The following is a 54,539-nucleotide window of genomic DNA, read 5'->3' as shown; positions in this document are numbered from 1 at the left end:
CGGTGTGGTTGTACACCACGTCCAGGATCACTTCGATGCCCGCCCGGTGCAGGGTGCGGACCATTGCTTTGAAGTCCTGGACCTGCTGGCCGGTGTCGCCGGTGGAGCTGTAGGTGTTCTGCGGCGCAAAGAAGCCGATGGTGTTGTAGCCCCAGTAGTTGCTCAAACCTTTGTCCTGCAGAGTTCCCTCGTTGACGAACTGGTGCACCGGCATCAGTTCGATGGCCGTGATGCCCAGTTTCTGCAGGTGCGCGATGACCGACGGGTGCGCCACGCCGGCGTAGGTGCCGCGCTGCTCCTCGGGGATCTCCGGGTGGAGCTGCGTGAGGCCCTTGACGTGGGCCTCGTAAATGACCGATTTGTGGTACGGAATGCGCAGGTTGTGGTCGCCGTCCCAGTCGAAGAACGGGTTGATCACCACGCCCATCATCATGTGCGGCGCGGAGTCGTCGTTATTGATGGAGTCCGGCTCGCCCAGGTTGTAGGAGAAGAGTGCCGGGTCCCAGTCCATCTGGCCGTGCACGGCCTTGGCGTAGGGGTCCAAGAGCAGTTTGTTGGGGTTGAAGCGGTTGCCGGAATCCGGGTCGTAGGGCCCGTGGACGCGGTAGCCGTATTTCTGGCCCGGCTGGACCTGCGGGACGTAGCCGTGCCACACGTAGCCGTCCACTTCGTCAAGCTCGAACCGCGTTTCCACGCCGTCGTCATCGAAGAGGCACAGCTCTACCTTTTCGGCGCGTTCGCTGAACAAAGCGAAGTTCGTGCCGGTCCCGTCAAAAGTGGCGCCAAGCGGATATGCCGTTCCGGGCCAGATTTCCATGTGTGCTCCTCATCGTTGTTCGGCAGCGGGAGCGTGGACACAAAACCGCCCCTGCCGGTGCAGAACCTATGCCTACGGTAGCGGGTGGGTGTGACTATTACGTTTCCGGCCCGCTGGTTTACTAAGCAGGCTGACTTTGTGCCAAACGTCTGGTACGGCGTCCGCAATCCGGCCCGCCGTCAGCGGTCCGCCGCCGGAGGCGGCCGCTCCCGCGAGGCCGTGAAGGCTGGCCCCTAGGGCGGCAATTGCCGCCCAGCGCTCGTCCGGATCTATGCCCGCATCCCGGAAGCGCCCGACGTCGGACCCCAGTTGAGCGAGCAGCGCACCGATGATCCCGGCCAGGACATCGCCGCTTCCGGCAGCGGCGAGCCACGCCGTGCCGTCTGCCTGGCTGTAGAAATCCTGGAAGGGCGAAGCGACCAGGGTGGTGGCGCCTTTTAGCAGCACGGTGGCCTCGGTAAGCACGGCGGCATACCGGGCAGCACCGAGCGTGGAAGCCTCGACGGCGGTACGGTCGGGGGCGGGATCAAAGTCCGGGCTGTCCGGGGACGAGGCGAGCCGTTGCAGGAGGGACGCCAGTTCGCCGGCGTGCGGCGTGAGCACCACCTGCGGCCCCAGGACCGCGGGCAGGGCAGGCAGCGCCCCGGCGTCGGCGATCACGGGCAGGCCGGATTCCACGGCGTCCCGGGCGTGCTGGAGCTGCTCGGCGTCGCCGGGACCCATGCCCGAACCCACCAGCCACGCCTGGACGTGCGTGTCAGCCACGGAGCCCGTGCTGCACACCACCTCCGGGCAGGACTGCCGCACCAGGTTGGCCACCTCGGGCGGGCCCAGGTAGCGGACCATCCCCGCGCCGGCAGCCAGCGCACCCCGGCAGGCCAGCACGGCGGCGCCCGGATAGTCGGCGGAACCGGCGACGACGCCCAGGACACCGCGGGAATACTTGTGGGAGCGCCTCCCGGGCTGTGGCAGCAGCCTGGCCAGGTCCACCGGCTCAAATCTGCGGAGCGCCGGCCAGGGCAGTTCCTCTTCGATGCCGATGGGCACCACGTGGATGCGGCCGGCGTGATCGGCGCCCGGGTCCGCCAGCAGGCCCACTTTGGCTGCGCCGAATGTTACGGTCAGGTCCGCTGACAGCACCGGCGCATGGGCTTCCCCGGTGTCGGCGTCAACGCCGCTGGGGATATCGCAGGCCACTACAATGCCCGACTCTCCGGCCGACAGCCGCAAATCCGAAAGACCGCTCACCAGGCCGGCCGCCGCTCCGCGAAGGCCGCCGCGGGCACCCGTGCCCAGGACTGCGTCAATCACGACGTCGGCACGCGCCACGTCTGCCGCCAGCCGGCCGGCGTTGAATTCAGTGAGGAGGTGGACGCGTCCGCCGGCGCGCTCAAAAGCAGCCAGCGCCTCGGGGTGGGCCGTTCCGGCGGTGAGTACCGCCGTCGTGCGCATTCCTCTGGCGGCCAGGAATGAGGCGGCGAACAGGCCATCTCCCCCGTTGTTGCCTTTGCCCGCCAAAACGGCCACGTCGGCGCCGTAGAGCCGCCGGCCGCGTGCCTTCAGCTCATGGACCACCGCGTTGGCGAGCCCATGGGAGGCTCTCTGCATAAGTACAGCGCCCATCCCGGCAGTCAGGAACGGCTGTTCGGCCACCCTGATCTGGGTTCCGGTATACGCGCTGATCATGGTGTCAGGTCCGTTGGTGGGTTGAGCAGTAGGTGGCTCAGCCTTCAGCCAGTACCGTGGCGGTGGCGATCCCGCCATCGTGGCTCATGGAGACGTGCCAGCGCTTGACGCCCTTGGACTCGGCCACCGCGAGGACGGTGCCCTTGACCTGGATGGTGGGTCCGTGCTGGTCCAGGCCGATCCAGCAGTCCTGCCAGTTCATGCCGGCCGGTGCGCCGAGGACCTTGGCCACGGCTTCCTTGGCGGCGAACCTCGCGGCCAAGGAGCGGGTGTTCAGCTCGCGCTCCGCGGGTACGAACAGCCGGTCCCGGAGCCCCGGCGTGCGCTCAAGCTGGCGGCCGAACCGCTCGATGTCTACAACGTCTACGCCAATGCCAACAATCATGGCGCTATTCTACGGGGACACTGGTGACCTGCCGCGCACAACCTGCGCCATTACGCTGTCGGGGAGAAAGTGGCACGCTACATCGGCCACGGACGAGGAATCTTCTGGACGGTAAGGCCGCCGGGATCGGTGGCCTTACCGTCCCTGGCCGCTCTGGGTCCAGTTCCGGGCGTGGCGCCGCGCAGCTGACGGGCGAGCCTGCGCGGCTGACAAAGGAAGCCCCGAGCCAAAGGCTCGAGGCTTCCGTTTCGCAGGGCACCAACCGGCTCTTGGCCGGTCAGCCTGCGGTTACTCTACGGTGACGCTCTTGGCGAGGTTGCGCGGCTGGTCCACGTCGTAGCCCTTGGCCGAGGCGAGGGCCAGGGCGAAGATCTGCAGCGGGACCGTGCTGAGCAGCGGGGCCAGGAGGGTGGGGGTTTCCGGGATGTAGAAGACGTGCTCGGCGTAGGCCTTGACGGCTTCGTCGCCCTCTTCCGCGATGACAATGGTCTTGGCGCCACGCGCCCGGACTTCCTGGATGTTGGAGACCACCTTGGCGTGCAGGGAGTCGCGGCCGCGCGGGGACGGGACCACCACAAACACGGGCTGGCCTTCCTCGATCAGCGCGATGGGGCCGTGCTTGAGTTCCCCGGCTGCGAAGCCCTCGGCGTGGATGTACGCGAGCTCCTTGAGCTTCAGCGCACCTTCCATGGCCACCGGGAAGCCGACGTGGCGGCCCAGGAACAGCACAGACTTGGCCTCGGCCATGGAATCGCCGAGTTCCTTGATCTGCGCCTCGTTGTCCAGGATCCGCTGGATCTTGGCGGGGATCTTGTTCAGGTCCGCCAGGATGTCCTTGATCTCGCCCTGGAAAATGTTCCCGCGCAGCTGCGCCAGGTAAAGGCCCAGGAGGTACGCAGCGGTGATCTGAGCCAGGAACGCCTTGGTGGAGGCGACTGCGATTTCCGGGCCGGCGTGCGTGTAGAGCACGGCGTCGGATTCACGCGGGATGGTGGAGCCGTTGGTGTTGCAGATGGAGACCGTCTTGGCGCCCTGTTCCTTGGCGTAGCGGACGGCCATCAGGGTGTCCATGGTCTCGCCGGACTGGGAGATGGAGACGATCAGGGTGTTCTCGTTCACGATCGGGTCCCGGTAACGGAACTCGTGGGAGAGCTCCACTTCGGTGGCAATCCGGCACCAGTGCTCAATGGCGTACTTGGCCACCTGCCCGGCGTACGCGGACGTGCCGCAGGCCAGCACAATGATCTTGTCGACGTTCTTCAGCAGCTGCGGATCAATGCGGAGCTCATTTAGGGTTAGTTTGCCGTTGACGTCCGAGCGGCCCAGCAGGGTCTGCAGCACGGCGTCGGGCTGGTCATGGATTTCCTTCTCCATAAAGGACGGGAAGCCGCCCTTTTCCGCCGATTCCGGATCCCAGTCAACGTGGTATTCCTTGCCCTCAGCCGGGGCGCCATAGAAATCAGTGATCTCCACGGTGTCTGCGGTGATGGTGACAATCTGGTCCTGGCCCAGCTCCACCGCCCGGCGGGTGTAATCGATGAACCCGGACACGTCCGAGCCCAGGAAGTTCTCGCCCTCGCCCAGCCCCACCACCAGGGGTGAGTTACGGCGGGCGGCAACCACAACATCCGGCTGGTCCGCGTGCACCGCCAGCAGCGTGAACGCACCCTCGAGGCGCTGGCAGGCGAGCTGCATGGCCTTCGTCAGGCCGCCGTCGGACACGTCACCCTGGAGCTTGGTACGGAAAATATCGCCCAGCAGCACAGCGGCGACCTCGGTGTCCGTCTCGGACTCAAACTTGTAGCCCTTAGCCACCAGCCCGAGCTTCAGCTCGGCGAAGTTCTCGATGATGCCGTTGTGGATCAGGGCCAGCTTGCCGCCGTCGGCCAGGTGCGGGTGCGCGTTCTGGTCCGTCGGGCCGCCGTGCGTGGCCCAGCGGGTGTGGCCGATACCGGTGAACGTCTCCGGCAACGGACGCTCCTCCAGCTCGGCGAGGAGGTTGCTCAGCTTGCCGGACTTCTTCCGGGACTGGATGGACCCCTCGGAGACCACCGCCACCCCCGCGGAGTCGTAACCCCGGTACTCCAGACGGCGCAATCCCTCAAGGACTACATCCAACGCACTGTGACCGGCATTCACACGGCCAGCAGAATGGCCCACATATCCAACGATTCCACACATGGGCTCTAGCTTATCGGCAGCCGGGTTGAGATCTAAACTTACGGTGCCCCATTTCGCTCTCAGCCGCGCGCGGGGCAGAATCTCTAAAGTGACTTTGCAACGCAATGAAGCGAACGGTGAGGGTGCCTCCCCGTTCGTTGAGCTGGACCGCCAGACCTGGTCCCGGCTCGCCGCCCAGATGGAGCAGCCCCTTAACGAAGAGGACATTGTCCGCCTGCGTGGCCTCGGCGATCCCCTGGACATGAAGGAGATCCGCGAGGTCTACCTGCCCCTCTCCCGGCTCCTGCACCTTTACGTGGAGGCCGCGGGCCAGCTTCATTCGGCCACCACCACCTTCCTGGGCGAGCAGACCCAGCGCACTCCGTTTGTCATCGGCGTGGCCGGCTCGGTAGCCGTGGGCAAGTCCACCATCGCCCGTGTGCTCCGGGAGATGCTGCGGCGCTGGCCCGGCACCCCCAATGTTGAGCTGATCACCACTGACGGTTTCCTGTATCCCCTTGCCGAGCTGAAACGGCGCCAGCTCCTGGAGCGCAAGGGCTTCCCGGAGTCCTATGACCGCCGCGCGCTGCTCCGCTTCGTGAGCGAGATCAAAGGCGGCGCTGAGGAAGTCAGGGCGCCCTGGTACTCGCACGTCACCTATGACATCGTGCCGGACAAGGAAGTGGTGGTCCGCCGTCCGGACGTGCTCATCGTCGAGGGCCTGAACGTCCTGGCCCCGGCACGTCCGCGCCACGACGGCAAGCAGGGGCTTGCCCTGAGCGACTTCTTCGACTTCTCCATCTATGTGGATGCCAAGACCTCCTACATCGAGGAGTGGTACGTGGACCGTTTCCGCAAGCTCCAGAGCACAGCGTTCGCGCAGCCGGAGTCATACTTCCACCGGTATGCCACCCTCTCCGAGGCCGAAGCGGAGACCACTGCCCGGGACATCTGGAAGCGCATCAATGAACCCAACTTGGAAGAAAACGTGCTGCCCACCCGCGGCAGGGCCCAGCTGGTGCTGACCAAGGACGCCGACCACTCCATCCGCCGCATGCTTCTGCGGAAGGTTTAACACACGTGTGCCACGACTGCATGGCGGGCGGTGTCCCCTCGGGGGCCAGCCGGCGGTCCTTCGCCCGCTTCCTCGCCGCCGGAGCGGGGCTGACGGTCCTGGCAGCCTGCACGCCGGAGGCACCGGCTGGGGTGGCGCCGTCGTCGTCCTCCCCCGCCCCGGCGGCGACCTCCGAGTCCGCCTCCGCCGTGGCGGTCCCTTCGGTAGAAAGCACGACGGCGGCAGCTGAGCCAACGCCGCAGACTCCCGTACCGCCGTCGGCGGCGCTGCCCCGTCAGTTCTCCCTGACGGATCCGGCCAGCCCGTGGCTGGTGGTCAACAAGCACCGTCCGCTGGCGCCGGCCGACTACGTCCCGGCAGATCTGGTCGAGCCCAACGTCCGGCTGGCTGTTTCCGGCGAGGCGGCCCTGCTGAACAGCACGACGGCGGCGGCCGCGGAAGCGATGTTCGCCGCGGCCGCGCTGGACGGCGTGAACATGACGCTGGCGAGCGGTTACCGCTCGTACGGCACGCAGGTGACCACGTACAACGGCTATGTGGCGGCCCGTGGCCAGGCCGATGCCGATACCGCCAGCGCGAGGCCCGGTTACTCGGAACACCAGACCGGCTGGTCGTTCGACATCGGCGACGGCGGCGGGGCGTGCGGCTTCGAGCCGTGCTTCGCGGATCAGCCGGCGCCCATATGGGCGAAGGCGAACGGCCACCGCTTCGGATTTGTGGTGCGGTATCCCTGGATGTTCCACCCGATCACCGGCTATTACTACGAGCCGTGGCACCTGCGGTACATCGGCGTGGAAGCCGCCACCGACATGGTGACCCGGGGCATCAGCACCGTGGAGGAGTACTTCGGGGTGGAAGCGGCGCCGGGGTATCCCTAAACGAAAGCTACGCCTACTTAGTTCCCGACACTCCTTTAGGAATTTACAGATCTGTCATGTCCGGCTCACCTTGGTGCGCTAGCTTGGTCCATATGTTGACAGGATTCAAGAAGTTCCTCATGAAGGGCAACGTCGTAGACCTTGCCGTCGCCGTCGTCATGGGTGCCGCTTTCGGCGCCGTCGTGACCTCAATCGTCGAGGGCCTGCTCACACCGCTGATCGGCCGCCTGTTCAGTGCCAAGGGAATTGCAGAAATGCAGTGGGAGGGATTCATGTATGGATCTGTCATCTCCTCCGTCATTTCGTTCGTGCTGGTGGCCGCCGCTATCTACTTCGTGGTCATCATGCCGATGAACCAGATGATCGAACGCCGCAACCGCAAACTGGGCATCAACCAGGAGGTCAAGGAGGAGGCTGCGGAAGATCCGCAGCTCGCGCTCCTCACCGAAATCCGCGACTCGCTGCAGAACCGGGTCCTGTAACTTCACCGTAACCAAGTGTGGCCCGCTTCCTGACGGAGGCGGGCCACACTTGTTTGTCTTAGATCGGTTGCTCAGCGCCTAGTCGGTGACCAGCTCGAGCGCGAGTTCGGTGCGGACAACCTGGGCCAGGCGCTCAGCGATGGATTGGGCCGTTGCTTCATCCCCTGCTTCCACCATGACGCGCACCACGGGCTCGGTGCCTGAGGGGCGGAGCAGGACACGTCCGGTGTCACCCAGTTCAGTTTCAGCCAGGACCACGGCCTGTGCCAGCGCCTCGGAACTGCCCACGCGGGTGCGGTCAACGCCCTTGACGTTGATGAGTACCTGCGGGAGCTTGGTCATCACGGTGGCCAACTCCTTGAGCGGTTTGCCCGTCAGAGCGATCTGCGCCGCCAGCTGGAGACCGGTGAGGACGCCGTCGCCGGTGGTGGCGTAGTCGGCGAAGATCACGTGGCCGGACTGTTCGCCGCCGAGGTTGAAGCCGCCGTCGCGCATGCCTTCCAGGACGTAGCGGTCCCCCACTGCCGTTTCGCGGATGCTAATGCCTGCCTCGCGGAGGGCGATCTTGAGCCCGAGGTTGCTCATGACGGTGGCCACGAGGACGTCGTCCTTGAGCTCGCCGGATGCTTTCAGCGCCACGGCGAGGATCGCCATGATCTGGTCACCGTCCACCTCTGTGCCTTCGTGGTCCACGGCGAGGCAGCGGTCGGCGTCGCCGTCGTGGGCTATGCCCAGGTCCGCGCCGTGCTTGACCACGGCGGCTTTGAGCGGACCCAGATGGGTGGACCCGACGCCGTCGTTGATGTTGTGGCCGTCCGGCTCGGCGCCGATCACGATGATTTCAGCGCCGGCGTCCTTGAAGACCTGGGGTGAGCAGCCGCTGGCAGCACCGTGGGCGCAGTCCAGCACTACCTTCAGGCCGTCGAGGCGGTGCGGGAGCGTCTGCAGGAGGTGGACGATGTAGCGGTCTTCGGCGTCGGAGAAGCGCTGGATCCTGCCCACGTCGCTGCCGACGGGCCGCACGGGCTCCTTGTCCAGCTGTTCCTCGATGGCGTTTTCCACGTCATCAGGGAGTTTCTGGCCGCCGCGGGCGAAGAACTTGATCCCATTGTCCGGTGCGGGATTGTGGGAAGCCGAGATCATGACGCCGAAATCGGCGTCAAGATCCGCCACGAGGTAGGCCGCGGCAGGCGTCGGGAGGACACCGGCGTCATAAACGTCAATACCGGAGCTGGAGAGCCCCGCCTCGACGGCGGCAGCGATGAATTCCCCGCTGGCGCGGGGGTCACGCGCCACCACGGCGCGGGGCCGGGTGCCGTTGGTATTGCGGTCATGACCAAGCACGACGGCGGCCGCCTGGGCCAAGTTCATCGCCAGCTCGGCAGTCAACAGGCCGTTAGCCAGGCCCCGGACTCCATCTGTTCCAAATAATCTAGACATCGTGGATAAGTCTAGAGGACGGATGCCTGAGGCTTTGAAACGGCAGGTCAGCGGTACGCCGGTTCGCTGGACGGGAGCGCCTCGTTAACGGCAGAAGCCCGCCCCGCCAATGGCGGGACGGGCTTCTGTGTAAGCGGGTTTAGCGCTTGGAGTACTGCTGAGCCTTACGGGCCTTCTTGAGACCGGCCTTTTTACGCTCGATGACGCGTGCGTCACGGCGCAGGTAACCGGCCTTCTTCAGGGTGGCGCGGTTGTTCTCGGTGTCGATCTCGTTCAGTGAACGGGCGATGCCGAGGCGCAGGGCACCGGCCTGGCCGGAAATGCCGCCACCGTGGATGCGGGCGATGACGTCGTAGGCGCCGTCAAGATCAAGGATCTTGAAGGGCTCGTTGACGTCCTGCTGGTGCAGCTTGTTCGGGAAGTAGTTGTCCAGCGCGCGGCCGTTGATGGTCCACTTGCCGGTGCCGGGGACGATGCGCACGCGGGCCACAGCTTCCTTGCGACGGCCAACTGCGGCGCCGGCAACGGTCAGTGCCGGGCGTTCCTTCTTCGGCGCTTCTGCTTCCGCAGGACCGCTCTCCGAGGTGTAGCTGGTCGGGTTTTCCTCAGCCACAACGGCCTCGGTGGTCTCTTCGTTCTGAGCCACGATTCTCCTTGTATAGATAAGTTGTTTGGTGGCCAGGACTACTGGGCGACCTGGGAAATTTCGAACGTCTTGGGCTGCTGGGCGGCGTGGGGGTGCTCTGCACCGCGGTACACCTTCAGCTTGCCCAGCTGCTGTGCAGCGAGGGAGTTCTTCGGGAGCATGCCCTTGATGGCCTTCTCAACGGCGCGGACCGGGTTGGATTCCAGGAGTTCCGCGTAGTTGACGGAGGTCAGGCCGCCTGGGTAGCCGGAGTGGCGGTATGCGCGCTTCTGCTCCAGCTTGGCGCCGGTCAGGGCTACCTTCTCAGCGTTGATGATGATGACGAAGTCGCCCATGTCCATGTGGGACGCAAAGGTGGCCTTGTGCTTGCCGCGCAGCAGGATTGCGGTCTGGCTCGCGAGACGACCAAGGACAACGTCTGTGGCGTCAATGACGTGCCACTGGCGGTTGATATCGCCGGGCTTCGGGGTGTACGTACGCACGGTTTTTGCCTCGTTCTTGTTCTGGCGTTCTTGTTTAGGTGTCACTCAAGCGTGTGCACCTACTATCTATGCGCTACCGGAACAGAGGTGAGGGCTCCATGTAACCAGTCATCCTGAGGTCCCGAATGTGCCCTTTGAGTAGTTATCCTGCAACCGGATTCTCAAGCGGGCACGCATCATCGAGAAAGGACACGCACAACGACTACCAATGTTAGCTTGAACCGGGCCTCGGGGTCAAAATGGGGTAGCCGGACGCTCATCCATCAATCTGCCGGCCCGACGTAAGCGGGGATGCAGTGACTTCTTGGGGCGACGCTGGCTCAACCGGACCGCTGTTCGTGACGGTCATTGGCCTCTTGGGACTAATACTCTCACCCTTGGCAGAGCTCCTCATTGCCAAGATGCTCCCCCGCGTCGGCCCGAAGCCTGGCATTCGAGCAAGGATCAGGACGGCGGCAATCACCGCCGCCCTGTGTGCAGCTTTCGCCTTCCGACTCGGCGCCGACCCGGCACTGCCGGCATTTGTCCTCCTCTCCATTCTTGGCGTCCAGCTGGCCCGAATTGATGTCGCACAGCATCTTTTGCCTAACCCTGTGGTTCTTTCCCTATTGGTAGGGGGCATTTTGTGCCTCTTGGCGGCCACGTTTGCCGGGGAAGAGTGGGCTGTCCTTGTTCGCGGACTGGTCGGCGCCGCAATTCTCTTCGTCATCTACCTGATTCTGGCGTTAATTTCACCGGCGGGTCTGGGAATGGGCGACGTCAAGCTCGCCGCTCCCGTGGGCCTGTACTTGGGTTACCTAGGTTGGACACAGCTCTTGTACGGCGGCCTGCTGGGGTTCATCATGAACGGCCTGGTTACCGTCTTTGTGGTGGCACGAAACCGCAAAGAACACACGTCAGAGGTGGCTCACGGACCGTCGATGATCGGCGCCGTAGTGTGCGTCGGACTCCTGACGCTCTAGGCCTGAGACCGGCCCAATCGCCATCTCTAGTTGCTCGCGCAACAGGAATCCAAGTAGTCGTCTATTGATGCGTCCACCAATCTGAGTACTCGAGTATAGCTTCCGAGTACGTACCAATAGAGCCCTCAGAAAAGTCGAGTACGACTACGCATTGTTGCCTAGAACGCCCAATGACAATCTCTTCTTAGCGAAGTCCAGCAACCGTTAAGAACTATGGGGGCAGCTGGAAATTCGTTGAAACATCACAAAAATCACTTTCATCGAATTAAGGAAATTAAAATGACTTCTCTTATGGTCTCAATGATGGCCTATGTTGCCGGCCTCAAGGAACGCCTCACCTCCGAAAAGGGAGCAACGATGGTGGAGTACGGCATCATGGTCGCCCTCATCGCTGTCATCGTCATGGTTGCCGTCGGCCCGCTTGGTACGCAAATCGCGGCCTTGTTCACCCAGGTCACCACAAGGATCACGCCCGCCGCGCCGTAGGCAGGTTCGGATTCGTGTTTGGCGGCGGGGGTGTCACCTCCGCCGCCAAACCCTTTTATTGAGTGGACCTTAGCGAACTGGGGAGCAGCGTGTTGAATACCAGGCATAAAGAGCGAGGTGCGGCAGCAGTCGAAATGGCAATCGTGCTGCCCCTGTTGCTCCTAATATTATTCGGCGTCATTGAGTTCGGCCGCGTATTTAATGTGCAAATTTCTCTGACGCAAGCCGCTCGCGAAGGTGCACGGCATGCGGCGATCCACTACAACAAGGACACCCTGGACGTTGAGGCAGCAACATTAGGGGCAGCCCCTTCTCTTGCTGGATTGGGCGTACTAGTCGACGACGACGCTGATACCTGCACCCTAGGGGAAGACGTAACCGTCACCGCAAGCGTGAGTCTTGACTCGCTGTCCGGTTTCCTGGATACCGAACTTTTCGGAAATCCGATTATATTTCCGCTCGACCTGACAGGCGTTGGAGTGATGAGATGCGGCGGCTAGAAGAAGCGTTTTCGCCAGGATCAATGGGTAAGCGGATTCACGAAGACAAGGAGCGAGGTGCGTCCACGGTCATTGTGGCGGTCCTGCTCGTGGTCCTTTTAGGCTTTGCCGCCCTCGTGGTGGACGTCGGCGCAATGTACGCGGAGAAGGCTCAGATACAAAACGGGGCGGATTTTGCCGCACTGGCAATCGCACGCGACTGTGCTGGCGGTACTTGCGGCGACATGGAAGCCAGTGCTGAGAACTTGGCAGATGCGAATAGCAATGACGCAGCGACCGGGGTGACCTCTATCACGTTTCCAACTCCAACTACGGTCCGAGTGGAAACATACGCACGCGAGAGTGGCACCGTAGATGACAGTTTTTCTCTGTTCTTCGCAAAACTCATGGGCTTTGAGACTACACAAATCCATGCAGTGGCCGCCGCCTCATGGGGTCCACCAAATTCTGGGTCCACTCTTCCTTGGACGGTAAGTGAATGCGTGTTCCTGGATTTCCTGACGTCCACTCAGCGGGCAGAGCTCGAGTCAACAGGCAATTTCACCGGAGACCCTGAAGCAACACACCTGCTTCTCAGGTACGACGAAAACACTCCGACCTACCCCGGTTGCGAGGCCCAAAATGGCTATCGACCAGGCGGCTTCGGATGGCTGGAGGCAAACGCCGATTGCTCAGCCGATATCACCGCTGACGGGACGGTCTTGGGGCAACCCGGAAACTCGTTCCCCAAAGTAGGAGGCAAAGACAAAGTCTGTCAGGACGTTCTGGCCGGCATTCTCAATGAACCGGTCCTCATTCCGCTATTCAGTTCCGCTGTGAACGGGGGCGGATCCAAGACTGAGTACCAAGTCATTGGTTTTGCCGCGTTTCAAGTCGCCGGTTACAAGTTTGGTGGCGGTCCTGAACTAACGCACGTGGACACTGCCGCCCCAAGCTGCACCGCTAAATGCAGGGGCATTCAAGGCTTCTTCACCCGTTTCGTCTCGCTGGAAGAGGCCGAGATAGGGACCGGCGGTGCCCCAAATTTCGGGGCGTCGGTCGTGAATCTGACCGAATAACGGTCATACCAGTCCGTAGCGGTTGGTATACACATCGACAAAGGAGAAATCACAGTGAAATCACGCCTACTGGGAGGCATCGCGGCTTTGGTATTGGCCCTAGTCGGAGCCGCTCTACTTTTTGTTTACGTCCAAGGCGCAGCGAATCGCGCTCAGGCGGGGCTGGAACCCGTCAATGTCCTGGTTGTCCAGGAGTCAGTTCCTGCGGGCACGAAGACGTCAGACCTTGGCACCAAAGTCCGCTCTCAAGCCATACCGAAGAGTGCAGTTCCCGAAGGGGCATTGGAGACGCTTGACCTAAAGGAGGGAACGGTCACCGCTGTCGATCTGCAGCCCGGCGAACAGCTCCTATCCTCTCGGCTGGTTGACCCTCGCCAGCTCGTTCCCGGAACCGTGCCAGTGCCCGACGGGCTGGAAGAGCTAACCTTCCTTCTGGACCCCGAACGAATCCTTGGAGGTAGGCTCGAAGCCGGCGACACCGTAACGGTGTTCTCCTCCTTCGCGTCAATAGACGGCATGCCAGCCGATGCTCCCGTTCCTCCCGAAGTGAAAGGCTGGAAGCAGTCCACTGGCCTTCTGTTCCACGATGTGCTGGTCACGGCCGTACAGAAAGCAGCTCCGGACGCGAAAAAGTCGACGGGTTCTGAATCTGGGGTGGAAATGCCCAATGGATCCGCGTTCGTTACAGTAGCGCGAACCGACGCTGACGCTGCGAAAATGATCTTCGGCGCTGAATTTGGCACGCTGTGGCTATCCAAGCAGACCCCAACGTCTACTAAGAGCGATCCTCCAATCACCACCTTTGGAGGGCTGTACTGATGAGCCGCTTCGTCGCCATCACTGCAGTCAGGGACTTCGAAAGCCGAGTTCGCCAAGCTATCTCTGGCGCTCTTCACGGGGAACTACAGACGCTCTCTCCGGATGTTCTCAAAGGCGGACCCAATGACGTCTTCCAACAACTGAACGGAGCGCCGCCCGAAGTGCTCATACTCGGGCCTGGAGTGACTCCCGATGACGCGCTGAAGCTGGCCACAGTCTTTGACCTTCAATTCCCCGAGGTCAGTCTCCTCTTGGTCGCCGAGCCCAGCCCCGAGCTGGTCTTGCGCGCCATGCATTCGGGCATCAGGGATGTGGTGACTTCCGAAATTGGTGTCAACGATCTCCGGGTCCTGTTGGAGCGGTCGTGCCTGGCAGCCGCAAGCCGCCGCCGGGGAATGGCGGCAGCGCCGGAATCCGGTCAGGAGCGAGGACGCGTCATCGCAGTGATGTCCCCGAAGGGCGGCGTCGGGAAGACTACCATCGCCACCAACCTTGCGATCGGGCTTGGCAAAGTTGCCCCTATGGGCGTTGTTATCGTGGACCTGGATTTGCAGTTTGGGGACGTCGCTTCAGGTTTGTTGCTGGAGCCGGAGCACTCCATATCGGAGGCGGTGCACGGCGCGGCTGCCCAAGACTCAATGGTCCTCAAAGCGTATCTGACGGTCCATCCAGCCGGAATCTACGCCTTGTGCGCCCCACGCACGCCGGCCGAATCGGACTACATCACTGCTGAGCATGTAAGTCGCCTCATTAATCAGCTGGCCAGCGAGTTCAAGTACGTCGTCGTAGATACGGCACCGGGGCTGGGCGAGCATTGCTTGGCCACCCTGGAACAGGCCACAGACGGAGTATGGGTTTGTGGAATGGACGTTCCAAGCATCCGTGGCCTCCATAAATGTTTCGGCGTCCTTCGCGAGTTGCAGCTATTGCCGCAAGGAAGGCATACGGTTCTCAATTTTGCAGATCGAAAGAGCGGCATCTCGGTCCAAGATGTCGAAGCCACTATTGGCGTTCCGATTGACGCCGTCATCCCTCGTTCTCGGACGCTACCGTTCTCCACTAATCGAGGCGTACCAGTGCTGCAAAGCACTAACAGAGAGCCTGCTTCAAAGGGACTCAAGAAACTCGTGGACCGCTTCGATCCTCAATGGGTGGCTTCGAGCCACCACAAACTTCACCGAAGGGTAGTGGTGTCATGAAACTTTCAGCCCGGCTCTCCCGAACACAGGATGCGGTCGAAGCTCAGGCGCCAGCTGACCCGGATAGCGCACAGGGTGACATGCCCTTTCTCGATGCAGCCTTCACACTCCCTGGCCAGGCCGTCCGCCCTGCACAGACCCCCGCGATTTCTCTAGGAGGCGCACCAGCGCAGCCCGCCGTGGATGCGTTGGCCGGGCTGAAGCAGCGTGCCGCTCTGGCATTATTTGAACGGATGGGCACGCGCTTCGGTGATGCATCGTCCTCCGAGGAGGAGATGCGGACCAACGCAATCGAAGAGTTGTCCACGGTCATCGACCAGGAGCAAGTACCGCTCTCCCCCGAGGAGCGCCGCCGGCTGATCAGAGAGATCGCCGATGAAGTAATGGGCTACGGTCCACTTCAGCGGCTCCTCGAGGACCCCTCTGTTACAGAGATCATGGTGAACCGTTTCGACCAGATCTATATTGAACGGCACGGTCATCTCTCGCTTACCGGATCGCGGTTCAGTTCTGACGACCACTTGCGAAAGGTAATCGAACGGATTGTTTCCCGAGTGGGCCGCAGGATCGACGAGTCGTCGCCCCTGGTCGATGCACGGCTTGAGGATGGATCCCGCGTAAACGCAATCATCCCCCCGCTCGCCGTAAACGGCCCCTCGCTCACCATACGAAAGTTCAGCCATGTGCCATTGACTGTTCAGAACCTGATTGAGTGGGGCTCGCTCACCCCCGAGATGGCTGAACTCCTCAGCGCCTGTGTCCGGGCGCGGCTGAATATCATCGTCTCGGGGGGTACGGGCACAGGAAAGACGACACTCCTGAATGTTCTGTCCTCATTCATTCCAGAAGAGGACCGGATCGTCACCATTGAAGACGCGGTGGAGCTGCAACTGCAGCAAGACCACGTGGTCCGCTTGGAAAGTCGACCACCGAACATCGAGGGCAAAGGGGCGGTGAATATCCGCGATCTCGTGCGGAACTCATTGCGTATGCGACCCGATCGAATCATCGTTGGTGAAGTACGTGGTGGCGAATCGCTGGACATGCTCCAGGCAATGAATACAGGCCATGACGGCTCATTATCTACAGTGCACGCAAATTCTCCCCGTGATGCCATTGCCCGTCTGGAAACGTTGGTATTGATGGCGGGAATGGACCTTCCCCTCCGCGCCATCCGCGAACAGGTGTCCTCTGCAGTGGACTTGCTGGTGCAGGTCACGCGTCTGCGTGATGGCACGCGGCGGGTAACTCACGTAACCGAAGTCCAGGGCATGGAAGGTGACATCGTCACTCTGCAGGATGCCTTTGTCTTCGACTACGCCGCTGGAATTGACCAGCACGGGCGTTTTCTCGGCAAGCCGATTCCCACAGGCATCAGGCCGCGTTTTCTGGACCGTTTTACCGAACTTGGTATCTCGGTATCGCCGGCGGTCTTCGGTTCGGCAATAGTGCCGCAGGGGAGGCGATAGGGCATGGATTCCCCAGTCATCTTCATTGTCGCCACGTTCATCTGCCTGTGCGCATTGCTTGTACTTTTTCTCGTGGTGCTCCAACCGCGCCATAGCGGTATACCGATCGAACGCAGAAGGCCGGGTTCGCAGCCCGACCAGTCTGCGCTGGGAAGGGTCACGCAGACAGCTGTCACCGCTGTGGATGGTGTGATTGGTGATTCCGGAGGGCCCTACAACCGGGCCGCGCTTTATAACGCAGGGGTAAAAACGGACCCGGCAACATTTACTGTTTCGGTCGTGGTCGCTTCGGTTGTCGGGGGAGTACTTGGGACGCTCCTGACCAATGGCGTTATTGGTGTCCTGCTGGCCGTGGCGATTCCGTTCGTAGCTAAGGCCTACCTATCCGTCATGACAGACAAACGACGTGGAAAGTTTGAAGCGCAACTAACGGACACCATTCAAATGCTCATCGGCGGCCTGCGGGTGGGGCATAGCATTATGCGTTCCATCGAAGCCGCGGCCTCTGAAGCCGACGCGCCGACATCGGAAGAGTTGACACGAATCGTCAACGAAACCCGCATCGGTATGGACGCGCAACTAGCGCTAGACGAGTGTTCCAAACGAATGGACAGCGAAGACTTCCGCTGGATCGGTCAAGCCATCCAGATCAACCGCGAGGTCGGCGGGGACTTGGCGGAAGTACTTGAGCAGGTAGCCGGAACAATTCGCGAGCGCAGCGAGATCAAGGGGCAGGTGAGGGCCCTTAGTGGCGAAGGGAAAATGTCCGCTTACATACTGATGGCCATGCCGGTTGTCGTCGCTATCATGATCAGCTTCATAAACCCTGGGTACACGGACGTCTTCTTCACCGAGCTCCTCGGCATCGTGATGCTCGTCGCGAGTCTCATCATGTTCGCCGTCGGCGGCTTCTGGATGAGCCGCATTATCAAGATTAAGTTCTAGGAAGGCGCACATCATGACTCCAATAGGATGGCTCATCATTGCCACCGTTGTCCTCCCTTTGTCTTATCTTGCCTGGGCCCTCGTGACGGCTGACCGAAAAGGGCTCCTGGCCGTCCAAACGAACTTGGGGCACGGCCTAAGCCAGGCCGGAAGCGCGAACGTCCGCCGACCGCCAGCTCTCTTGTACATCTCGAAAAAAATGACTCCCGTCGGTTACGCAGCCAAGCTTGATCGCTGGCTATCCCTCGCTGGCCGCCCGCAATCCATGTCTCTGGAAAAACTGGTGGCGGCCAAACCCACGCTGGCGTTGGCAGGTGCTGTCGTCGGATTCATCTTGTTCAGTGGCTCTCCCTCAACGAAGAACCTTGGGATCGGCCTGTTTCTGACCCTTTTCCTGTACTTTCTGCCCGACCTGCTGATCTACAACAAGGGGATCAAGCGTCAGCAGGAAATCGAGTTGCAGTTGCCCAATACGCTGGATCAGATGCTGATCTCCGTGGAGGCGGGACTCGGCTTCGAAACGGCCATGGCCAGGGCGGGACACAATGGCACAGGACCGCTCGCTCAGGAACTGACGCGCACCCTCCAGGACATCCAAGTTGGTCGACCAAGGCAGGAAGCCTACCAGGCCCTCGCAGACCGCTCTTCCGTGCAGGATCTCCGTAGCTTTGTCCGTGCGGTAGTTCAAGCTGACAAGTACGGAATCGGCATCGCAAAGGTTCTCAGGACGCAAGCCAAGCAGGCTCGCGTAAAGCGCCGGCAGCGGGCCGAGGAAAAGGCGATGAAACTCCCTGTGAAAGTTCTTTTTCCGCTGCTCCTCTGCATTTTCCCGGTTTTGTTCATTGTTCTACTGGGGCCTGCCGTCCTTAACATCATCGAGGCATTCAGCTAGCACTTCCCACCGCGCCCTTCGGCGCCCCCAATACCGGACCCCCTCGGAACCCAGAACCGAGGGGGTCCGTTTGCCTGCCCGGCTAAACCTCATTCCGCAGCATCAGCACAGGATTTCCGAAGGGAAAGGGAAGGAAAAGCGCAACCAAAGAAGTCTTGGCGCAGGATGCTGCAAGATCTCATCAACATCACATCAAGCGTTGCTAGTTTCGTGATTGAGCTGGTGCAGGACCAGCCACCCAAAAACTCGCTCAGGAGTCCCCATGCTTTCTCTCTACACCAACCTCATGATCCGCCTTCGCAGCGAAGAAAAGGGCGCAACCGCTGTTGAGTACGGCATCATGGTCGCGCTCATCGCCGTTGTCATCATCGTCGCCGTGACGCTCCTTGGCACCACCCTGAGTGATATGTTCACCCAAGTTCAGTGTTCCGTCACCGGCGGTACCTTTAATGAAGCTGTTCCGGCCTCCACAGGTGTTACGGCAGCCGACGCGAGTTGCACGCCCGCCCCCTAGTCCGACGAGGCTCCCGGGCGTCCAGCGCACCACCAGGCGTAAGAGTGGCGGCGGCGATCTAGCCGCCGCCACTCTGTTTTCCCACCCAGCTCTTGTATTGAAAGGCACCACCATGTCCAGGGCATCCGAGCGTGGAGCCGTCGCGGTCGAGTTTGCGATCGTGGCACCCGTCCTGGTGATGCTGCTGCTGGGCATCATGGAGTTCAGCCGGGCCTACAACGCCCAGGCCTCACTCGCGGCAGCGGCCCGTGAGGGAGTCCGCGTTATGGCCATCACAGGCAAACAAGATGTAGCCAAAACGGCGGCCAAAAACGCAGCCGTATCGCTTAGCCCGGCGCTGCAGGATACAAACATCAGCTTTGGCACGCCGTGCCCGGTGACGGCCGCCGCAGGCTCAAGCCCGCAGGTCTCGGTCACCATCACTTACAGCCTGTCCACCATGACGGGCATAGCAGGCCCGTTCTCCATGACAGGCAAGGGGGCCATGCTGTGCGGCGGCTGACGTTCAAGCTTGTTGACCACGACCGCGAACGCGGCGCCGTGAGCGTCATCGTCGCCATCATGTTGGTGGCACTGTTGGGCTTCGGTGCTATTGCCGTGGACGTAAGCATGCTTTACGCCGAACGGACCCAGCTCCGGAATGGAGCCGACGCGGCGGCCCTGGCCATTGCCCAGAAGTGCGCCAAGAGCGACAGTAATCCGGATTGCTCTGCTACATCATCACTGGCAGCAGGGCTCGCCGGCCGTAACGCGGTTGACGGCCTCAGCAACATCAAGTCCGCCGTACTGGACAAATCTGCCCGGACAGTAACCGTGACGGCTTCCGCTCAGGAGGCCGGTCACTCCCCCAATGAAGTGTCCCTTTTCTTCGCCCGGGCCTTGGGAATGAACACCGCCGAGGTGAACGCCCCGGCAACTGTCCACTGGGGAAGCCCGGAAAAAGGACCCACACCGTTCCCCATCACAGTTTCCGTTTGCCAGGTCCGAAACAAGACTGACGTGATGCAGCTCCTCCAATTACACGGGAAGAACGCCAACACCGACTGCAATTACGGACCGTCAGGCGCCGCGGTGGAAGGAGGGTTCGGCGAACTCAAACAGGATCCCGGCCAGTGCGGCGCGATCATCAACATTGCCACCAGCACTGCCGGCGGCGATACCGGTAACAATGCCCCACCAAACTGTGAGACCACGCTGAATTCCTGGGCGGCGGACATGAATGCGGGCAAAGACGTCATCGTCCTGCTGCCCATCTTCAACAAAGTGACCGGCACCGGAACAAATGCGATTTTCGGACTCACCACCTTCGCCGCGTTCAAAGTCGCCGGGTGGAAAGTTGGCAACACGGGCCTTCCCTATACCTTTCGTAATCGATCCCCGGACGTCCCGTCAGCCTTGGAATGCAGGGAACCATGCCGCGGCATCATCGGAACATTCGTCAAGTACGTCTCCTTAGCCAATGGTTACACCTTGGGCCCGATAAATTCGGACGGCGCCACCGTCGTCGCACTCAGCGGTTAGCACAGACAACACCATGATTTTCGAAACATACAGGAGCAGTCAGTGAAGTCACGTTTGTTGGCAGGAGTGGTGGCAGTCCTGCTGGCCATCGTTGGGGCGGTCATCGTTGTCTCGTACGCTCAGGGAGCCGATCAGCGGGCGGTCAGCGGCCTGGATCCGGTAGGGGTTCTCGTGGTCAGCAAGGCAGTGCCCGCCGGCTCATCGGTGGAGACTTTGAAGGCAGCCGTGGCCTTGGAGCAACTGCCGGGCACCGCCGTCGCGAAAACGGCCCTGAACACCCTGGACGGAGCAGTTGGAAAAGTAACTGCCGCAGACCTTGTCCCTGGCGAGCAGCTTCTGGCCGAACGGCTTGTCTCTCCCGAAGAACTGAAGACCTCGGGCTCAGTGCCGGTGCCGGCGGGCCTGCAGGAAATCTCCTTCCAGCTGGAGCCACAGAGGGTTGTTGGCGGCCGGGTGACGCCCGGCGACCATGTTGGCATCTTCATCTCGATGCCCAGCGGGGGCGTTGAAGCGAAGTCTGACAAGGAGACCGTCCAGCTCTCGATCCACAAAGCCCTTGTGACCGCCGTCCAGCGAGCGCCGGAAGGAGCCACTCCAAAGCCGGCACCAACGGCAACCGACGCGCCGGCGCCCGATCCCCGTGACGTGAACCTTCCCACCGGATTGCTGATGGTCACCGTCGCTGTGGACGACATCAACGCGAACAAGATCGTGTTCGCTGCCGAGTACGCCTCCATCTGGCTCAGCAGGGAACCCCTTGACGCCAAGGACAGCGGGCCGCGCATCATGCTGAAATCGGACCTCTACAAATGAGCCGCTTCGTCCTCATCACCCCTGACGTCGACTTCGATTCCCGCCTCCGGCAGGCAGTCGCCGGTGGCCTGCAGGGCGGTGTGCAGACTTTCTTCACCAGCACGCTGCCCGCTGACCCGCACCAACTCTTCGCCAGCCTGGACCAAGAGCAACCGGAGGTCCTGATCCTGGGACCCGAGGTGCCTTTGGATGAGGCACTCCGTTTCGCTACCGTTCTGAACGTCAGCTTCCCAGAGCTCGGCGTGATTGTGGCCGCCGAACCCGAGCCCGACTTCCTCCTGCACGCCATGCGGGCAGGCATCAAGGACATCGCCTCCCCCGATTCGGACGCCGCCCAGCTGCGGGTCCTCTTGGAGCGCGCCAGCCAGTCCTTCGCCAACCGCAACCGCACGCTCGCATCCCAGCAGGTGCCTGAAGGCAACAAGGGCCTGGTGATCGGCGTCTTCTCCCCCAAGGGCGGCGTGGGCAAAACCACCATTGCCACCAACATCGCCATCGGGCTGGGAAAGATCGCCCCCATGAGCGTGGTGATCGTGGACCTGGACCTCCAGTTCGGTGACTTGGCTTCCGGCCTTTATCTGGACCCCGAACATACGGTCACCGACGCAGTCTCTCCGGCCGCAAGCCAAGATTCCCTTGTCCTCAAGGCCTTCCTCACGGTGCATCCGGGCAGCATCTACGCCCTTTGCGCTCCCCCCACCCCCGTCGATGCGGACGAAATCACGCCCGACCAGATCAGCCGGCTCCTGGAGCAGCTTTCCGAGCAGTTCCAGTACGTAGTGGTGGATACCGCGCCAGGGCTGCCCGAGATTGGGCTGGCGGCCATGGAAAAGTGCACAGACGTGGTGTGGGTCAGCGGCATGGACATCCCCAGTGTGCGGGGACTTCGTTCCGGGCTGGACGTCCTGCGCCAGCTGGATATCTTTCCCGATACCCGCCATGTGGTGCTGAACATGGCTGACTCCAAGAACGGCCTCACCGTCCAGGACCTCGAATCAACTATCGGGTCCCCCATTGATGTGAGCATCCCACGCTCCAGGGCGGTGGCCCTCTCCACAAACCGCGGGATCCCAGTGCTCCAAGAACCGGTGAAAGACCCGGCCGTCAAGGGACTCAACCAACTCGTGGAGCGCTTCAATCCTGCCTGGCGGGCAAAATCCCAGCGCAAACTGCACCGAAGGGTCGTGGTCTAAATGAAACTGTCAGAGCGCATCAGCGCCGCGCAGGCGAAGTCTCAGCCAACTGCCCAGCCTGCTTCTACGAAGGCTTCAGCGCCTACGCTCGATATCCCGCGGCCGGAGGTTCAGCCTCAGCGCGTGCAGTGGTCGGAACAGACCCAGCAAAAACGGACGACGACGGCACCGCCTGCCGTCGCCGTCGCCCCCGCGCAAACACATCTAGAAGAGACGAAGCCGAAACTCCAAAAGCCTGTCGATGTTTTCGCAGCCCTTAAGGAACGGGCAGCGAAGGCCTTGTTTGAACATATGGGCGCCCGGTTCAACGACTCCGCCATCACGGAGCATGAACTGAAGTCCTCTGCCCGCGAAGAGCTCACGCGGATCATCGACGCAGAGCAGGTCCCGCTCTCCGCCGAAGAGCGCACACGGTTGGTCCAGGACGTGGCCGATGATGTTCTCGGCTTTGGCCCGCTTCAGCGGCTGTTGGACGATCCGGCGGTTACCGAAATCATGGTCAACCGCATGGACCAGATCTACGTGGAACGAAAAGGGCATCTGACCCTGGCGGATTCCAGGTTCAGCTCAGAGGAGCACCTCCGCAAGGTTATTGAACGCATCGTCTCGAAGGTGGGACGCCGCATTGACGAGTCCTCTCCCCTGGTGGATGCCCGCTTGGAAGATGGTTCCCGTGTCAATGCGGTGATCCCTCCCTTGGCCGTTGGCGGCTCATCGCTGACCATCCGTAAGTTCAGCAAGGTGCCCCTCACCGTCCGTAACCTCATCGATTTCGGCACACTCACTCCAGAGATGGCAGAACTGCTGAACGCCTGTGTCAAAGCCAAGCTCAACATCATCGTGTCCGGCGGAACGGGCACCGGAAAAACCACCCTGCTGAATGTGCTGTCCTCTTTCCTGCCGGCAAATGAACGGATCGTGACCATCGAGGACGCGGTGGAACTCCAGATCCAGCAGGACCACGTGGTCCGGCTGGAAAGCCGCCCGCCCAACACCGAGGGCAAAGGTGAAGTCACCATCCGTGAGCTCCTCCGGAACTCCTTGCGTATGCGCCCTGACCGCATCGTGGTGGGCGAGGTACGTGGCGGCGAATCACTGGACATGCTGCAGGCCATGAACACCGGCCACGACGGCTCGCTCTCCACCGTGCACTCCAACTCGCCCCGCGACGCCGTCGCGCGTTTGGAGACCCTTGTGCTCATGGCCGGCATGGACCTGCCGCTGCGCGCCATCCGCGAGCAGATCGCTTCCGCCGTGAACCTCATTGTCCAGATTTCACGCCTGCGCGACGGCTCACGCCGCATCACCCACGTGACCGAGGTCCAAGGGATGGAAGGGGACATCGTGACGCTTCAGGACGCGTTTGTCTTCGATTACTCCGCCGGCGTTGACCAGCATGGGCGTTTCCTGGGCAAGCCCGTGGCAACGGGCATCCGGCCACGCTTCATCGACCGTTTCGAGGACCTCGGAATCCACGTCTCGCCGTCCGTGTTCGCCACCCCAGCCGGTCCGGGTCCTGCAGGTGCGAACCCAACCGGCGGCGGAAAGGCGTAGGACCGCATGTTGATCATCATTGGAGCGGCTCTCCTTTTCCTCGCCCCCATCATGGTGGGCGTGGCGCTGGTGCTGCCGCGTACTCCCGAGATCGCGCTCGACCGGCGCCGGCCCTTTCAGACGGATCCGCCGTCGAACCTTACCCGGCTAGCAGACGCGACGGTAGGGGCCTTGGACCGCTTCCTCGGAACCAGGGACGTCCGGCTCTACAACCGCGAGGCGCTGGAGAACGCCGGCGTCCGCTTCAGCCAAACCGAATACATGGTGCTGGTCATTGCTGGCGCAACTGTGGGAGCACTCGTGGGAATGGTGATCGGCCTACCCGTGATCTCCGTCCTGCTGGTTGTCTTGGCGCCGTTCGTAGGGCACCTTGTGCTTGGTTTCCTTGCCGGGAAACGACGGGCAAAGTTTGACGCCCAGCTTGGCGACACCTTGCAATTGCTTTCCGGCGGGCTTCGAGCAGGACACAGCATCCTGCGGGCCATTGATGCCGCTGCGGCCGAGTCCCAGAGCCCCACATCTGAAGAGATGCGCCGTGTGGTCACCGAGACCAGCCTGGGACGCGATCTGCTGGCCTCCCTGACGGACACGTCGGAACGTATGCGGAACGAAGACTTCGTTTGGATTGCCCAGGCCATCCAGATCAACCGCGAGGTGGGAGGAAACCTGGCCGAAGTGCTGGACCAGGTGAATGAAACCATCCGCGAGCGCAGCGAGATCAAGGGGCACATCAAGTCACTCGCCGCAGAGGGGAAATTCTCCGCCTACATTCTCGTTGCCATGCCTTTTGGCATCGTCCTGATGCTGATGACCGTCAACCCCGGCTACATGAACTCGATGTTCACCCATCCGCTGGGCTGGGGCATGATCGGCGCGTCCGTTGTGCTCATGACGATCGGCAGCCTGTGGATGCGCAAAATCATTGACCTGAAGTTCTGAGGCGATGATGAGTCCGCTGATCATTTCCTCGCTCTTGCTGGTTTCCGTACCCATCGGCTACCTGACCTGGTCCATCCTTTCCGTTGATCGGAAGGCTCGGACTGCCACCGTAGCCATCCTTACCCGGGGCCACCGAGCTCCTGAGACGGTGGACAAAAAACCGACTGGCTTCGTGGCCGGGATCGGTTACCGCCTGACTCCCCCGGCCTACGTCCGCAAGCTTGATCGCTTGTTGTCACTTGCCGGCAGGCCGCTGTCGATGCCACTAGAAAAGGTCCTCGGCGCCAAGATCGCCCTCGGCATAGCCGGCGCGTCCCTCGGCCTCTACCTGAGCGCCGTCGGCACCACGCCCATCATGAAGCTCGCGGGCCTCTTCCTCCTCTTCCTCGGCTATTTCATCCCGGACCTGTTGCTCTACAGCAAGGGCATGGAACGCCAGAAGGCTATGCAGCTGGAACTGGCCAACACCCTGGACCAGATGCTGATCTCGGTGGAAGCCGGCCTTGGCTTCGAAGGGGCGATGGCCCGCGCGGGCGAAAACGGCAAAGGACCGCTGGCCGAAGAACTGGTCCGCACCCTGCAGGACATGCAGGTGGGCCGCAGCCGGCGTGAGTCCTACCAGGCACTGGCCGAGCGGACCAGCATCCCGGAACTGCGAAGCTTCGTGCAGGCCGTGGTCCAGGCCGACACCTACGGCATCGCCATCAGCCGGGTGCTGCGGATACAGGCCAAGGTCATGCGCGTTAAACGCCGCCAGCGCGCCGAGGAAAAGGCCATGAAACTCCCCGTCATGATCCTCTTTCCCCTGCTGTTCTTTATCTTTCCCGTGCTCTTTATCGCAATTCTCGGTCCCGCTGTTATCAACACGGTTGTCACGTTCAGTGGGCAATGACAGCGCGATACGCAAAGTCAAGGATGACTCAAGTTTTCCACAGGATCGACCGAAACCGGACTCCCAAGTAACTACAGGAAGTAGCCTTGAAGCATGGATAGTCCACGACCCACCTCCAGCAGCGGGGGCGTCCATGCCGGGCCGTCGGCTGCAGGGTCTGTTGCGGACGCACGTCCCGGACTGCACCAAGCGGGCAACGAGGCCACTCGCTGGGTCGAACCGGACATCCTGGCGGAACTGGAAGCAGAACTGGACGGCCCGGAACTTGCCCTAGGATTCGCGCGCGATTACGCGTCTTTGTGGGACCAGCGCTTCAGCCGGCTGGCCGCAGCCGTCCACACCGAGGACCGCCCCGCTGCTTTGGACGCCGTCGTCAGCCTGCGAATCACCTCTGCCATGGTGGGCGGGATCCGGTTGTCCGTTCTGGCCCAAGCGCTGGAGGACGCCATCCGCCGCAGCGACTTCGTCCAGGGCCAGGCACTTCTGGCAGGCGTGGCCGAGAACGGCGTGCGTACAGTCTCAGAGCTCCAGGCGAACTACATCCTGAAAAACGATTAGCCCTTCAGTGTTCAGCCCCCGGCCAGCCCTACAGGTCGGTCCTATGCGGTGCGAGCCGGTAGCCCACTCCCCGCACGGTCTGGAGCCAGCGCGGTGACTGCGGATCCTCCCGAAGCTTGCGGCGAAGGTTCCCCACGTGGACTTCCACGGCCCGCTCGTCAGCCTCACTGATATAGGCATCGGCCTCATAAAGGTCACCCCGGACCGCGCGCACCAGATCGGACCGCGTGCACACTACCCCCTCGCCGCGGAGCAAAGTGTGCAGGAGATCGAACTCGCTGCGCGTGAGCCCGACGTTGACCTCACCAATCACTGCCGTGCGGGTCCGGTAGTTCAGAATGAGCCCGTTGTGCTGGAGAACGCCCGTGTGGGCGAAGGTTACCGGCGCGGCCGGAGGTGAAGCCCATGAAGCAGCTTCGGGTGGAGTGGTGATCTCATGGCGCGGCCTGCGCATCATGGCCGCCACCCTGGCCCGGAGTTCACGCGGCCGGAAGGGCTTGGCGATGTAGTCGTCCGCGCCGGCGTTCAGCGCCGAGAGCAGATCGGGTTCCTCGGTCCGGCCGGTCAGCATGACTACATAGGCATCGCTGAAATTCCGGATCCGCCGCAGGACCTCGAAACCGTCAATGTCCGGAAGGCCGATGTCCAGCGTGACCACCTGGGCCTTGTTGTGCCGTACCGCCTCAACGCCTGCCCGGCCCTCGGCGGCAGTATGGACCTCAAATCCGGCCTGACGCAGGATCCCCTCCAGGAGATTCCGCACGTCGGCGTCGTCTTCAATTACTACTGCTACCCCAAGATCTTCCATGTCTATCCCTGTTGCCAGGTGGAAGAGGCCCCCATCAGCCCAGCGCTAATCCCCTCGTCCACTCCAACTCTCTATACGGTACAAGTATGAACGGCGGATGACACGCTTCCCGCGTTTAGTTTTGGAAAGTCAATTACCATAACAACGCAGCACATTAGGATTCAGAAGGTTGACTGTGCCGCCCTTCAGGAATTCGGGCGCATAAATTCATTGGGGACGGAATGGGGGCCGTCAGGAAAGTTGGAGACCCCGTATGGCTCGACGTCCCTCGCCCCGGGGAGTTGCCCTCTACTTCAGGAAGCTCGGCCCTCGCACTCAGGTGGCCTTGTGCCAGCTTCCGCTGTCCCTGATTGTCACCGCCATTGGCGTGATGACACCCGTCGGCTGGCCATCGCTGCTGTCCAGCCCCCTCTACCTTGCCGGACTCGCACTGCACGCCGTCCTCTTCCTAGCATGTTTCCTGATGCCCTGGGAGCGCATGCGCCATAGTGCCTATCTGATCATTCCAGTGCTGGACCTTCTCGCGGTGGGACTCCTACGCAACGGCGCCGCGCCGCTCCTACCGGGACTGGCAATCCTGGCGGTGTTTCCGGTCATCTGGCTCGCCGCTTCCGGGATGCTCGTCCGGACCAGCCTTGTGCTGAGCGCGCTGGGACCGCTTCTGATCATGGTTCCCTCAACAGCCCCGAAATTGCCCAATATCACGGCTGCCGACATCACGGCCCTCGTTCTTTTCCCGCTGGTGATGCTTGCTGTTTCACTCGCCATCCGCTTCGCCAGCGTCAATATGCGCGTCCAGCAGCGCGAGCTGCAAGCCATGGGCCAGGACCTGCGGGAGCTGCTCGCCGCGAGCCGGGAACGCGAGAAACTCCTGATGACCATCCTGGACGCTACCGACGTCGGCATTGTTGCCGTCGATTCGAACGGCGACCAACTGCTGGCCAACAACATGATGCGGGGTTGGCAACAGTCCGCCGCACCCGCCGGCGTCGTGCCTGCCGACCACAGCGAGCAGCGGGTTTTCGCCCAGGACAAAGTGACTCCCCTGCCGTCGGGCAAACGTCCCCTCCGGCGCGCCATCGAGGGTGAATCGTTCGCGGACTATCTCGTCTGGATCGGCGATATCCCGCATCAGCGCGCGGTGTCCACCGCCGCCAGGCCGTTAAGGGACGACGGCGGCCGCCTCACCGGAGCGGTGGTTGTCTACAGCGACGTGACTGGGCTGGTTGAAGCGATGGCCGCGAACGAGGAACTGGTCTCGAACGTCTCCCACGAGTTCCGGTCCCCGCTCAATTCCATCCTGGGCAACATCGACCTGGTACTCGAGGACAGCGACGGACTTCCCGACGTTACGGTCCAGCGCCTGGCCGTGGTGCAGCGAAACTCCGAACGGCTGCTTGCCCTGGTCTCGGACCTGACGCTCGAGGCGTCCGCCGCGCTGAATGTCCACCCGAAACGCACCGACATTTCCGGCCTCGTGGAGACCAGCATCGGCTCAGCCCAGGCGCAGGCGGAACGGTCATCAGTTGCCCTGGTGGCCCACGTGCCCGCCCCGCTGTGGGCCTACGCCGACCCGCTGCGGATCGGCCAGGCACTGGATAACCTGGTGTCCAATGCCATCAAATACTCCCCCGACGGCGGCACTGTGACCATCAGCGCAGCCGGCACCGAGGACTGGGTCAAGCTTGTTGTTCAGGACACGGGGATGGGCATGGCGCCGGAGGATGCGGCCAAGGTTTTCAGCCGGTTCTTCCGCGCCGAGTCGGCCCGGGACGCAGCCATCCCCGGTGCCGGGCTGGGCCTGTCCATCACCAAGACCATCCTGGAACGCCACGGCGGGGCCATCACCTGCGCCAGCGACTTGGGCGGCGGCAGCACGTTCACCATTACCCTGCCCGTCGAAACCCCGGCACCCCCATCGATTGCTCCATAGGGGCCCTTTTCAAGGCCCAAAAGGGCGCTGACGGAGCAGTCGATGGCGTCCACAGCTCAGTGCTTGCGGACCGCCCTTGTCAGCTCAGCACGCGCCAGCATCTCGTCGTCGGACGGGTAGGCCACTTCCTCGAGGACGAGCGGGTGCGGGGCGGCCAGGACGGATTTGGCGTCCCGCTTCTTGGCCAGCAGCCGCTCATGCAGCCAGCCAGGCGCCTCGATGCCCTCCCCCACGAACAGGGCTGAGCCAACCAGTGACCGCACCATGTTGTGGCAGAACGCGTCGGCCTGGACCGTGGCCACAATAACGCCGTCCTCACCGCGGTGGAACTCGAACCGCTGTAGCTCACGGATAGTGGTGGCACCCTCCCGCGGCTTGCAGTAGGACAGGAAGTTCTGCAGGCCCAGCAGCTGCACGGCACCCGCGTTCAACAGGTCCACGTCCAGCGGGCTTTGGTGCCAGAGCGTGAAGTACCGTTCGAGCGGATCCCACAGGGCGGGTCCGTCAGCGATGCGGTAGCTGTACCGCCGCCAGAGTGCAGAGAACCTGGCATCGAACCCTACGGGTGCCAAGGACACCAGGTGAACCTCGATAGCCCCGGTCAGGTCCCCCAGCCCCCTGCTGAGTGCGCCACGAATGCGCCGTAGGAACGCGACGGCAGGATCCAGTTCATGACCGCGCGGCAGCTTCAGCCACTCGGCCTCAGTCAGGTCCAGGTGGACCACCTGGCCGCGGGCATGCACGCCGGCGTCGGTGCGTCCCGCCACGGTGACCCGGATGGGCCGGCGGATCAACAACGCCAGCGCCTCTTCCAGGATGCCCTGGACGGTGCGCAATCCCGGCTGCACTGCCCACCCATTGAAGGGGCCGCCGTCGTACGATAAATCAAACCGGACACGCAAAAACCCGCCGCCCCCCAAAACGGGGGCAGCGGGTTTTTGGTCGTTCATAGACATAAGTCTACTGGAGCGTCAGAGCCTGATTACTCAGCTTCGACGGCCTGTGCAGCTTCGCCACCGGCAGGCACGAAGCCTGCGGCTGCGGCGGACTCTGCAGAGTCGAACCAGACTTCAGCAACCGTGGCGTCGTACCAGCGTGAGCCGGGAACGTGGTACTTCATGGAGTCCTCGTTGCCCTTGACCTCGAAGCCCTCAGGGGCAACGTTGTCAGCCGTAGCAGGCTTGGAGCCGGCGTACTTGGCTTCAGCAGCTTCGGTCTCAGCAGCTTCGGCAACCGGAGCTTCTTCAGCAACCGGAGCAGCCTTAGCGGCAGCCTGGGTAGCCTCGGCCACAACGGCCTGCTTGGCGGAAACCGGCTCGAGAACCAGTTCGATGACAGCCATGGGAGCGTTGTCGCCCTTGCGGTTGCCGATCTTGGTGATGCGGGTGTAGCCGCCGTCGCGGTTCTCCACTGCCTGTGCAATGTCGGTGAACAGCTCGTGGACGATGCCCTTGTTGCTGATCAGGCCGAGTACACGGCGGCGGGAAGCCAGGTCGCCACGCTTGGCGAATGTCACCAGACGCTCGGCGTACGGCTTCAGTCGCTTGGCCTTGGTCACCGTGGTGGTGATCCGCTTGTGCTCGAACAGTGCGGCGGACAGGTTCGCGAGCATAAGACGCTCGTGAGCCGCTCCGCCTCCGAGGCGCGGACCCTTAGCGGGGGTAGGCATAATAGTTTCTCCTCATATGGAAGCCAGTGGGCTGCGCACACCGTGGTGCATCCAGCCAGCCGGCCAAGATCTGTTTATTAGAGTTCGTCGTCGCCGAAGGCGGCGTCGTCCTCTTCAATTGCTGCGGCGCGTGCTGCGAGGTCAAAACCGGGAGGCGAGTCCTTGAGGGACAGGCCCAGTTCAACCAGCTTTGCCTTGACCTCGTCAATGGACTTCGCACCGAAGTTACGGATGTCCATGAGGTCAGCCTCAGAGCGTGCAACGAGTTCACCCACGGTGTGGATGCCCTCACGCTTGAGGCAGTTGTAGGAACGGACGGTGAGGTCCAGATCCTCGATCGGCAGTGCCATGTCTGCTGCCAGGGCAGCATCCGTCGGCGACGGGCCAATCTCGATACCTTCAGCTGCGGTGTTCAGCTCGCGGGCCAGACCGAAGAGTTCCACCAGGGTGGTACCTGCGGAAGCAACAGCATCGCGCGGGGCGATGGCCTGCTTGGTCTCGACGTCGACAATGAGCTTGTCGAAGTCGGTGCGCTGCTCAACACGGGTTGCTTCCACGCGGAAAGTAACCTTCAGGACCGGCGAGTAGATCGAGTCGACCGGGATACGGCCGATCTCGGAGTCGCCGGACTTGTTCTGAGCTGCCGAAACGTAGCCGCGGCCGCGCTCGATGGTCAGTTCGAGTTCGAACTTGCCCTTCGAGTTCAGCGTGGCAATGTGCAGATCCGGGTTGTGGAATTCGACGCCGGCCGGCGGAGCGATGTCCGCGGCGGTGACGACTCCGGGGCCCTGCTTGCGCAGGTAAGCCACAACCGGCTCGTCGTGCTCGGAGGAAACCGACAGGCTCTTGATGTTCAGGATGATCTCAGTGACATCTTCCTTGACACCCGGAACCGTGGTGAACTCGTGCAGCACGCCATCGATCCGGATGCTGGTTACAGCGGCACCGGGGATGGAGGAGAGCAGGGTACGGCGGAGGGAGTTTCCGAGGGTGTAGCCGAAGCCGGGTTCCAGCGGTTCAATGATGAAACGCGAGCGGTTATCGGAGACGACCTCTTCGGAGAGGGTGGGGCGCTGTGCAATGAGCACTTAGGTTTCCTTTCGGCGAGCATCCGCTATATGACGCAACACAGGGGGTGGAAATTCGGTCTGAAGACTTAACGCGGCTGGGCTTGCCCGGACCATTGACGGTCCGGGCAAGCTCAAGCTGCTGGAAAAGCCTTAGACGCGGCGGCGCTTCGGCGGACGGCAGCCGTTGTGCGCTGCGGGGGTGACGTCCTGGATGGAGCCAACCTCCAGGCCAGCGGCCTGCAGCGAGCGGATTGCGGTCTCGCGTCCGGACCCCGGTCCCTTGACGAAAACGTCAACCTTGCGCATGCCGTGCTCCTGCGCACGCTTGGCAGCAGCTTCGGCAGCCATCTGGGCTGCGAACGGGGTGGACTTGCGTGAGCCCTTGAAGCCAACCTCACCTGAGGAAGCCCAAGAGATAACAGCGCCGTTCGGGTCCGTGATGGACACGATGGTGTTGTTAAAAGTGCTCTTGATGTGCGCCTGGCCAAGCGCGATATTCTTTTTGTCCTTCTTACGCGGCTTGCGAACCGCGCCACGAGTCTTCGGGGGCATTTTTTCTCCTACAGAAAGTTATTGGGGGAAGACGAGTCAATCCCGAGGGATTTAACGAGCCTTCTTCTTGCCTGCAACGGTGCGCTTCGGACCCTTACGGGTACGTGCGTTCGTCTTCGTACGCTGTCCGCGCACTGGCAGGCCCTTACGGTGGCGAATACCTTCGTAGCTGCCGATTTCAACCTTGCGGCGGATATCAGCTGCTACTTCGCGGCGAAGGTCACCCTCAACCTTGTAGTTGCCTTCGATGTAGTCACGAAGCTCGACCAGCTGGGCATCGGTGAGGTCCTTAACGCGGACGTCAGCGCTGATGCCAGTGGCAGCCAGGGTTTCGTGTGCACGGGTCTTGCCCACGCCGTAGATGTAAGTAAGCGCAATTTCCAACCGCTTTTCGCGGGGAATGTCTACGCCAGCGAGACGAGCCATATTGGCAGTACTCCTTGTATAAACCGGAGGTCGTAGGCAGTACACCCGCACGTTCTGTGCGGCCCCAGCCTCCGACCGGGGGTTAGCTGTCCGGGCTCATACGTCCCAATTCAGCTTGTGCTGCCTTTATTTACTTGCGTGGGTTAGCAACCCAGGATTTCCCTCAGGAGGGAAATTAGCCCTGGCGCTGCTTGTGGCGCGGGTTCTCGCAGATCACCATGACCCGGCCATTACGGCGGATCACTTTGCACTTTTCGCAGATCTGCTTGACGCTCGGCTTGACCTTCATGGCATTCCTTTGCGTGTGGCAGTTGGTCAACTGGAGCAGCCGTCAGCTCATGCTGAGGCCGCCCAGAATTTACTTGTAGCGGTAGACGATACGACCCCGAGTGAGGTCATAAGGGCTCAGTTCCACCACTACCCGGTCCTCAGGGAGAATCCTGATGTAGTGCTGGCGCATCTTGCCTGAGATGTGCGCGAGTACGATGTGCTTGTTGGTCAGCTCAACGCGAAACATCGCGTTAGGCAGCGCCTCAGTCACAACGCCTTCGATCTCAATGACCCCGTCCTTCTTGGCCATACCCTCCGCTAACTGTTGTTGCCGCAGCCCTGCCGGATTGCACCGGACATGACCACGAACGTTTTTGTTGGATCGGTTATCGCCTCCGGCCCCAAACAGGGCACAGCTGGGCAGACAACCAACAGACAACTCTACTGTAAGTGTGTAGAAAGTCCAACTGCATAATGAAAGTGCACACCCTACCCGGTAATGGAGCTTGCCGAAATCCCGTCCAGGATCGCCAGGCGTACGACGTCGGCAGCCGCACTCTGCAGGGTAATGAGACTCACCTGCCGGGCAGTTTCAGTACTCCGGTCCAGTGCCACACCTCCGGTAGCGATGCAGAAGACAGTATCCCCGTCGGCCAGGGTGTGCGAAGGGTTCAGCGCGCGAGCCAATCCAGCATGCGCCGCAGAAGCAGTCCGATAGCATTCGGCGACATCGAGCAGGGCGTTTGTCGCCACAACAACCAATGTCGTGTTCAATACAGGGGGCTCGTGGGGCGGCACGACCGAGCGCGCGGAGGGTTGCGGCTCCTGCCGCCCGTCGAGCATCGGAAACCCAAGCGCGTTCACCACGGCCAGCGCCCCCACAACCACGCCGTTCTCGAGCGTGACCGATGCCGTCCCCACTCCCCCTTTGAACTGTCCGCGTCCGATCATCGCTCCGGTGCCGGCGCCCACACTGCCGCGTCCGACGGCGTGCCCGTCCTTTTCGGCAGCAGCGGCGGCGGTCGCCGCGTAGCCCATGTCCGCCGTCGGGCGCGCTGAGAAGTCGCCGCCCCGGCCCAGGTCGAAGATCGCGGCGGCGGGAACGATCGGCACCACTCCCCCGGTGACGGCGAAGCCCCTGCCGTTCTCCTCGCACCAGCGCTGCGCCCCGTGGGCCGAGGCGAGCCCGTACGCGCTGCCGCCGGTGAGGACAACCGCATCCACGGTGGACACCAGCGTGGTGGGATCCAGGGCGTCAGTCTCATGCGTACCCGGGCCACCGCCCCGGACGTCCACCGACCCGACGGTGCCAGGCGACGGCAGCACCACGGTGACGCCAGTCAGCCACCCGTCGTCGGACTTCTGCGCGTGGCCAACCCTAATCCCAGGCACATCCGTGATTGCTCCCATGGCACCATTCTGCCCTGCGGGTCCCCTGTGGTTGAGCTTGGAGCTCGGCGGGCTCGATCACCGGGAGAACACAGCGGCGTTCTCGGCTGCGACCGGCTACATGCCTACGCGGACGTCCGCTGACATGACCGCCGTGCTGGCCAAGATCCCGCAGATCAAGATCGCCATGGACCAGATGGCCAAGGCTGCCGCCAAGATCCTGACCCAGCTGGGCGACGTGAAGGCCACCATGACCGAGCTGAAGGCGACGCTGGAGGGAATCTACACCAAGGACATCAAGCCGAAGCTCAATGCCTGACGCTGGACGGGCTGGATCTCGCTCCCCAACCGATCACCGGAGTCGAAGCCCCGGCGTCGCCGTACCGGACATCCGCTGCGGTTTCGCTGACGATGCGCTGGGTGGCCTGCGACACGCAAAATCCCTGCCGCTACCGGTATTCAGGTAGCGACAGGGATTTTGCGCGTCGGCGGAGCTTTTGCGCGTCGGCGGACCTACGGGATCGGGACGGGTACGACGCCGAGCGGCACCAGGTGCTCCGCTCCGCCGTCGGGGGCTGAGAGTACCCAAATCCCCTTTTCGTGGACGGCAACCGAGTGCTCCCATTGGCAGGAGCGCTTGCCGTCGGTGGTCACAATGGTCCAGTCGTCGTCCAGCACGGCGGTTTCGATGCTGCCGCGGACCAGCATGGGCTCGATGGCCAGGCACAGTCCGGGCTTGATCTTGGGGCCTCGGTGGCTGGTGCGGTAGTTCAGTACATCCGGGGCCATGTGCATTTCGGAGCCGATGCCGTGGCCCACATAGTCCTCCAGGATGCCCAGCGGCTTGCCCGGCACGGAGGAGACGTAGTCGTCGATGGCTGAGCCGACGTCCCCCACGTGGGTTCCCGTGGCCAGCGCTGCGATGCCGCGCCACATCGCGGCCTGGGTGACGTCGGAGAGCCGCTGGTCCTCGGGGTCGGCCTTGCCCACAATGACGGTCCGTGCAGAGTCGGAGTGCCAGCCGTCAACAATCGCGCCGCCGTCGATCGAAATGATGTCGCCGTCGTTGAGGACCTTGCCGCCGGGGATGCCGTGCACCACTTCCTCGTTCACGGAGGTGCAGACGGTTGCGGGGAAACCGTGGTAGCCGAGGAAGTTCGACTTGGCGCCCGCTTCGTTCAGCACAGCAGCGAAGACGTCGTCCAACTGCTTGGTGGTGACGCCGGGAGCGGCGGCCGCCACGGCTGCGTCCAACGCACGGCTCAGCACCAGCCCGGCGTCGTGCATGATGCGCATCTGGGCGTTGGTCTTGTATTCGATACGGGGCTGGCCGAAGGCCATGGTGTGTCCTCTCAATGGCTGAGGCTCCTCCCGGATGCCGGGAGGAGCCTCGAAAAAAGCTTGTTGCGGGGCTCAGGCGGTCTGGGCTGCCTTGATGGCCTGCATCACGCGGTCGGTGACCTCGTCGATGCCGCCGATGCCGTCAACCTGGGTCAGGATGCCGCGTTCGGCATACTTGGCCACAACGGCCTCGGTCTGCTCGTGGTACAGGTCCAGGCGGTGGCGGATCACGGCTTCGTTGTCGTCGCTCCGGCCAGTTTCCTTGGCACGGCCCAGCAGGCGGGAGACGAGTTCCTCGTCGTCGGCCGTGAGCTGCAGGACGACGTCGAGCTTATCTTCGCTGTTCGCGAGGATACCGTCCAGGTAGTCCACCTGCGCCGTGGTGCGCGGGTAGCCGTCCAGAAGGAAGCCGTTTTCGACGTCGGACTCGCTGAGGCGGTCGCGGACCATCTTGTTGGTGACGCTGTCCGGAACGAAGTCCCCGGCGTCCATGTACTTCTTGGCCTCGATGCCAAGAGGAGTTTCGCCCTTCACGTTGGCGCGGAAGATATCACCGGTGGAAATCGCTACGACGCCGAGGCGTTCGGAAATGCGTTCCGCTTGCGTTCCTTTTCCGGAACCGGGGGGTCCAATAATCAACATTTTCGTCATCGCAAAAGCCCTTCGTAGTGACGTTGCTGTAGCTGCGCATCTATTTGCTTGACGGTTTCAAGGCCAACGCCCACCATGATCAGGATCGAGGTGCCACCGAACGGGAAGTTCTGGTTCGCGTTGATCAGTACCAGAGCCACCAACGGAATCAGCGCCACGAAGCCCAGGTAAAGGGCGCCGGGCAGCGTGATCCGGGAGAGCACGTACTGCAGGTAGTCCGCGGTCGGTTTTCCGGCACGGATACCCGGGATGAAACCGCCGTACTTCTTCATGTTGTCGGAGACCTCTTCAGGGTTGAAGGTGATGGCGACGTAGAAGTAGGTGAAGAAGACGATCATGGCGAAGTACAGCGCCATGTAGATCGGATGGTCTCCTCGGGTCAGGTTGTTGTTGATCCACTCAACCCACGGCGCGAGTTCCTCGCCGGCTTTTGGCTGGTTGAACTGTGAGATCAGTCCCGGCAGGTAGAGCATGGACGACGCGAAGATCACGGGGATCACACCTGCCATGTTCACCTTGATGGGGATGTAGGTGCTGGTGCCGCCGACGGTCCGGCGTCCGATCATCCGCTTTGCGTACTGCACCGGGACACGGCGCTGGGACTGCTCAACGAAGACCACCAGGGCAACCGTCACCAGGCCGATGACCAGGACCATAAAGAACGTACCCGGGCCCTGTGAGCTCCAGATGGCGCCCAGTGACGTGGGGAACGTTGCCGCGATGGAGGTGAAGATGAGCAGCGACATGCCGTTGCCCACACCCTTTTCGGTGACGAGTTCGCCCATCCACATGATGAGCCCGGTACCGGCGGTCAGCGTGATGATCAGCAGGATGGTGGTGATGATGCTGTCATCAGGAATGATCGGCAGTGCGCAGCCTGGAAGCAACTGGCCTGAACGTGCCAGCGACACCAGCGTCGTTGCGTTCAGCAGGCCCAGGGCAATGGTGAGGTACCGAGTGTACTGGGTGAGCTTGGACTGCCCGGAGGCGCCCTCCTCGTACAGCTCCTGGAACCGGGGAATGACCACCCGGAGCAGCTGCACAATGATGCTGGCCGTGATGTACGGCATGATGCCCAGCGCGAAGATGGACACCTGAAGCAAGGCACCGCCGCTGAACAGGTTGACGAGCTGATAGAGCCCGCCAGCGGTCTGACCGTTCTGCAAGCATTGCTGGACATTCTGGTAGTTCACACCAGGCGAGGGGATGAATGCACCCAAGCGGAAGATTGTGATGATTGCCAGCGTGAACAACAACTTGCGTCGCAGATCAGGCGTGCGAAAGGCCCGGCCAAATGCGCTAAGCAAGCGTCCTCCTGTGTTGTTTATAAGCGTGGTGTGATGGGGGTCAATAAATCCCAACAACCGAGTCTAACGGGTGGATTGGCCATGCGAATAATCCGAGAGGCGGCGCGTGCGGCGAACGGGCGGAAATAGTCGGCAGGCGGATACGAAAAACTCCCGGCGTGCAGGGCCCTGGGGGCCTTGCACACCGGGAGTTCACAACGGGCATTCGCCCACCGTCTACTAGAGAGCGGTGGTGCTTCCACCTGCTGCAGCAATCTTTTCTGCGGCGCTGGCCGAGAATGCGTGGGCGGTGACGTCAACCTTGACGGTGATGTCGCCGGTGCCAAGCACCTTGACGGGCTGGTTCTTGCGAACGGCACCCTTTTCGACCAGGTTCTCCACGGTGACTGCGCCACCTTCCGGGAACAGCTCGTTGAGCTTGTCCAGGTTTACAACCTGGAACTCAACCCGGAACGGGTTCTTGAAGCCGCGCAGCTTCGGCAGGCGCATGTGCAGCGGCAGCTGGCCGCCGGCAAAGCCAGCCTTGATCTGGTAGCGGGCCTTCGTACCCTTGGTACCGCGACCAGCGGTCTTACCCTTGGAACCTTCACCACGACCAACGCGGGTCTTGGCGGTCTTGGCACCCGGGGCGGGACGCAGGTGGTGAACCTTCAGTGCGTTCTGCTTCTCAGCAGCGGCGCCCTGAGCCTTTTCGGCGGTGTTCTTCTCTGCCATTTACTTCGCCTCCTCTACCTTTACCAGGTGCGGAACCGTGTTGAGCATTCCAACAGTCACGGCGTCGGCGGTGCGGACAACGGTGTGTCCGATCCGCTTCAGGCCGAGGGACCGAAGGGTGTCGCGCTGGTTCTGCTTGCCGCCAATGGCGGACTTGATCTGAGTGATCTCCAACTGCGAGTCGGAGGGAATCAGGTTCTTAGCCATGGCTTAGACACCCGCCTTCTGGTTCAGGATTGCCTTCACCATTGCCGGCGGAGCAACCTCGTCCAGCGGCAGGCCGCGGCGTGCTGCCACAGCTGCCGGCTCTTCGAGCTGCTTCAGCGCAGCAACCGTCGCGTGAACGATGTTGATGGCGTTGGAGGAACCCAGCGACTTGGAGAGGATGTCGTGGATGCCCACGCACTCCAAGATGGCGCGGACCGGACCACCGGCAATAACACCGGTACCGGCGGAAGCCGGACGCAGCATTACGACGCCGGCAGCGGCCTCACCCTGAACGCGGTGCGGGATGGTGTTGCCAATGCGGGGAACGCGGAAGAAGGACTTCTTGGCCTCTTCAACGCCCTTCGCGATAGCGGCAGGAACTTCCTTAGCCTTGCCGTAGCCCACGCCGACCATGCCGTTACCGTCACCAACGACGACCAGAGCGGTGAAGCTGAAGCGACGACCACCCTTGACCACCTTGGAAACGCGGTTGATGGTGACGACGCGTTCAATGAACTGGCTCTTCTCGGCTTCGCGGCCACCATCGCGGCCACCACGGCCACCACGGTCTCCGCGGCCCTGGCCCTTGTCGCCACGCTCGCCACGACGAGCGCCACCACGGCGGTCATCGGCAGCAGCTGCGGGCGCAGTGGTCTCGGTGGCCGGAGCAGCTACGGCTTCAGTCGCCTTCTGATCTGCAGACACAGTGTCCTTTTCCTTGTTTGCTTCCGTCACAGTGACAGCCCACCTTCACGTGCACCGTCAGCGACGGCGGCAATCCGGCCGTGGTACTTGTTACCACCGCGGTCGAAGACAACAGCTTCGATACCGGCGGCCTTGGCACGAGCGGCAACGAGCTCGCCAACGCGCTTGGCCTTGGCGGTCTTGTCGCCTTCGAATGCACGAAGGTCGGCTTCCAGTGTGGAGGCGCTTGCTACGGTCAGGCCCTTGGTGTCATCGACAACCTGGACGAATACGTGGCGTGCGGAGCGGTTGACGACCAGACGAGGACGTACAGCCGTGCCGGAGATGCGCTTGCGGATACGAAGCTGGCGGCGGCTGCGCGAAGCAGACTTGCTCTTGTTCGTACGCTTCTTGTTAATTGAGATGGCCATGGTTACTTACCAGCCTTTCCGACCTTGCGGCGGATGACTTCGCCTGCGTAGCGGATGCCCTTGCCCTTGTAGGGGTCCGGCTTCCGCAGCTTGCGAATGTTGGCAGCAACCTCGCCGACCTGCTGCTTGTTGATACCTGAAACAGAGAGCTTGGTCGGGGTCTCAACTGCAAAGGTGATGCCGTCCGGTGCGGTGACATTTACCGGGTGGCTGTAGCCGAGAGCGAACTCAAGGTCAGATCCCTTGGCCTGAACGCGGTAACCAGTACCAACGATTTCAAGCTTCTTCTCGTAGCCCTTGGTAACGCCCTCGATCATGTTGGAGATCAGGGTGCGGGTCAGGCCGTGGAGTGAACGGGAGGTGCGCTCGTCGTTCGGGCGGGCGACAGTCAGGGTCTCTGCTTCCAGGGAAACCTCGATCGGGCTGGCCACAGTGTGGTTCAGCTCGCCTTTGGCACCCTTGACGCTGACGACAGAGCCGTCAACCTTGACCTCAACGCCGGCGGGAACGGTGATGGGGAGACGTCCAATACGTGACATTATTCTCTTCCTTTCCCGTTACCAGACGTAGGCGAGGACTTCGCCGCCCACGCCCTTCTTGCCGGCTTGCTTATCAGTCAAGAGGCCGGAAGAGGTGGACAGGATTGCGACACCCAGGCCACCGAGCACGTGCGGGAGGTTGGTGGACTTTGCGTAAACACGCAGGCCCGGCTTGGAAATACGACGAACGCCAGCGATTGAACGCTCGCGGTTCGGACCGAACTTAAGGTCGAGGGTCAGCTTCTTGCCAACCTCAGCGTCTTCTTCTTTCCAGGAGGCGATGTAACCTTCAGCCTTCAGGATGTCGGCAACGCGTGCCTTGAGCTTGCTGTACGGCATGGACACGGAATCGTGGTATGCCGAGTTTGCATTGCGCAGACGCGTAAGCATGTCTGCGACAGGATCTGTCATTGTCATTTTGGGCTCTTGCCCTTCCTCATAACGGTTTCCTCGCTGCTGCGTGAAGCATCAGCGAAAGACCTGTTATGTAGTTAGATTAGTTTTCGGCCTTGAACGGGAAACCAAGCGCCTTGAGCAGCGCGCGGCCTTCGTCATCGGTCTTGGCGGTGGTTACGACCGTGATGTCCATGCCGCGTACGCGGTCGATGGAATCCTGGTCGATTTCGTGGAACATAACCTGCTCGGTCAGACCGAAGGTGTAGTTGCCGTTGCCGTCGAACTGCTTGCCACTGAGGCCGCGGAAGTCGCGGATACGGGGCAGAGCCAGCGTGACCAGACGATCCAGGAATTCCCACATGCGGTCTCCACGCAGAGTTGCGTGTGCGCCGATGGGCATGCCTTCGCGCAGCTTGAACTGTGCGATCGACTTGCGGGCCTTGGTTACCTGCGGCTTCTGGCCGGTGATCAGGGTCAGATCGCGGACAGCGCCGTCGATCAGCTTGGAGTCCTTAGCGGCATCTCCAACACCCATGTTCACAACGACCTTCACCAGGCGGGGAACCTGGTTGACGTTGCTGTACTTGAATTCCTCAACGAGCGTGCTCTTGATGGAATCGGCGTACTTGGTCTTCAGACGAGGAACGATCTTCGTTGCCGGAGTCTCGAGAGTCTCAGTCATTAGATGTCCTTCCCGGAGCTCTTGGCCACGCGGACACGCACTTCGCGCTTCACGCCATTGCGCTCAACGGTCTCGGTGCGGAAACCGACGCGGGTGGGCTTCTTGGTGGACGGGTCAACCAGAGCCACGTTGGAGATGTGGATCGAAGCTTCTACGACCTCGATGCCACCGGTCTTGGTGCCGCGCTGCGACTGACCGGCCTTGGTGTGCTTGGTTACGCGGTTAATGCCTTCAACCAACAAGCGGTTGGTCTCCGGGAATACGCGCAGAACCTTGCCCTGCTTACCCTTGTCGCCGCCGCGCTCAGCCTTGGCGCCAGTGATGACCTGAACGAGGTCACCCTTTTTGATCTTAGCCATGGACTAGAGCACCTCCGGAGCCAGAGAAACGATCTTCATGAACTTCTTGTCACGAAGTTCACGACCAACCGGTCCGAAGATACGGGTACCGCGGGGGTCACCGTCAGCCTTCAGGATCACAGCTGCGTTCTCGTCAAACTTGATGTAGGAACCATCCGCACGGCGGCGTTCCTTCTTGGTACGGACGATGACTGCCTTAACAACATCGCCCTTCTTTACGTTGCCGCCCGGAATTGCATCCTTGACGGTAGCGACGATGACGTCGCCAATGCCTGCGTAGCGACGGCCAGATCCACCGAGAACGCGAATGGTAAGGATTTCCTTAGCACCCGTGTTGTCGGCGACCTTGAGTCGCGACTCCTGCTGAATCACTATTTACTCCTTGCGTCGCGCCGGTTCTCAGACCGAAAATCTTCCTACGGAATGAGCCTTGCGGAACGGTTGATCGGGGTGTCTCTTGACCTGCCTGGATTTTGCCAGACCAGGCCTAAACGCCCGTGCCAAAAACATTTGCTTCCCAGACGGATCCGGACAGGTCCGAAGCACTAGGGGGCACTATGCCGTGGCACGATTGTTTACGAGGTTGATAACGGCGCACAGAGGGCGCCATACAAACTCAATATCCTAGCACAGTTGGGGCCAACTCCCATATCACACACCGGCGGCCGCCGCACTACCGCCGCCTTCTAGAGCCGGCAAGCACGACGGCGTCACGCACGGCACGCTTTCGGCCCACCGGCGGTGCCACTCCCCCGAAAAACAGGCCTCCCGCCGTCGGGCAGTCCCCAAAACCGTGCCCCACGTGACATACCCAGCCAGCCCAACCGCAACCGAACGCGGAAAACCCCCGCTCCCAGAAAGGGAACGGGGGTTTCCGGTGCAGTACCTGCAAGCAGGCTGCGGGGTGTTACTTAGCCTTTTCGAGGATCTCGACCAGACGCCACCGCTTGGTAGCGGACAGCGGGCGGGTCTCGGCGAGGAGAACGAGGTCGCCGATGCCGGCGCTGTTCTCTTCGTCGTGAGCCTTGATCTTCGTGTTGCGGCGGATGACTTTGCCGTACAAAGCGTGCTTTACGCGGTCTTCTACCTGGACAACGATGGTCTTTTCCATCTTGTCCGAGACTACGTAGCCACGCTTCGTCTTACGGTCACCGCGTTCGCCAGCCGTCGCTGCTGCGGAAACAGTTTCCGTCACGTTCTCGTCCTTTTCACTCACTTGGCATCCTCCTCGGCCTCAACCGTTTCAGCCGTTTCGGCCTTCTTGGTTGCAGCCTTCTTGGACTTCTTCTCTTCCTTGGCTTCCACAACCGGCGCGGCAACCTCGGCACGAATGCCCAGCTCGCGCTCACGGAGAACGGTGTAGATGCGTGCGATGTCCTTCTTTACCGCGCGCAGACGACCGTGGTTCTCCAGCTGACCGGTGGCGGACTGGAAACGCAGGTTGAACAGCTCTTCCTTAGCCTTACGGAGTTCTTCAACGAGGCGCTCGTTGTCGAACGTGTCCAGCTGTGCGGATGCAAGTTCCTTGGATCCTACTGCCATTTCTATTCACCACCTTCGCGACGCAAAATGCGTGCCTTCAACGGGAGCTTGTGGATTGCCAGGCGAAGTGCCTCGCGAGCTACCGATTCCTCGACGCCGGAGATCTCAAAGAGAACCCGGCCCGGCTTGACGTTTGAGACCCACCATTCCGGCGAACCCTTACCGGAACCCATGCGGGTTTCGGCAGGCTTCTTGGTGATCGGACGGTCCGGATAGATGTTGATCCAGACCTTGCCGCCACGCTTGATGTGGCGGGTCATCGCGATACGGGCAGACTCGATCTGACGGTTCGTGACGTATGCCGGGCTCAGTGCCTGGATACCCCACTCACCGAAGGAGACCTTGGTGCCGCCCGTAGCAGCGCCGGAACGACCCGGGTGGTGCTGCTTACGGTGCTTGACTCGACGTGGGATAAGCATTTAAGCCTGTCCTCCTTCTACTGCAGCAGGTGCAGCCTCAACTGCCGGAGCTTCGGCAGCCGGAGCTGCCTCTGCTGCCGGACGGTCGGTACGACGGCGGCGGTCACCACGGTCAGCGCCGCCGGCGCCACCCGGGCGGCCCGGACGGTCGCTGGGACCGCGGCCACGGGACGGAGCAGCAGCTGCCTGCTGAGCCAGTTCCTTGGCGGTGACGTCACCCTTGTAGATCCAGACCTTCACGCCGATGCGGCCGAAGGTGGTCTTGGCCTCGTAGAAGCCGTAGTCGATGTTCGCACGGAGGGTGTGCAGGGGCACACGGCCTTCGCGGTAGAACTCCGAGCGGGACATTTCTGCGCCACCCAGTCGACCGGAGCAGGCGATACGGATGCCCTTGGCACCTGCACGCTGAGCGGACTGCATGGCCTTCTTCATCGCACGGCGGAAAGCCACGCGGGAAGTCAGCTGCTCAGCAACGCCCTGGGCAACAAGCTGAGCTTCCATCTCGGGGTTCTTGACCTCGAGGATGTTCAGCTGGACCTGCTTGCCCGTCAGCTTCTCAAGCTCGCCGCGGATGCGGTCTGCTTCAGCGCCGCGGCGGCCGATAACGATGCCGGGACGTGCCGTGTGGATATCCACGCGGACACGGTCACGGGTGCGCTCGATCTCAACCTTGGCGATACCGGCGCGCTCCATGCCAACTGACATGAGCTGGCGGATACGGATGTCTTCGCGAACGAAGTCCTTGTACCGCTGTCCGGGCTTGGTGCTGTCAGCGAACCAGTGCGATACGTGATCGGTGGTGATGCCGAGTCGGAACCCGTGCGGGTTAACTTTCTGTCCCACTTAGCGAGCCTCCTCTTTCTCAGGTGTAGCGACTACCACAGTGATGTGGCTGGTGCGCTTCTTGATCTGAAATGCACGACCCTGGGCACGCGGCTGGAACCGCTTCATGGTCGGGCCTTCATCAACAAACATTTCGCTGATGATGAGGTCGCTTTCGTCAAACGAAACACCGTCGCGGTCCGCGAGGGACCGGGCGTTTGCGATTGCCGACTGTACTACCTTGAATACCGGCTCCGAAGCTGCCTGGGGGGCAAACTTCAGAATTGCCAGAGCCTCATTCGCTTGCTTACCACGAACAAGGTTGACGACGCGCCGGGCCTTCATAGGCGTTACGCGGATGTGACGCGCAATTGCCTTGGCTTCCATTGCTTTCCTTCTCTCGTCTTTGACGTAAGTGCAGGCGCCTAGCGGCGCTTGCCCTTACGGTCGTCCTTGACATGGCCGCGGAATGTCCGCGTGGGAGCGAATTCGCCGAGCTTGTGCCCGACCATCGACTCGGTGACAAACACCGGAATGTGCTTGCGTCCGTCGTGTACGGCGATCGTGTGCCCGAGCATGTCGGGGATGATCATCGAACGGCGGGACCAGGTCTTGATGACGTTCTTGGTGCCCTTATCGTTTTCCCTGGCTACCTTTACAAAGAGGTGCTGGTCAACGAAAGGACCTTTTTTCAGGCTGCGTGGCATGTGTCCAGGCTCCTATCGCTTGTTCTTGCCAGTACGACGGCGACGAACAATAAGCTTGTCGCTCTCTTTGTTGGGACGCCGGGTGCGGCCTTCCCGCTTACCGTTCGGGTTGACGGGGTGACGTCCACCGGACGTCTTACCCTCGCCACCACCGTGCGGGTGGTCAACCGGGTTCATCGCGACACCACGGACGGTCGGGCGAACGCCCTTCCAGCGCATGCGGCCGGCCTTGCCCCAGTTGATGTTCGACTGCTCGGCGTTGCCGACCTCGCCGACGGTTGCGCGGCAGCGCACGTCAACGTTGCGGATTTCGCCGGAAGGCAGACGCAGCTGGGCGAAGCGGCCTTCCTTGGCTACAAGCTGGATCGACGCGCCGGCGGAGCGGCCCATCTTGGCGCCGCCACCCGGACGCAGTTCAACTGCGTGGATTACGGTACCAACCGGGATGTTGAGCAGCGGCAGGTTGTTACCGGGCTTGATGTCAGCACCGGAACCTGCCTCAACGACGTCACCCTGGGAGAGCTTGTTCGGGGCGATGATGTAACGCTTGGTGCCATCAACGTAGTGCAGGAGGGCGATGCGAGCCGTACGGTTCGGATCGTACTCGATTTCGGCAACGCGGGCGTTGACGCCGTCTTTGTCGTGGCGACGGAAGTCGATCAGACGGTACTGGCGCTTGTGGCCACCACCCTTGTGACGGGTTGTGATCTTACCGGAGTTGTTACGGCCGCCCTTTTTGGGCAGCGGACGTACCAACGACTTTTCCGGCGTCGACCGCGTGATTTCGGTGAAGTCCGCTACGCTCGAGCCACGACGGCCCGGGGTAGTCGGCTTGTATTTACGGATTCCCATAATTTATTTCCTCGTTAAAGTGGTCTCCGCTACGAGAGCGGACCGCCGAAGATGTCGATGGTGCCTTCTTTGAGGCTCACAATTGCACGCTTGGTGTTCTTGCGGGTACCCCATCCGAATTTGGTGCGCTTGCGCTTACCGGCACGGTTGATGGTGTTGATCGATTCGACCTTGACGGAGAAAATCTTCTCCACGGCCAGCTTGATCTCGGTCTTGTTCGAGCGGGGGTCCACCAGGAAGGTGTACTTGCCCTCATCGATCAGGCCGTAGCTTTTTTCCGATACGACGGGTGCAAGCACGACGTCGCGCGGGTCTTTGATGGTGGCTGCACTCACTTGGCATCCTCCTCGTTCTTTGCTACTGCCCGGTCAGCAACGAATGCTTCGTAGGCAGCCTTGGTGAAGACAACGTCGTCAGAGACGAGTACGTCGTAGGTGTTCAGCTGGTCTGCGTACAGAACGTGAACACCGGCGAGGTTGCGCACGGAAAGTGCTGCAACATCGTTGGCGCGCTCGATGACAACCAGCAGGTTCTTGCGCTCGGAAACTCCGCGCAGCGTTGCCAGTGCGTTCTTGACGGACGGCTTGGTGCCCTCCACCAGTTCGGCAACAACGTGGATGCGTCCGTTGCGGGCCCGGTCAGACAGTGCGCCGCGCAGTGCAGCAGCAATCATCTTCTTGGGGGTGCGCTGGCTGTAGTCACGCGGTGTGGGACCGTGGACTACGCCACCACCGGTCATGTGAGGAGCACGGATTGAACCCTGACGGGCGCGGCCGGTGCCCTTCTGCTTGAACGGCTTGCGACCTGCACCGGAAACCTCGGCGCGGGTCTTGGTCTTGTGGGTACCCTGGCGAGCAGCAGCGAGCTGGGCTACGACGACCTGGTGCAGCAGCGGCACGTTGGTCTGAACGTCGAAGATCTCTGCAGGCAGGTCAACCTTGACAGTGCTAGTCATTGAACTAGGCTCCCTTCACGGCGGTGCGTACGAGTACGACCTGGCCGCGGGCGCCGGGGACGGCACCCTTGATGAGGAGCAGCGACTTCTCGACGTCAACAGCGTGAACGGTGAGGTTCAGCGTGGTGTGACGAACGGCGCCCATGCGGCCGGCCATTTTCATGCCCTTGAAGACGCGGCTCGGGGTGGATGCGCCACCGATTGAACCGGGCTTACGGTGGTTCTTGTGAGCACCGTGTGAGGCGGGAGCACCGTGGAAGCCGTGACGCTTCATAACACCGGCGAAGCCCTTACCCTTGGTGGTGCCAATAACGTCGATCTTCTGGCCGGCTTCGAAGAGCTCAACAGAAAGCTCCTGGCCCAGCTCGTAAGTGTCAGCATCTGCAGTGCGCAGTTCGACGACGTGGCGGCGAGGCGTGACGCCTGCCTTTTCAAAGTGACCAGCCAGCGGCTTGGTGACCTTGCGGGGATCGATCTGGCCGTAGCCGATCTGAACAGCTACGTAGCCATCAGTGTCTGCGTTGCGCAGCTGGGTGATGACGTTCGAATCTGCCTGGACCACAGTGACGGGGATGAGCTTGTTGTTCTCGTCCCAGACCTGGGTCATGCCGAGCTTCGTGCCCAGCAGGCCCTTTACGTTACGGGTTGCGGTCATAGTCTCTCAGCACCTCCCTACAGCTTGATTTCGATGTTCACGTCGGCCGGCAGGTCGAGACGCATAAGCGAATCAACAGCCTTCGGCGTGGGATCGATGATGTCGATAAGACGCTTGTGCGTGCGCATTTCAAAGTGCTCGCGGCTGTCCTTGTACTTGTGCGGAGAGCGGATAACACAGTAAATGTTCTTCTCCGTCGGCAGCGGCACGGGGCCAACTACCGTTGCGCCTGCGCGCGTGACCGTCTCAACGATCTTCCGTGCTGAAACGTCAATGACCTCGTGGTCATATGACTTCAGCCGGATGCGGATTTTTTGTCCCGCCATGTCGCCTGACTCTCTTTCAGTTAGTGCTGCTCCCGGTGAGGGCTGCTCTGTTCACTTTCTTGTTGCATGTGGCTGCCGAAGCATTTGAAGTCTGAACTACCACCCGCCGCACAAGCTGAATCCGGATGAATCCGGGTTCCTCAACCTGCCGACGTAACCGACCCCCGCGGTCGGGCGTGTCGCGCTTAGCACGCATACAAATCCGCAGTTCCATGGGGAGTGGGTTATGTTTGGGCTTCCACTTGGACCCTGACACCCGGCATTATCCGGATCGGGACACGAAGAAGCGCTTGAACAACTCATCTAGTATGCCGGATATTACGCCCAGAAGCGAATCTGCAGGCTCACACCTCCCTGTCCCGCCCACCGCCCATTCCGGCCCTGCGCCGTCTGGGGTCATTGCCTTCGGCAACATCCGAATGGATGATGGGGGAATGACCGTCGAAGATGACGTTTCCGTCCAGGATCTGGCCGGCCGAGTGCCCAGCTCGTTCACGCTGGGAGTTGCCGCCGCCGCCTTCCAGATCGAAGGCGCACTCTCCGCTGACGGCCGAGGTCCCTCCGGCTGGGACGCCTTCGCGGAGAAACCCGGCGCCATCATCGATGGACACTCCCCCGCAGTGGCCTGCGACCACTACAACCGCTCGCCCGAAGATGTGGCTCTGATGCGGGACCTCGGGGTGGATTCCTACCGCTTCTCCATCTCTTGGCCGCGGATCCAGCCGGACGGCCGCGGCGCGTTCAACAAGCAGGGCCTGGACTTCTACGACCGCCTGATCGACCAACTGCTCGAGGCCGGCATCTCCCCCATGGCCACCCTCTACCACTGGGATACGCCCCTGCCCTTGGAGCGCCGTGGCGGCTGGATGAACAGGGCCACCGCCGAACGCTTCGCCGAGTACGCAGGTGAGGCCGGCCGGCGCTTTGGTGATCGCGTAGACCAGTGGGTCACCCTCAACGAACCAGCCTCGGTGGTGCTGAATGGCTATGCCCTGGGCGTCCACGCGCCCGGGCGATACCTCCTCCTTGACGCTTTTCCGGCTGTCCACCATCAACTGCTGGCGCATGGCATGGCCACCCAGGCACTGCGGGCGGAGGGGGTCCGCGGAGGAATTGGCGTGACCAACCTGCATTCCCCCGTCCAGCCGGCAACGCGGAAAATTGCCGACAGGGCCGCTGCGAAGGTCTTCGACATTATGCTGAACCGGATCTATGCCGATCCGGTCCTCCTGGGCCGGTACCCCCGCTCCTTGCGGTTTGTCAAGCCGTGGCTGCGGTCGTCCGGCAAGATTTCCGACGCCGATCTGCGCACCATCCATCAGCCCGTGGACTTCTACGGCGTGAACTACTACCAGCCCGTGAAAGTAGCGGCCGGGCAGGGCACCGGCGAAGACCTTACGGTGCCGGCGGAAGCCATGGTCCGGATACCTGCCCACCAAGTGCCGTTCGACGAGTACGGCACCACAGGCTTCGGCTGGCCGGTGGCTCCGGAGCACCTGGGACTCCTGCTGCGCGAGCTGAAGGACCGCTACGGGGACGCCTTGCCGCCGATCTACATCACCGAAAGCGGTGCCAGCTTCCCTGAACCCGAGCATGTCACCGGCCCCGTCCCAGACCAGCAGCGGATCGATTACATCGCGGGCCACTTGCGACACGCCCTGGAAGCAACGGCTCCGGGCGGAATTGCCCACGACGTGGACCTCCGCGGGTACTACGTCTGGACCCTGATGGACAACTTCGAATGGGCGGCCGGGTACTCACAGCGCTTCGGCCTGGTGCACGTGGATTTCGACACCTTGGAGCGCACTCCCAAGGAATCGTTCTACTGGTACCGGGCGCTCAGCCAGGCCCGGAAGTCACTGGCCGGCGGAGGCCCGCCCGGCTGAACCCCGGCTAACAGCCGGCTGAAGCGTGCTGGCCCTGCTACTTGTCCTTGTTTGCCCGGTTGATGCGCTTGGCGCGGTCAATCTCAGTGCGGAAATGCTTCTTGGCCCAAAAAACTCCGGCGACCACTGCAACCGCGATGATCAGAAAAATCAGCCATCCCATGATGTACTCCTCTCGCTGTCAGCAACAGTATCAGTGCCGGCGTGACGGTTCCCTGCCGTCGCGGGACTGCGGGTTGGACTCAGGACCCAGGGGCGCCTCTGGCCCCGCGTCCGGCACGTGACCGGTCGTTCCACGATTCAGCCGCCAGATGGCAAAGACGATCAGCCCCAGGGCGATGAACGCCAACAGCAGGAACGTGTACTGGCGCATTGCCCACAGAATGCAGGCGGCCACCCCTGCTGCGCCCCACCAGGCACCGGCCGGCAGCTTGGTCGCCGGAGAAGTACCGCAAGCCACCGAGGACAGCGGCCAGGACCACGTACCACTGAATTACCCAGAACGGACTGCGGAGGTCGGCCAATAGCCGGCCTGGGCGACCACCCGGCGCCTCCAGTTCGAAGACGGCAGCACGCTGGGCCGCCATGGTCAGTAGCAACGCGCCCACCTCCAGGGCGATCCGTCGCGCCCGTGGAGGTGCCTCACGACAGGAGATTCCGACGGCGGCGGCCAGTACGGCCGCGGCCGTCCAGGACGTCGCATCGTGCCGGATTCCGACGAAGATCACCAGGAGGAGGCCGAGGAAGGCCGCGCCGGCCAGCGACCAACGACGCACCGGCCCAGCCTGCAACGGGCCGCGGCGCATGAGCCGCAGCGCATAGAGGGCGGCCGAAGCCACGCCCGCGCCGGTCAGCCATGGCAGGAATTCTCCCCAAACGCCGGGGACATCCTGATAGGCCTCCGTTGCCAAGGCGACGGACCCGCCGAGCGCGGCCAGGGCTCCCGGCGGATACAGGACCGGCAGATTTTCGACGTGCGACGCGGTAAAACACGCGGCTGACAGGACCCATACAGCCGCTCCCGTCACCCAGTCGGCCGCCAACGGCGAGATCAGCAGCCCCACACCAGCAAACGAGCCAGCGGTAACCAGCCAGAGCCAGTGTTCGATGTCCGCGGCGCCAACGTCCTCCTGGCGCCCGTCCTTCTGGTGACCGTTCCGCTGGGGCCCGTCGGGTTTGTAACCGTACTGCCGCTGTTGCAAGATGCCGGCAGCGAGCAGCGCCACACACAGCAGAGCCACGGCAGTTCCGGTGTGGCTGAGGATCGGGGATACCAGGTACGTGCCACCGAACGTGAAGAGCGGGCCCAGGGCGAGCACTCCGAACAGTGCCGCATACACGGCGAAGTAAAGGGCTCCGCGGGCACTGAAGAGTCTCCCGGCCCCCACAGCAGAGCCCAGGAGCATCAGCAGTTCAAGCAGCACTACCCAGCGGCCGCCGTCGTCGTCCTGCGCCAGCAGCCCGACGCCACCCGGCCTCGTCACGTACGCCAGCGGCAGCAACACCTGCCCTGCCAGGGTGATCCAGACCGCAGCCTGCTGGAAGGGGATGTCAGCCAGCCGTGAGCGCATCACCCAGCGGACGGCGGTGTTGGCGCAGGCGCAGACCCGTCGCCGTGATGAGCAGATACGCCACCACCAGAAGCAGCGCCACGTTTCCGGCGCCTTGTGAAACGGCCTGGAACGCGACCGTCGCGGCCACCACGGACATACCCAGCGGCAAGGCTTCCCACACCGTTGCAACCCAGTCCCGTTCGGTGGCCGGTCGTGGAACCAGCAGGGCTCCGATAGCTAATGCCGCAGCAAGCTGGATGAGCAGGCCGACGGCCGTCAGACCGTGGTCCGGCGAGGTCTCTATGAACGGCAGCCCGACCAGGACCAGCGCACCCCCGACGCCGCAGACCACCAGGGTGGGCTGCGGCGCCAAGGTCCGCACCCCGAGGCGCTGCAGGAAAGCCGTAAGGAGCTGCTGGAACACCAGTGCCAGCAATAGTGCGAACACAGACGACTCAACCCGCCCAGGAGGCTGGTACCGATGAAGAGTGCTGCGGCAGCCACCAGCAGCAGGCTGGCCACGTACAGCGTGATATTGATGTTCTGCCGGTCCCGATTTTCACGCCGGGCCTGGCGCTGGGCCGGTGTCTCCGGGTATGTCCGGAACGAGGCGGCCGGGGTTTGCGGCGGAATCCCCGGCGGCACCGGCCCGCTGGGCGATGGAGGCGAAACAGGCGCCGAAACTGGCTGCGCGTCGATGATCATCCGAACAGGTGGTACCGGCGACGATTCTGGCGGTAACGGCGAAACTCTCGCCAAAGGGGACGCTGGCGCCGTCGAGATGCGGACGTTGGCGGGGATGGACGGCGCCGGCGTAGGCACATTGCTGACTGCTGCCGTCGCGCCCTCCCCCAAGGGCAGGCCCTCCCCCCGCGGTGATTCGGCGCTGGCGGAACTAGGCGATTGCGTGGCCCCCGGCCTCGGCTGGCCTGAAGCCTGAAGCGTGGCCACGGCGTCAAGCCAACCCTGAAGGTGACCGGCGCGGTAGCCCGCTTCATAAGATTCGTCCGTCATGGCGACCCCTCCATGGGGCAGGCCCGCCTGCACGGTTAATCCATTGATTGGATTAACCGTAGCAAAGAACAGCCCCGCTGCACGAGCAGCGGGGCTGTTCCAAACTTTGCGTCAGGCCGTCAAACGGCCATCAACTCCGTAATCAACAAGGAATTACTTGATGACCTTGGTAACGCGTCCTGAACCAACGGTGCGGCCGCCTTCGCGGATAGCGAAGCCGAGGCCCTCTTCCATGGCGATGGGCTGGATGAGCGCAACGGTCATCTCAGTGTTGTCGCCAGGCATAACCATTTCCGTGCCTTCCGGCAGGGTGATAACGCCGGTTACGTCCGTGGTGCGGAAGTAGAACTGCGGGCGGTAGTTCGAGTAGAACGGGTTGTGACGTCCGCCTTCATCCTTGGAGAGGATGTAGACGTTGGCCTCGAAGTCGGTGTGCGGGGTGATAGAACCCGGCTTGACGACAACCTGGCCACGCTCTACGTCATCACGCTTCAGACCGCGGAGCAGGAGGCCACAGTTCTCGCCGGCCCATGCTTCGTCGAGCTGCTTGTGGAACATCTCGATACCGGTAACCGTGGTCTTCTGGACCGGGCGGATGCCGACGATCTCGACCTCGGAGTTGATGGCGAGGGTTCCACGCTCGGCGCGGCCCGTTACAACGGTGCCACGGCCGGTGATCGTGAAGACGTCTTCGATCGGCATCAGGAACGGCTTGTCACGGTCACGTACGGGGTCCGGAACGGACTCGTCAACGGCTGCCATGAGGTCCTCAACGGACTTGACCCAGATGGGGTCGCCTTCGAGGGCCTTCAGGCCGGAAACGCGAACAACGGGAGCCTCATCGCCGTCGAAGCCCTGAGCCGAAAGCAGCTCCCGAACTTCCATTTCAACGAGGTCCAGCAGTTCTTCGTCGTCAACCATGTCCGACTTGTTCAGCGCAACCAGCAGGTAGGGAACGCCAACCTGGCGGGCAAGCAGAACGTGCTCGCGGGTCTGAGCCATCGGGCCGTCAGTGGCGGCAACCACGAGGATTGCACCGTCCATCTGTGCAGCACCGGTGATCATGTTCTTGATGTAGTCAGCGTGACCCGGAGCGTCTACGTGTGCGTAGTGGCGCTTCTCGGTCTGGTACTCAACGTGGGAAATGTTGATCGTGATACCACGCTGGCGCTCTTCCGGAGCAGAGTCAATCGACGCGAAGTCGCGCTGCTCGTTGAGAGTCGGGTACTTGTCGTACAGCACCTTGGAAATGGCGGCAGTCAGCGTCGTCTTACCGTGGTCAACGTGACCAATGGTGCCGATGTTGACGTGCGGCTTAGTCCGCTCGAACTTTGCCTTTGCCACAGGTTCCTCCTAGAACGTTTTCAAATGACTTACCCTTCAACCGCGCTTATCGCGGCAGAAACTCAGGCAAGTCTACTTGGGGGGCTTTGGATTGGTGAAATTGCAGATTCAGGAACTAATACTAGTCCCTCGAGCCTGTTCGTGCAGATGGCCGGGGCCCGGCTTGACCGGACTGCATCCTACCGGTACCCGGCCACCTGCACCAGGTGAGCTTCCGTCAAGCGGAAACGCACCCGAGTTTTTTGCTGCGAAAGTCGGAAAGACTACTCGCCGCGGTTCTTCTGGATGATCTCGTCGGCAAATGCCTTCGGGACCTCGGCGTAGCTGTGGAACGTCATGGAGTACACAGCGCGGCCCTGGGTCTTGGAACGCAGGTCACCGATGTAGCCGAACATGCCGGACAGCGGGACGTGCGCACGGATGACCTTGACACCCTGTGCATCTTCCATGGACTGCATCTGGCCACGGCGGGAGTTGAGGTCACCGATTACTTCACCCATGTATTCCTCAGGGGTGCGGACCTCTACATCCATCAGCGGTTCGAGCAGGATGGGGTTCGCCTTACGTGCAGCTTCCTTGAAAGCCATACGGCCGGCAATCTTGAACGCCATTTCCGAGGAGTCAACATCGTGGTAGGCGCCGTCAATCAGCGTCGCCTTGATGCCAACAAC

General features: G+C 62.1%; 68 protein-coding genes and 1 pseudogene (2 of these 69 cut by a window edge). 25 read left to right on the top strand and 44 right to left on the bottom strand.

The window, feature by feature from the left end; genetic code table 11:
* The 4 genes from glgX to glmS form a co-directional block, all read right to left on the bottom strand.
* Positions 1–817, bottom strand: the 5' portion of a protein-coding gene (glgX, locus tag ACZYZ4_RS01480) for a glycogen debranching protein GlgX (protein ID WP_463857521.1). The gene continues 1,439 nt to the left of window position 1, outside the view; 817 of the gene's 2,256 nt are visible here — the first part of the coding sequence; the start codon lies at positions 815–817; the stop codon falls past the left edge of the window.
* Positions 818–889: 72 nt separating this feature from the next.
* Positions 890–2,503: an NAD(P)H-hydrate epimerase gene (locus tag ACZYZ4_RS01475; protein ID WP_463857519.1), complete on the bottom strand. Its 1,614-nt coding sequence runs from the start codon at positions 2,501–2,503 to the stop codon at positions 890–892.
* A 37-nt stretch (positions 2,504–2,540) separates the two neighbouring features.
* Positions 2,541–2,888: a holo-ACP synthase gene (locus tag ACZYZ4_RS01470; protein WP_056344245.1), complete on the bottom strand. Its 348-nt coding sequence runs from the start codon at positions 2,886–2,888 to the stop codon at positions 2,541–2,543.
* A 288-nt stretch (positions 2,889–3,176) separates the two neighbouring features.
* A complete protein-coding gene (glmS, locus tag ACZYZ4_RS01465; protein WP_463857517.1) occupies positions 3,177–5,069 on the bottom strand; it encodes a glutamine--fructose-6-phosphate transaminase (isomerizing) in 1,893 nt (630 codons plus the stop codon).
* An 88-nt stretch (positions 5,070–5,157) separates the two neighbouring features.
* On the opposite strand from glmS, the gene coaA reads away from it, so the two are divergent.
* The 3 genes from coaA to mscL all read left to right on the top strand — a co-directional run bounded on the left by coaA (position 5,158) and on the right by mscL (position 7,483).
* Positions 5,158–6,123, top strand: coding sequence for a type I pantothenate kinase (coaA, locus tag ACZYZ4_RS01460; protein ID WP_463857515.1), 966 nt, complete (start codon positions 5,158–5,160; stop codon positions 6,121–6,123).
* Between the two features lie 20 nt (positions 6,124–6,143).
* Positions 6,144–7,001: a M15 family metallopeptidase gene (locus ACZYZ4_RS01455; RefSeq protein WP_463857887.1), complete on the top strand. Its 858-nt coding sequence runs from the start codon at positions 6,144–6,146 to the stop codon at positions 6,999–7,001.
* Positions 7,002–7,093: 92 nt separating this feature from the next.
* Positions 7,094–7,483 (top strand): large conductance mechanosensitive channel protein MscL, encoded by a 390-nt coding sequence (mscL, locus tag ACZYZ4_RS01450; protein WP_463857513.1) that lies wholly within the window; start codon positions 7,094–7,096, stop codon positions 7,481–7,483.
* Between the two features lie 78 nt (positions 7,484–7,561).
* Here the strand turns inward: mscL and glmM are convergent, their stop codons facing one another.
* From glmM to rplM, 3 genes are all read right to left on the bottom strand, one after another.
* Positions 7,562–8,923 (bottom strand): phosphoglucosamine mutase, encoded by a 1,362-nt coding sequence (gene glmM / locus ACZYZ4_RS01445; protein WP_463857511.1) that lies wholly within the window; start codon positions 8,921–8,923, stop codon positions 7,562–7,564.
* Positions 8,924–9,062: 139 nt separating this feature from the next.
* The gene (gene rpsI, locus ACZYZ4_RS01440) at positions 9,063–9,569 is read right to left on the bottom strand and encodes a 30S ribosomal protein S9 (RefSeq protein WP_056344277.1); all 507 of its coding nucleotides are present in this window, start codon (positions 9,567–9,569) and stop codon (positions 9,063–9,065) included.
* A 38-nt stretch (positions 9,570–9,607) separates the two neighbouring features.
* On the bottom strand, positions 9,608–10,051 hold the full coding sequence (gene rplM, locus ACZYZ4_RS01435; protein WP_058931751.1) for a 50S ribosomal protein L13: 444 nt from the start codon (positions 10,049–10,051) through the stop codon (positions 9,608–9,610).
* A 377-nt stretch (positions 10,052–10,428) separates the two neighbouring features.
* Here rplM and ACZYZ4_RS01430 point away from each other — a divergent pair, with 377 nt between their 5' ends.
* The 18 genes from ACZYZ4_RS01430 (at position 10,429) to ACZYZ4_RS01345 (ending at position 26,365) form a co-directional block, all read left to right on the top strand.
* Entirely contained in the window at positions 10,429–11,013 is a 585-nt protein-coding gene (locus tag ACZYZ4_RS01430) for a prepilin peptidase (RefSeq protein ID WP_463857509.1), read from the top strand.
* Between the two features lie 279 nt (positions 11,014–11,292).
* Complete coding sequence (locus ACZYZ4_RS01425; protein ID WP_463857507.1) at positions 11,293–11,499, top strand: Flp family type IVb pilin; 207 nt, start codon at positions 11,293–11,295, stop codon at positions 11,497–11,499.
* A 62-nt stretch (positions 11,500–11,561) separates the two neighbouring features.
* Entirely contained in the window at positions 11,562–11,999 is a 438-nt protein-coding gene (locus ACZYZ4_RS01420) for a TadE/TadG family type IV pilus assembly protein (protein ID WP_463857505.1), read from the top strand.
* 23 nt (positions 12,000–12,022) lie between these two features.
* Entirely contained in the window at positions 12,023–13,057 is a 1,035-nt protein-coding gene (locus ACZYZ4_RS01415) for a pilus assembly protein TadG-related protein (RefSeq protein WP_463857503.1), read from the top strand.
* Between the two features lie 282 nt (positions 13,058–13,339).
* Positions 13,340–13,876, top strand: a complete 537-nt coding sequence (locus tag ACZYZ4_RS01410) for a CpaB family protein (RefSeq protein ID WP_463857501.1) — start codon at positions 13,340–13,342, stop codon at positions 13,874–13,876.
* On the top strand, positions 13,876–15,075 hold the full coding sequence (locus tag ACZYZ4_RS01405) for a CpaE/TadZ family protein (RefSeq protein ID WP_463857499.1): 1,200 nt from the start codon (positions 13,876–13,878) through the stop codon (positions 15,073–15,075). Before ACZYZ4_RS01410 ends, ACZYZ4_RS01405 begins: the two co-directional genes overlap by 1 nt.
* The gene (locus ACZYZ4_RS01400; RefSeq protein WP_463857497.1) at positions 15,072–16,544 is read left to right on the top strand and encodes a TadA family conjugal transfer-associated ATPase; all 1,473 of its coding nucleotides are present in this window, start codon (positions 15,072–15,074) and stop codon (positions 16,542–16,544) included. Before ACZYZ4_RS01405 ends, ACZYZ4_RS01400 begins: the two co-directional genes overlap by 4 nt.
* 3 nt (positions 16,545–16,547) lie before the next feature.
* Positions 16,548–17,489: a type II secretion system F family protein gene (locus ACZYZ4_RS01395; protein ID WP_463857495.1), complete on the top strand. Its 942-nt coding sequence runs from the start codon at positions 16,548–16,550 to the stop codon at positions 17,487–17,489.
* 13 nt (positions 17,490–17,502) lie between these two features.
* Complete coding sequence (locus ACZYZ4_RS01390) at positions 17,503–18,381, top strand: type II secretion system F family protein (protein WP_463857493.1); 879 nt, start codon at positions 17,503–17,505, stop codon at positions 18,379–18,381.
* A gap of 262 nt (positions 18,382–18,643) precedes the next feature.
* Entirely contained in the window at positions 18,644–18,895 is a 252-nt protein-coding gene (locus tag ACZYZ4_RS01385) for a Flp family type IVb pilin (RefSeq protein WP_463857491.1), read from the top strand.
* Positions 18,896–19,007: 112 nt separating this feature from the next.
* Positions 19,008–19,397, top strand: coding sequence for a TadE/TadG family type IV pilus assembly protein (locus ACZYZ4_RS01380; protein ID WP_463857489.1), 390 nt, complete (start codon positions 19,008–19,010; stop codon positions 19,395–19,397).
* The gene (locus tag ACZYZ4_RS01375; RefSeq protein ID WP_463857487.1) at positions 19,385–20,416 is read left to right on the top strand and encodes a pilus assembly protein TadG-related protein; all 1,032 of its coding nucleotides are present in this window, start codon (positions 19,385–19,387) and stop codon (positions 20,414–20,416) included. The genes ACZYZ4_RS01380 and ACZYZ4_RS01375 overlap by 13 nt, the downstream gene beginning before the upstream one ends.
* 42 nt (positions 20,417–20,458) lie before the next feature.
* Complete coding sequence (cpaB, locus tag ACZYZ4_RS01370; RefSeq protein ID WP_463857485.1) at positions 20,459–21,229, top strand: Flp pilus assembly protein CpaB; 771 nt, start codon at positions 20,459–20,461, stop codon at positions 21,227–21,229.
* Positions 21,226–22,422 (top strand): CpaE/TadZ family protein, encoded by a 1,197-nt coding sequence (locus ACZYZ4_RS01365; RefSeq protein WP_463857484.1) that lies wholly within the window; start codon positions 21,226–21,228, stop codon positions 22,420–22,422. Before cpaB ends, ACZYZ4_RS01365 begins: the two co-directional genes overlap by 4 nt.
* Positions 22,423–23,976 carry a TadA family conjugal transfer-associated ATPase gene (locus tag ACZYZ4_RS01360; RefSeq protein WP_463857482.1) on the top strand — a complete coding sequence of 518 codons (1,554 nt, stop codon included), beginning with the start codon at positions 22,423–22,425 and terminating at the stop codon, positions 23,974–23,976.
* Between the two features lie 6 nt (positions 23,977–23,982).
* Positions 23,983–24,915: a type II secretion system F family protein gene (locus ACZYZ4_RS01355; protein ID WP_463857481.1), complete on the top strand. Its 933-nt coding sequence runs from the start codon at positions 23,983–23,985 to the stop codon at positions 24,913–24,915.
* Positions 24,916–24,922: 7 nt separating this feature from the next.
* A complete protein-coding gene (locus ACZYZ4_RS01350) occupies positions 24,923–25,807 on the top strand; it encodes a type II secretion system F family protein (RefSeq protein ID WP_463857884.1) in 885 nt (294 codons plus the stop codon).
* 93 nt (positions 25,808–25,900) lie between these two features.
* Positions 25,901–26,365, top strand: a complete 465-nt coding sequence (locus ACZYZ4_RS01345; RefSeq protein WP_463857479.1) for an Hpt domain-containing protein — start codon at positions 25,901–25,903, stop codon at positions 26,363–26,365.
* A gap of 28 nt (positions 26,366–26,393) precedes the next feature.
* Here ACZYZ4_RS01345 and ACZYZ4_RS01340 read toward each other — a convergent pair whose 3' ends face one another.
* Complete coding sequence (locus tag ACZYZ4_RS01340) at positions 26,394–27,173, bottom strand: response regulator transcription factor (protein ID WP_463857477.1); 780 nt, start codon at positions 27,171–27,173, stop codon at positions 26,394–26,396.
* Between the two features lie 253 nt (positions 27,174–27,426).
* Between ACZYZ4_RS01340 and ACZYZ4_RS01335 the strand changes: the two genes are divergently transcribed.
* Positions 27,427–29,106: a sensor histidine kinase gene (locus ACZYZ4_RS01335; protein WP_463857475.1), complete on the top strand. Its 1,680-nt coding sequence runs from the start codon at positions 27,427–27,429 to the stop codon at positions 29,104–29,106.
* A 56-nt stretch (positions 29,107–29,162) separates the two neighbouring features.
* On the opposite strand, the gene ACZYZ4_RS01330 is transcribed toward ACZYZ4_RS01335, so the two are convergent.
* The 8 genes from ACZYZ4_RS01330 to ACZYZ4_RS01295 all read right to left on the bottom strand — a co-directional run bounded on the left by ACZYZ4_RS01330 (position 29,163) and on the right by ACZYZ4_RS01295 (position 34,503).
* Positions 29,163–30,056 carry a tRNA pseudouridine synthase A gene (locus ACZYZ4_RS01330; protein WP_463857473.1) on the bottom strand — a complete coding sequence of 298 codons (894 nt, stop codon included), beginning with the start codon at positions 30,054–30,056 and terminating at the stop codon, positions 29,163–29,165.
* Between the two features lie 32 nt (positions 30,057–30,088).
* Entirely contained in the window at positions 30,089–30,775 is a 687-nt protein-coding gene (gene rplQ, locus ACZYZ4_RS01325; RefSeq protein WP_463857471.1) for a 50S ribosomal protein L17, sunset domain variant, read from the bottom strand.
* Positions 30,776–30,852: 77 nt separating this feature from the next.
* Positions 30,853–31,863, bottom strand: a complete 1,011-nt coding sequence (locus ACZYZ4_RS01320) for a DNA-directed RNA polymerase subunit alpha (RefSeq protein ID WP_056344331.1) — start codon at positions 31,861–31,863, stop codon at positions 30,853–30,855.
* A 132-nt stretch (positions 31,864–31,995) separates the two neighbouring features.
* Positions 31,996–32,397: a 30S ribosomal protein S11 gene (rpsK, locus tag ACZYZ4_RS01315; protein WP_018769149.1), complete on the bottom strand. Its 402-nt coding sequence runs from the start codon at positions 32,395–32,397 to the stop codon at positions 31,996–31,998.
* A gap of 51 nt (positions 32,398–32,448) precedes the next feature.
* Complete coding sequence (gene rpsM / locus ACZYZ4_RS01310; RefSeq protein ID WP_028275004.1) at positions 32,449–32,823, bottom strand: 30S ribosomal protein S13; 375 nt, start codon at positions 32,821–32,823, stop codon at positions 32,449–32,451.
* Between the two features lie 175 nt (positions 32,824–32,998).
* Entirely contained in the window at positions 32,999–33,112 is a 114-nt protein-coding gene (gene rpmJ / locus ACZYZ4_RS01305; protein WP_009358722.1) for a 50S ribosomal protein L36, read from the bottom strand.
* 69 nt (positions 33,113–33,181) lie between these two features.
* Positions 33,182–33,403 carry a translation initiation factor IF-1 gene (gene infA, locus ACZYZ4_RS01300; protein WP_009358723.1) on the bottom strand — a complete coding sequence of 74 codons (222 nt, stop codon included), beginning with the start codon at positions 33,401–33,403 and terminating at the stop codon, positions 33,182–33,184.
* 179 nt (positions 33,404–33,582) lie between these two features.
* Positions 33,583–34,503, bottom strand: coding sequence for a P1 family peptidase (locus tag ACZYZ4_RS01295; protein WP_463857468.1), 921 nt, complete (start codon positions 34,501–34,503; stop codon positions 33,583–33,585).
* Between the two features lie 64 nt (positions 34,504–34,567).
* Here ACZYZ4_RS01295 and ACZYZ4_RS01290 point away from each other — a divergent pair.
* A pseudogene (locus ACZYZ4_RS01290) lies at positions 34,568–34,801 on the top strand (ABC transporter substrate-binding protein); the annotation flags it as partial.
* A 194-nt stretch (positions 34,802–34,995) separates the two neighbouring features.
* Here ACZYZ4_RS01290 and map read toward each other — a convergent pair.
* The 23 genes from map to rpsJ form a co-directional block, all read right to left on the bottom strand.
* The gene (gene map / locus ACZYZ4_RS01285; protein WP_463857466.1) at positions 34,996–35,823 is read right to left on the bottom strand and encodes a type I methionyl aminopeptidase; all 828 of its coding nucleotides are present in this window, start codon (positions 35,821–35,823) and stop codon (positions 34,996–34,998) included.
* 72 nt (positions 35,824–35,895) lie between these two features.
* The gene (locus tag ACZYZ4_RS01280; protein WP_463857883.1) at positions 35,896–36,465 is read right to left on the bottom strand and encodes an adenylate kinase; all 570 of its coding nucleotides are present in this window, start codon (positions 36,463–36,465) and stop codon (positions 35,896–35,898) included.
* Positions 36,466–36,470: 5 nt separating this feature from the next.
* On the bottom strand, positions 36,471–37,781 hold the full coding sequence (gene secY / locus ACZYZ4_RS01275) for a preprotein translocase subunit SecY (RefSeq protein WP_463857464.1): 1,311 nt from the start codon (positions 37,779–37,781) through the stop codon (positions 36,471–36,473).
* Between the two features lie 219 nt (positions 37,782–38,000).
* A complete protein-coding gene (gene rplO / locus ACZYZ4_RS01270; protein ID WP_051628706.1) occupies positions 38,001–38,495 on the bottom strand; it encodes a 50S ribosomal protein L15 in 495 nt (164 codons plus the stop codon).
* Positions 38,496–38,702 carry a 50S ribosomal protein L30 gene (gene rpmD / locus ACZYZ4_RS01265; protein ID WP_013601818.1) on the bottom strand — a complete coding sequence of 69 codons (207 nt, stop codon included), beginning with the start codon at positions 38,700–38,702 and terminating at the stop codon, positions 38,496–38,498.
* Positions 38,703–38,705: 3 nt separating this feature from the next.
* Entirely contained in the window at positions 38,706–39,437 is a 732-nt protein-coding gene (rpsE, locus tag ACZYZ4_RS01260; RefSeq protein ID WP_463857461.1) for a 30S ribosomal protein S5, read from the bottom strand.
* Entirely contained in the window at positions 39,434–39,817 is a 384-nt protein-coding gene (rplR, locus tag ACZYZ4_RS01255; RefSeq protein WP_056344358.1) for a 50S ribosomal protein L18, read from the bottom strand. The genes rpsE and rplR overlap by 4 nt, the downstream gene beginning before the upstream one ends.
* A gap of 2 nt (positions 39,818–39,819) precedes the next feature.
* Positions 39,820–40,356, bottom strand: a complete 537-nt coding sequence (rplF, locus tag ACZYZ4_RS01250; protein WP_463857459.1) for a 50S ribosomal protein L6 — start codon at positions 40,354–40,356, stop codon at positions 39,820–39,822.
* Positions 40,357–40,374: 18 nt separating this feature from the next.
* Entirely contained in the window at positions 40,375–40,773 is a 399-nt protein-coding gene (gene rpsH / locus ACZYZ4_RS01245; protein WP_056344363.1) for a 30S ribosomal protein S8, read from the bottom strand.
* A 79-nt stretch (positions 40,774–40,852) separates the two neighbouring features.
* Positions 40,853–41,434, bottom strand: coding sequence for a 50S ribosomal protein L5 (gene rplE, locus ACZYZ4_RS01240; RefSeq protein ID WP_463857457.1), 582 nt, complete (start codon positions 41,432–41,434; stop codon positions 40,853–40,855).
* Positions 41,434–41,793 (bottom strand): 50S ribosomal protein L24, encoded by a 360-nt coding sequence (gene rplX, locus ACZYZ4_RS01235; RefSeq protein ID WP_463857455.1) that lies wholly within the window; start codon positions 41,791–41,793, stop codon positions 41,434–41,436. Before rplX ends, rplE begins: the two co-directional genes overlap by 1 nt.
* Before the next feature lie 3 nt (positions 41,794–41,796).
* Positions 41,797–42,165, bottom strand: coding sequence for a 50S ribosomal protein L14 (rplN, locus tag ACZYZ4_RS01230; protein WP_024366126.1), 369 nt, complete (start codon positions 42,163–42,165; stop codon positions 41,797–41,799).
* A 535-nt stretch (positions 42,166–42,700) separates the two neighbouring features.
* Complete coding sequence (gene rpsQ / locus ACZYZ4_RS01225) at positions 42,701–43,009, bottom strand: 30S ribosomal protein S17 (protein ID WP_056344371.1); 309 nt, start codon at positions 43,007–43,009, stop codon at positions 42,701–42,703.
* Complete coding sequence (gene rpmC / locus ACZYZ4_RS01220; protein WP_058931719.1) at positions 43,006–43,335, bottom strand: 50S ribosomal protein L29; 330 nt, start codon at positions 43,333–43,335, stop codon at positions 43,006–43,008. The genes rpsQ and rpmC overlap by 4 nt, the downstream gene beginning before the upstream one ends.
* Positions 43,336–43,337: 2 nt before the next feature.
* Entirely contained in the window at positions 43,338–43,754 is a 417-nt protein-coding gene (gene rplP, locus ACZYZ4_RS01215) for a 50S ribosomal protein L16 (protein WP_056344375.1), read from the bottom strand.
* Entirely contained in the window at positions 43,755–44,597 is an 843-nt protein-coding gene (gene rpsC / locus ACZYZ4_RS01210; protein WP_056344378.1) for a 30S ribosomal protein S3, read from the bottom strand. It lies immediately after the preceding gene.
* Positions 44,598–44,963 carry a 50S ribosomal protein L22 gene (gene rplV, locus ACZYZ4_RS01205; RefSeq protein ID WP_056344381.1) on the bottom strand — a complete coding sequence of 122 codons (366 nt, stop codon included), beginning with the start codon at positions 44,961–44,963 and terminating at the stop codon, positions 44,598–44,600.
* A gap of 38 nt (positions 44,964–45,001) precedes the next feature.
* Entirely contained in the window at positions 45,002–45,283 is a 282-nt protein-coding gene (gene rpsS / locus ACZYZ4_RS01200; protein ID WP_011775591.1) for a 30S ribosomal protein S19, read from the bottom strand.
* Positions 45,284–45,295: 12 nt separating this feature from the next.
* Positions 45,296–46,135: a 50S ribosomal protein L2 gene (rplB, locus tag ACZYZ4_RS01195; protein WP_056344386.1), complete on the bottom strand. Its 840-nt coding sequence runs from the start codon at positions 46,133–46,135 to the stop codon at positions 45,296–45,298.
* Between the two features lie 29 nt (positions 46,136–46,164).
* Positions 46,165–46,470 (bottom strand): 50S ribosomal protein L23, encoded by a 306-nt coding sequence (gene rplW / locus ACZYZ4_RS01190; protein WP_018773664.1) that lies wholly within the window; start codon positions 46,468–46,470, stop codon positions 46,165–46,167.
* Entirely contained in the window at positions 46,467–47,090 is a 624-nt protein-coding gene (gene rplD / locus ACZYZ4_RS01185) for a 50S ribosomal protein L4 (RefSeq protein WP_056344389.1), read from the bottom strand. Before rplD ends, rplW begins: the two co-directional genes overlap by 4 nt.
* A gap of 4 nt (positions 47,091–47,094) precedes the next feature.
* Entirely contained in the window at positions 47,095–47,745 is a 651-nt protein-coding gene (gene rplC, locus ACZYZ4_RS01180) for a 50S ribosomal protein L3 (RefSeq protein WP_056344391.1), read from the bottom strand.
* Positions 47,746–47,762: 17 nt separating this feature from the next.
* The gene (gene rpsJ, locus ACZYZ4_RS01175; protein WP_038464699.1) at positions 47,763–48,071 is read right to left on the bottom strand and encodes a 30S ribosomal protein S10; all 309 of its coding nucleotides are present in this window, start codon (positions 48,069–48,071) and stop codon (positions 47,763–47,765) included.
* 434 nt (positions 48,072–48,505) lie between these two features.
* On the opposite strand from rpsJ, the gene ACZYZ4_RS01170 reads away from it, so the two are divergent.
* On the top strand, positions 48,506–49,957 hold the full coding sequence (locus ACZYZ4_RS01170) for a GH1 family beta-glucosidase (RefSeq protein WP_463857449.1): 1,452 nt from the start codon (positions 48,506–48,508) through the stop codon (positions 49,955–49,957).
* 37 nt (positions 49,958–49,994) lie between these two features.
* Here ACZYZ4_RS01170 and ACZYZ4_RS01165 read toward each other — a convergent pair whose 3' ends face one another.
* The 3 genes from ACZYZ4_RS01165 to ACZYZ4_RS01155 all read right to left on the bottom strand — a co-directional run bounded on the left by ACZYZ4_RS01165 (position 49,995) and on the right by ACZYZ4_RS01155 (position 51,958).
* A complete protein-coding gene (locus ACZYZ4_RS01165; protein ID WP_255527485.1) occupies positions 49,995–50,120 on the bottom strand; it encodes a hypothetical protein in 126 nt (41 codons plus the stop codon).
* A gap of 79 nt (positions 50,121–50,199) precedes the next feature.
* Entirely contained in the window at positions 50,200–51,531 is a 1,332-nt protein-coding gene (locus tag ACZYZ4_RS01160; RefSeq protein ID WP_463857446.1) for a hypothetical protein, read from the bottom strand.
* On the bottom strand, positions 51,509–51,958 hold the full coding sequence (locus ACZYZ4_RS01155) for a hypothetical protein (RefSeq protein ID WP_463857444.1): 450 nt from the start codon (positions 51,956–51,958) through the stop codon (positions 51,509–51,511). Before ACZYZ4_RS01155 ends, ACZYZ4_RS01160 begins: the two co-directional genes overlap by 23 nt.
* A 33-nt stretch (positions 51,959–51,991) precedes the next feature.
* Between ACZYZ4_RS01155 and ACZYZ4_RS01150 the strand changes: the two genes are divergently transcribed.
* On the top strand, positions 51,992–52,450 hold the full coding sequence (locus tag ACZYZ4_RS01150) for a hypothetical protein (RefSeq protein ID WP_463857442.1): 459 nt from the start codon (positions 51,992–51,994) through the stop codon (positions 52,448–52,450).
* A gap of 227 nt (positions 52,451–52,677) precedes the next feature.
* Here ACZYZ4_RS01150 and tuf read toward each other — a convergent pair whose 3' ends face one another.
* Positions 52,678–53,868 carry an elongation factor Tu gene (gene tuf / locus ACZYZ4_RS01145; RefSeq protein WP_463857440.1) on the bottom strand — a complete coding sequence of 397 codons (1,191 nt, stop codon included), beginning with the start codon at positions 53,866–53,868 and terminating at the stop codon, positions 52,678–52,680.
* 263 nt (positions 53,869–54,131) lie between these two features.
* A protein-coding gene (gene fusA, locus ACZYZ4_RS01140) for an elongation factor G (RefSeq protein ID WP_058931715.1) crosses the window boundary here: on the bottom strand, positions 54,132–54,539 show its final stretch. Its footprint extends 1,707 nt past the window's final position; 408 of the gene's 2,115 nt are visible here — the last part of the coding sequence; its start codon lies beyond the right edge, outside the window — the gene reads right to left on this strand; it ends in the stop codon at positions 54,132–54,134.

Source organism: Pseudarthrobacter adonitolis, assembly GCF_055412845.1.
The sequence above is the reverse complement of the archived record's forward strand: the minus strand, read 5'-3'. Positions and strand labels throughout refer to the sequence as shown.

Coding starts and splice junctions, on each gene's coding strand:
- glmS (WP_463857517.1), bottom strand. CDS start 5,069: ATGTGTGGAATCGTTGGATATGTGGGCCATTCTGCTGGCCGTGTGAAT.
- ACZYZ4_RS01345 (WP_463857479.1), top strand. CDS start 25,901: ATGGATAGTCCACGACCCACCTCCAGCAGCGGGGGCGTCCATGCCGGG.
- rpsH (WP_056344363.1), bottom strand. CDS start 40,773: ATGACAATGACAGATCCTGTCGCAGACATGCTTACGCGTCTGCGCAAT.
- ACZYZ4_RS01150 (WP_463857442.1), top strand. CDS start 51,992: ATGAAGAGTGCTGCGGCAGCCACCAGCAGCAGGCTGGCCACGTACAGC.
- rplQ (WP_463857471.1), bottom strand. CDS start 30,775: ATGCCTACCCCCGCTAAGGGTCCGCGCCTCGGAGGCGGAGCGGCTCAC.
- rpmJ (WP_009358722.1), bottom strand. CDS start 33,112: ATGAAGGTCAAGCCGAGCGTCAAGCAGATCTGCGAAAAGTGCAAAGTG.
- ACZYZ4_RS01350 (WP_463857884.1), top strand. CDS start 24,923: ATGAGTCCGCTGATCATTTCCTCGCTCTTGCTGGTTTCCGTACCCATC.
- rplD (WP_056344389.1), bottom strand. CDS start 47,090: ATGACTAGCACTGTCAAGGTTGACCTGCCTGCAGAGATCTTCGACGTT.
- infA (WP_009358723.1), bottom strand. CDS start 33,403: ATGGCCAAGAAGGACGGGGTCATTGAGATCGAAGGCGTTGTGACTGAG.
- ACZYZ4_RS01405 (WP_463857499.1), top strand. CDS start 13,876: ATGAGCCGCTTCGTCGCCATCACTGCAGTCAGGGACTTCGAAAGCCGA.
- ACZYZ4_RS01395 (WP_463857495.1), top strand. CDS start 16,548: ATGGATTCCCCAGTCATCTTCATTGTCGCCACGTTCATCTGCCTGTGC.
- rplX (WP_463857455.1), bottom strand. CDS start 41,793: ATGGCTAAGATCAAAAAGGGTGACCTCGTTCAGGTCATCACTGGCGCC.
- ACZYZ4_RS01360 (WP_463857482.1), top strand. CDS start 22,423: ATGAAACTGTCAGAGCGCATCAGCGCCGCGCAGGCGAAGTCTCAGCCA.
- rpsM (WP_028275004.1), bottom strand. CDS start 32,823: ATGGCTCGTCTCGCTGGCGTAGACATTCCCCGCGAAAAGCGGTTGGAA.
- ACZYZ4_RS01455 (WP_463857887.1), top strand. CDS start 6,144: ATGGCGGGCGGTGTCCCCTCGGGGGCCAGCCGGCGGTCCTTCGCCCGC.
- ACZYZ4_RS01365 (WP_463857484.1), top strand. CDS start 21,226: ATGAGCCGCTTCGTCCTCATCACCCCTGACGTCGACTTCGATTCCCGC.
- ACZYZ4_RS01475 (WP_463857519.1), bottom strand. CDS start 2,503: ATGATCAGCGCGTATACCGGAACCCAGATCAGGGTGGCCGAACAGCCG.
- rplE (WP_463857457.1), bottom strand. CDS start 41,434: ATGACTGAGACTCTCGAGACTCCGGCAACGAAGATCGTTCCTCGTCTG.
- ACZYZ4_RS01295 (WP_463857468.1), bottom strand. CDS start 34,503: ATGGGAGCAATCACGGATGTGCCTGGGATTAGGGTTGGCCACGCGCAG.
- ACZYZ4_RS01355 (WP_463857481.1), top strand. CDS start 23,983: ATGTTGATCATCATTGGAGCGGCTCTCCTTTTCCTCGCCCCCATCATG.
- rpsS (WP_011775591.1), bottom strand. CDS start 45,283: ATGCCACGCAGCCTGAAAAAAGGTCCTTTCGTTGACCAGCACCTCTTT.
- ACZYZ4_RS01170 (WP_463857449.1), top strand. CDS start 48,506: ATGACCGTCGAAGATGACGTTTCCGTCCAGGATCTGGCCGGCCGAGTG.
- ACZYZ4_RS01340 (WP_463857477.1), bottom strand. CDS start 27,173: ATGGAAGATCTTGGGGTAGCAGTAGTAATTGAAGACGACGCCGACGTG.
- ACZYZ4_RS01380 (WP_463857489.1), top strand. CDS start 19,008: ATGTCCAGGGCATCCGAGCGTGGAGCCGTCGCGGTCGAGTTTGCGATC.
- ACZYZ4_RS01470 (WP_056344245.1), bottom strand. CDS start 2,888: ATGATTGTTGGCATTGGCGTAGACGTTGTAGACATCGAGCGGTTCGGC.
- rplR (WP_056344358.1), bottom strand. CDS start 39,817: ATGGCCATCTCAATTAACAAGAAGCGTACGAACAAGAGCAAGTCTGCT.
- mscL (WP_463857513.1), top strand. CDS start 7,094: ATGTTGACAGGATTCAAGAAGTTCCTCATGAAGGGCAACGTCGTAGAC.
- ACZYZ4_RS01390 (WP_463857493.1), top strand. CDS start 17,503: ATGACTCCAATAGGATGGCTCATCATTGCCACCGTTGTCCTCCCTTTG.
- ACZYZ4_RS01280 (WP_463857883.1), bottom strand. CDS start 36,465: ATGTTGATTATTGGACCCCCCGGTTCCGGAAAAGGAACGCAAGCGGAA.
- rpmD (WP_013601818.1), bottom strand. CDS start 38,702: ATGGCTAAGAACCTGATTCCCTCCGACTCGCAGTTGGAGATCACTCAG.
- rplO (WP_051628706.1), bottom strand. CDS start 38,495: ATGGCAGAGAAGAACACCGCCGAAAAGGCTCAGGGCGCCGCTGCTGAG.
- rplP (WP_056344375.1), bottom strand. CDS start 43,754: ATGCTTATCCCACGTCGAGTCAAGCACCGTAAGCAGCACCACCCGGGT.
- rpsK (WP_018769149.1), bottom strand. CDS start 32,397: ATGCCCCCGAAGACTCGTGGCGCGGTTCGCAAGCCGCGTAAGAAGGAC.
- ACZYZ4_RS01425 (WP_463857507.1), top strand. CDS start 11,293: ATGACTTCTCTTATGGTCTCAATGATGGCCTATGTTGCCGGCCTCAAG.
- rpmC (WP_058931719.1), bottom strand. CDS start 43,335: ATGGCAGTAGGATCCAAGGAACTTGCATCCGCACAGCTGGACACGTTC.
- ACZYZ4_RS01330 (WP_463857473.1), bottom strand. CDS start 30,056: ATGAACGACCAAAAACCCGCTGCCCCCGTTTTGGGGGGCGGCGGGTTT.
- rpsJ (WP_038464699.1), bottom strand. CDS start 48,071: ATGGCGGGACAAAAAATCCGCATCCGGCTGAAGTCATATGACCACGAG.
- glmM (WP_463857511.1), bottom strand. CDS start 8,923: ATGTCTAGATTATTTGGAACAGATGGAGTCCGGGGCCTGGCTAACGGC.
- rplB (WP_056344386.1), bottom strand. CDS start 46,135: ATGGGAATCCGTAAATACAAGCCGACTACCCCGGGCCGTCGTGGCTCG.
- ACZYZ4_RS01400 (WP_463857497.1), top strand. CDS start 15,072: ATGAAACTTTCAGCCCGGCTCTCCCGAACACAGGATGCGGTCGAAGCT.
- ACZYZ4_RS01165 (WP_255527485.1), bottom strand. CDS start 50,120: ATGGGATGGCTGATTTTTCTGATCATCGCGGTTGCAGTGGTCGCCGGA.
- rplC (WP_056344391.1), bottom strand. CDS start 47,745: ATGACCGCAACCCGTAACGTAAAGGGCCTGCTGGGCACGAAGCTCGGC.
- ACZYZ4_RS01335 (WP_463857475.1), top strand. CDS start 27,427: ATGGCTCGACGTCCCTCGCCCCGGGGAGTTGCCCTCTACTTCAGGAAG.
- ACZYZ4_RS01385 (WP_463857491.1), top strand. CDS start 18,644: ATGCTTTCTCTCTACACCAACCTCATGATCCGCCTTCGCAGCGAAGAA.
- rplV (WP_056344381.1), bottom strand. CDS start 44,963: ATGGAAGCCAAGGCAATTGCGCGTCACATCCGCGTAACGCCTATGAAG.
- map (WP_463857466.1), bottom strand. CDS start 35,823: ATGGCCTTCGGCCAGCCCCGTATCGAATACAAGACCAACGCCCAGATG.
- rplF (WP_463857459.1), bottom strand. CDS start 40,356: ATGTCACGTATTGGACGTCTCCCCATCACCGTTCCCGCCGGCGTTGAG.
- ACZYZ4_RS01415 (WP_463857503.1), top strand. CDS start 12,023: ATGGGTAAGCGGATTCACGAAGACAAGGAGCGAGGTGCGTCCACGGTC.